Genomic DNA, 57,671 nt, shown 5'->3' on the forward strand with positions numbered 1-57,671 from the left:
GCCGCCCGAGGGCGGCTTTTTTATGGGGCGTCAACTCAGGCGTTCAGCGCCGCTTCGTAGCGACGGGACACTTCCGGCCAGTTGATGACGTTGAAGAAGGCGCCGATGTAGTCGGGACGACGGTTCTGGTAGCGCAGGTAGTAGGCGTGCTCCCAGACGTCCAGGCCGAGGATCGGGGTATTGCCGGTCATCAGCGGGCTGTCCTGGTTGCCGGTGCTCTCGACCACCAGCTTCTTCTCGGGGGTGACGCTCAGCCAGGCCCAGCCGCTGCCGAAGCGGGTCAGGGCCGCCTTGGTGAAGGCTTCCTTGAAGGCATCGAAGCCACCCAGCTGGGACTCGATGGCTTCGGCCAGGGCGCCTTCGGGCTTGCCGCCGGCGTTGGGGGCCATCACGGTCCAGAACAGGCTGTGGTTGGCATGGCCGCCACCGTTGTTCTGCACGGCGCCGCGCTTGTCCTGGGGCAGCTTGTCCAGTTGACGAACCACGTCTTCGGCCGACAGGTTGGCGAACTCGGTGCCTTCCAGCGCCGCGTTCAGGTTGTTGATGTAGGTCTGGTGATGCTTGGTATGGTGGATTTCCATGGTCTGGGCATCGACGTGCGGTTCCAGCGCGTCGTAGGCGTAGGGCAGCTGAGGCAGAGTATGCGGCATGCGGATTGTCTCCATGGTGGCTTTGGTATGGACCCAGCGCCCGAGGGCGCCGGGGAGTACGGCAGATGCGCGAGGGCGCATCCTGTGAAGCCTGGGCCGTCCGGTCAACGGATTCGACCGCACGGCTATGTCCTAGTGCATTGCTAGGATACTAACGAGTAACGGGGTGGGCTGTCTCCCGTTCGACGGGATTTTCCTCATCGCGACAACTCCAACCGCAGTTCTAGCTGCCCGCCAGGGTCATGCCGTCGATCAGCACCGAGCCGGTGCGTAGACTGCCGCGGCGTTCCACGTCGCTGCCCACGGCCAGGATCTGGCGGAACATGTCGCCGAGGCGACCGGCGATGGTGACCTCCTGGACCGGAAACTGGATCTCGCCATTCTCGATCCAGAAGCCACCGGCACCTCGGGAGTAGTCGCCGGTGACCAGGTTGGTGCCCTGCCCCATCATTTCCGTGACCAGAAAGCCCGTGCCCATCTGCCGGATCAGCTCGGCCTGGTCGGCCGTGCCATGACTGACGTGGAGATTGTGCACGCCACCGGCGTTGGCGGTGCTCTGCATGCCCAGCTTGCGCGCGGAATAGCTGCCGAGCACATAGGACACCAGCTGGCCGTTCTCGACGAAGGGCTTGGCGTAGGTGGCCAGGCCTTCGCCATCGAAGGCGGCACTGCCCAGGGCGCGCGGCAGGTGCGGCCGCTCGTCAAGGGTCAGCCAGTCGGGAAACACCTGCTGACCCAGGGCGCCTTCGAGGAAGGACGACTTGCGATAGAGGTTGCCACCAGAAATGGCGGCGAGAAAGGTGCCGAACAGGCCGGCGGCCATTTCCGGGGAAAACAGCACCGGGACCTTGGCGGTGGGCACCGGCCTGGCACCCAGGCGACTCACGGCACGCTCGGCGGCGCGGCGACCGATCTCCTCGGCGCTCATCAGCTCGCTGCCGATGCGGTTGACGTCGTAGTAGTAGTCGCGCTGCATGGCCTCGCCGCTGCCGGCGATCATCACGCAGCTCAGGCTGTGCCGGGTGCTGGCGTAGCCGCCGACGAAACCGTGGCTGTTGCCGTAGACCCGGCAGCTCTGGTGGGTATTGAGGGTGGTACCGTCGGCATTGCCGATGCGGCTGTCGGCGGCATAGGCGGCCGCTTCACAGGCCAGGGCCTGCTCAATGGCCTGCTCTGGAGTAATGTCCCAGGGATGATAGAGGTCGAGATCGGGCAGCTCGCCGCGTGCCATCAATTCGGCATCCGCCAGGCCCGCGCAGGGATCCTCCGAGGTGTGCTTGGCGATGGCCAGGGCCGCGGCCACGGTTTCGCGGATCGCCTCGGGGCCGGTGGCGGAGGTACTGGCCGAGCCCTTGCGCTGACCGGCATAGAGGGTGATGCCGAAGCCCTGGTCACGATTGAATTCGACCGTTTCCACCTCGCCCTTGCGGACCGAGGTGGACAGGCCCTGGTCGACCGAGACGGCCACTTCACCGGCACTGGCGCCCTGGCGCCGGGCCTCGGCCAGGATGGCCTCGACCTGTTCGCGCAATTCGGGGAGCGCGGCGGGACCCACGGCGGCGTTGCGATTCATGACGTTCTCCTTACAGACGGCGCCGGCCAGGCCGGACAACCGTGCGGCAACTCGTTATGATGGCGCCCATTCTTAGCTGGACCCCATAGTTCATGGTTGATTCTTACGACGACGACGCGCCGCTGGGCGAAAAGAGCAAGACGCAGGTCAAGCGCGAGCTGCACGCGCTGCAGGAGCTGGGCGAGCGCCTGGCCGGGCTGCCGGCCGAGCAGCTGGACCGCCTGCCGCTGACCGATCCGCTGCGCAAGGCCCTGGCCGAGGCGCCCAAGCACAAGACCCACATTGCGCGCAAACGGCATGTCCAGTACCTGGGCAAGCTGATGCGCGACCAGGACCTGGAAGCGATCCTGGCGCTGGCCGACCAGATGGACACTTCGACGCGGCAGTACAACGAGCGCTTCCACGCCCTGGAGCGCTGGCGTGACCGCTTGATCGCCGAGGGCGACCAGGCGCTGGAGGCCTTCGTGGCGCTGTATCCGGAAACCGATCGCCAGCATCTGCGCGGCCTGGTGCGCCATGCCCAGCACGAGGCGGCACACAACAAGCCGCCCGCGGCGGCGCGCAAGGTCTTCAAGTACATCCGCACCCTCGACGAAACCCAGCGCGGTCTGCGCTAGGTTTCTGTCCGCTACGGCTACGGCCGGTGCCCGCATCAGGCGCCGGTGCCGCCCACGGTGATGGCGTCGATCTTCAGCGTCGGCTGACCCACGCCCACCGGCAGTGACTGGCCGTCCTTGCCACAGGTCCCTACCCCCGCATCCAGCGCCAGGTCGTTGCCGACCATGGATACCCGGTTCATGACCTCGGGTCCGTTGCCGATCAGGGTGGCGCCCTTCACCGGACGACCGAGCTTGCCGTTCTCGATCAGGTAGGCCTCGTTGGTGGTGAAGACGAACTTGCCACTGGTAATGTCCACCTGACCGCCACCCAGGCTGGCGCAATAGATGCCCTTCTCCACCGAGGCGATGATCTCGGCCGGATCGCTCTGGCCGGCGAGCATGTAGGTGTTGGTCATGCGCGGCATGGGCAGGTGGGCATAGGACTCGCGGCGACCATTGCCGGTGGGCGCCACGCCCATCAGCCGGGCGTTGAGCTTGTCCTGCATGTAGCCCTTGAGGATGCCGTTCTCGATCAGCACGTTGTAGCCGCTGGGCGTGCCCTCGTCGTCGATGGACAGGGAGCCACGGCGATCCGGCAGGGTGCCGTCGTCGACGATGGTGCACAGCGACGAGGCTACCTGGCGCCCGAGCTGGCCGCTGTAGTTGGAGCTGCCCTTGCGGTTGAAATCGCCTTCCAGGCCATGGCCGACCGCTTCATGCAGCAGCACGCCGGACCAGCCGGCGCCCAGCACCACCGGCAGGGTACCGGCCGGGGCCGCCGTGGCCTCCAGATTGACCAGCGCCTGGCGGACCGCTTCGCGGGCATAGCCCAGGGCGCGGTCGTCACGCTGGAAGTAACGATAGTCGCAGCGACCACCACCACCGCTGTTGCCGCGCTCGCGGCGGCCGTTCTGCTCGACGATGACGCTGACGCCCAGGCGCACCAACGGGCGCACATCGGCAGCGAGGGTGCCGTCGACCGCGGCCACCAGAGTGCGCTCCCAGACCCCGGCCAGGCTGATGGTGACCTGCTGGATGCGCGGATCCAGGGCACGGGTGGCCTCGTCCAGCTGCTTCAGGAAGGTGACCTTGGTGGCGCGATCCAGCACATCGAGGGGATTGTCCTGGCCATAGAGGCGCTGTGCGGGTTCTACCGCACGAAATGCCTGGACCTGGCCCTCGACGCCGCTGCGGGAGATGGAACGCGCGGCTTGGGCGGCCAGATCCAAGGCCTCGCCGGTAATGGCGTTGCTGTAGGCGAAGCCGGTCTTCTCGCCGGACAGCGCCCGCACCCCGACGCCCTGGTCGAGGTGGAAGCCGCCTTCCTTGACGATGCCGTCTTCCAGCAGCCAGGACTCGGAGACGATGCTCTGGAAATACAGGTCGGCGGCGTCGATGCCGGGCCCGGCCAGACGCTGCAGCACGGGTTGCAGATCGTCCACCGCGAGTCCGCCGGGGCCCAGCAGGGCCGAGCCGACGCTATTCAGGTAATCACTCATGGAAACTCCAGACGACGCCAACAGGGGCGCCGGAACGATGAAGGGGTCGCGAGCTGGCCTCTAGCCTACTCGCGGACGTCTCGGGTCCCTGATGCAAAAGACCAATGGCCGTCATTGCCGTTCGGCCAGGCGCGCCGGTGCGAAGCGGCGGTGCTGGGTAACGGGCATCCGCCGCCGCAACTCGGCCTGGCGCTCGGCATCGCGTTCGATGAGCAACACCGCCTCGCCGCTGGCCTGGACGGCCAGGATCTCGCCCCAGGGGTCCACTGCCATGGCGTGGCCCCAGGTCGTGCGGCCATTGGCATGGACGCCGCCCTGGGCAGCACCCAGCAGATAGCTCTGGGTCTCCACCGCCCGGGCACGCAGCAGCAGCTCCCAATGGGCCTGGCCGGTGGGCACGGTAAAGGCCGAAGGCGCGCTGATCAGCTCCGCCCCGGCGGCACGCAGGGCGCCGTAGAGTTCGGGAAAGCGCAGGTCGTAGCAGACGCTCAGGCCCAGGCGACCGACCGGGGTGTCCACCACCGTGAGGGCTTCGCCGGCGGCATAGTGATCGGATTCGCGATAGCTGCCCTGGCTGTCGCTGACGTCGGCATCGAAGAGGTGCAACTTGTCGTAGCGGGCGATGCGCTGCCCTCGGTCGTCATACAGCAGCGAGCAGGCACAGGGCTTGCCCTCAGTGGCACCGTCGGGCAACAGCGGCAGGGTGCCGGCGAGCAGCCAGAGGCCTCGTTCACGCGCCTGGCTGGACAGCCAGGGCAGGATCTCGCCCTCGCCGAGCGCCTCCGCTCGGGCCAGTTCGGCGGGAGCCGAATGGCCGATGGCGACGAAGTTTTCCGGCAGCACCGCCAGTTGCGCACCGGCGTTGGCGGCGCGTTCGAGCAGTCGCTCGGCAGCGCGCAGATTGGCCGCCACCGCGGGGCCGCTGACCATCTGCAGGATGGCTATGGACATGCAGGCACTCCAGAAGGGAGCGTCCATCCTAAGCAGCGGGGCGACCGCAGGGCAATGCTCAATCGCGCTTGCCCGTGGTCATGGTCGGATTCTGCCAGGGGCCTTCGATGTGATAGTTGATGCTGGCCATGCGCGTGATGCGATCGCCGATCAGTCGATCGACGATGAACAGCGCGCCACCGATGGCGGGTGCCCCGGCGATCAGGGCGGCCAGCGGCAGGGAGTTGCTGACCGGCAGCCCGACCTTGAGGTTGGCGTCGACCCGGTTGCTGGCCATGTCCAGCAGGCCCTGCAGACTCATCTCGGCACCCGGCCCGCTGAGGCTGATGGGCTTGCGGGTGCGGAAGGCGCCCTGCTGGGCGTCGAGCACGCCGGTGATGCTGTCGTAGCTTAGGCCCTTGCCGAACAGATCGGAGAAGTCCAGGCGCAGGCGGCGGCGGATGGACTCGAAGTTGAGCAGGCCGAAGATGCGTAGCGCCGAAGCCGTGCCTTCCACCTGGCGCAGCTGGCCATCGTTGAAGCGGGCATCGAGACTGCCATTGAGTCGGGCCAGGGCGACATGGGCCGGCGAGCCAGGCCAGTCGACCCGGGCATCCAGGCGGAAATCACGACTGGTGACGCTGGAGGCGAAATTCCAGCCCAGCAGGATGTCGGCGATGTTGCCGCCAGACAGACGTCCCTGGTAGTAGCTGTGGGTCGCACCCGCTGCGCCTTCCCAACGCAGGGCGCCCATGACCTTGAGGCCCCGCAGGTCGAGATCCAGGGCATTGAAATTGGCGCCTGACGGCGAAGGCCTGAGCTGCAGGCGCTGGGCGCCGACCAGGCGACCACCCAGTTCCAGACGATCGATGGCCAGATTCAGCGCTGGCAGGGCGCGCGGATCGACGTCGGCCAAGGGATCGGGACGTGGCGCCTCGCTTGCCACCGAGGGATCCGCCGGCGTCTGGGGAATGCGCAGGTGTTGCAGATTGATGTCGATCGGCTGCCCGGTCTGGCGGGGAATGCGCACCTGGCCCGCGATGGTCTGGCTGGCCAGGCCGAGTTGCCAGGCAGTACCCAGGGGTTCGTAGGTGAGGCGCAGGTTGTCGATCTGCTGACCGAAGGCCAGGAAGCGCCCGAAGCTGAGATCACCCCGCCCGAGGCTGGAGATGTCCAGGGTATTGCCACCGCCCTGCCCTGCGCTACCACCGCCACCGGCACTGGCCTTGCCATAGCGCTGGTAGACGTCCTGCCAGGCGGCCAGATCGAATTCCGCCAGTTGCCCGCGCAGGTTGTAGCCGGGGGCAGTGGGCAAATTGGCGGTGCCGCCCCCCAGCACGATCTCGCCGCGGCCCTTGGCGATGGCCTTGGGATCGAGCATCAGCACGGCATCGGCGAGGCCCTTGTAGGTCGCCTCCACCCGGCGCTCGCCATCGTTGAGCGCCAGGCTGAAGAAGCCTTCGCGCGTCTCCTCGGCGCTCTTGCCGAAGGGTGCCGGCAGATCGATGGTTACCCCGCGCAGATCCGAGGTGACGGCCAGTTCGCTGTGCTCGGCAAGGGTCAGGCCGAGGCGATAACCGAGCAGGCCACGCGCCGGAAGGGGTCGCCCTTCGCTACCCAGCCAACGCGCCAGCTGGTCGACGTCGACGCGGCCGTCCACCACCAGCCGGGTGCGGGGATCGTCGGGCTTGCCCTCGGCCAGGGCCTGCCCGCGGATGGGCTGGTCGAAGACCCGCGCCTGGATGTCGGGGGCGCTGAGGCCGCTGCGGGTGTCGTAGCGAAAGCTGCCGCGCAGGTCGGTGAGGGTCAGTTGGGGATCGGCCAGTTCCAGGCGCGCCTTGTCCGGCGTCAGCTCGACCACCACCACCGGTGGCTGCCCCTTGGCCAGGGGGATGTCCAGATTCAGGCTGCTGTTGTTCAGCGCACCCTCGCCCTTCCAGCCGGCAAAGACCTTGGCGGTCGGCAGCGGCGTATCCTGGAGGATCTTCAGGCCATCGCGCACGCTGCTGTCGAGTCGGGCGGAGAGACGCAGATGCGGCGTGCTGCCATCGTGCAGCAGCGGGATGCGCGCCTCAACGTCTCTGACCCGGGTGTCGAGAATGCGTCCCTCGGGGACCTGGACCTTGACCCCGTCGCTTTCGATGAAGACATCGCCACGCGCCTCGCGCAGAGCGGGCCAGCCGGGCTGATAGGCCAGCTGGGCGTCGTGCACGCGGAAGAACAGACTCATGGTGCGCGAGTGCGCGGGCGAGCCGTGGCGCAGGGAGCCCTGGTACTGGTAGATGGCCTCGTCGATGCGGCCGCCGACGATGGCGGTGGTCAGCCACTGGGCCAGCTCCGGGCTGAAATCCGTGGCCGGCAGCTTGGTCGGCAGGTACTTGCGGGTGTAGCTGGCGTCGCCATCCTTGAGGCCGACGCGCAGGTCCATGTAGCTGTCCACCTCCGGATGCAGGCCAAGCTGGATGTGCATGTCGCCACTGGCCGCGCCCTCCGGCCCGGTGACCTGCATCAAGGCACTGCCCAGGGTGAAACGCTGGTCGTCGAGACTCCAGGTCAGCCGCGCCTTGGCGGTGCGATAGCGCCAGGGCTCAGGGAAGAGATCGCTCAGGTGCAGCATGAAGTCGGAGCTGTCCAGGCGCAATTCGCCACCGCCCAGGCTGCCGCTCAGGCTGCCGGTGACGCCCTCGGCGGCCGGGGCGCCACGATAGGCGGCAAAGCCCACCCGCTCCAGGTTGGCCGCATAGGAGAGCCGCTCGCGCAGTGGTTTCTGCGGATAGAAGTCGGCGTTGAGATTGCGCAGCTGGCCATGGGGCGCCAGCGCCTGGAGCGCCTGGACCACCGGCGCCGGCAAGGGTGCCAGGTCCCGGGCCAGCCGGGCAGCCTGCTTGAGATCCAACTGGTCGCCACGGACCTGCAGGTGCTGGGCGGTGCTGTCATAGCCCAGACCATAGCGCGCCTCCAGCGGTTTGCCGTCGAGCTGGGTCTTGAGCGCCAGAGCCCCGTTGTACCGGTTGGCGTCGCCGGCCTGCTGGTCGGCGTCCAGGGTCAGGGCCTGCAGTCGCACCGGGGTATGGTCGGCATAGGCGAGGGTCAGTTCATCCGCCTTCAGGCGCAGGTGGGAACGTTGCAACCGCCCTTCGGCCCAGGCGAACCAGAGCTCGCCTTCCGCCTGGGCACGGCGCAATTGCCATTGTCGGGTCAGGGTGCCCGGGACCCAGCGGGACCAGTCGCTGGCGGGCAAACTGACATAGCCTTCCAGCCCACTGGCGCGCCAGTCCTCGGGACGTGGCATGGCGCTGAAGTGCGCCGCGACCGTGCCGCCATCGGGCAGGCGGAAACGCGTTGCCAATTCCAGGGCGCCGCTGAGCTGCCGGGACAGGCTAGCCTCGGCATACCTCAGGGTCACCGGGGAACCCTGCTGGGGGATCAGACTGAGCTGACTGTCCAGCAGACTGGCATGGCCCAGCCGCGCCAGGCCATCGAGCACGGGACCCGGATCGAAGGGCTTGGCATCCGGCGCGCGCGGCGGCAGGCCGCGCAGTTGCCAGTGCCCCTGGGCATCCTCCTCCAGCACCAGATGGACCCCGTCGATCTGCACGGACTTGAGCCGCAGCTGGCGATGCCAGAGGCTGCCAAGGACATCCGGCACCACCTTGAGATGATCCAGCTGCACCGTACCTTCGCCGCGTCCGAGACTCAGGTCGCGCAGGATCAGCACCGGATTCCAGCGGGCCCAGCGCCCCTCGAGTCGCCCCAGGCGCACCGGTTCGCCCAGGGCAGCGGCGGCGCGCGTCTCGACTTCGTTGCGGTATTCGCCGACCCAGGGCATGAGCAGCCGCCCCAGGCCCATATAGAGGGTCACCAGGGCGAGCAGCAGCAGCGCCAGACCCAGCGCGCCGCGCTTGAACAGGGCCATCAAGGCGCGGACCTAGAGCAGCACGACATCGTACTGCTCCTGGGAATACATGGTCTCCACCTGGAATTTGACGGTACGGCCGATGAAGGCTTCGAGATCGGCGACGTTGCCCGACTCCTCGTCCAGCAGCCGATCCACCACCTTCTGGTTGGCCAGCACCAGATAGGAATTGGCCTGGTAGGCCCGCGCCTCGCGCAGGATTTCACGAAAGATCTCGTAGCAGATGGTCTCGGCGGTACGCAGAATGCCGCGCCCCTGGCAGTTGGCGCAGGGCTCGCAGAGCACCTGGGAAAGGCTCTCGCGGGTGCGCTTGCGGGTCATCTGCAGGAGACCCAGCTCGGTGATGCCGATGATGTTGGTCTTGGCATGGTCGCGTTCGAGCTGCTTTTCCAGGGTGCGGATCACCTGGCGCTGGTGCTCTTCGTCTTCCATGTCGATGAAATCGATGATGATGATGCCACCGAGATTACGCAGCCGCAGTTGGCGAGCGATGGCGGTGGCCGCCTCCAGATTGGTCTTGAAGATGGTCTCTTCCAGATTGCGATGACCGACGAAGGCGCCGGTATTGACGTCGATGGTGGTCATCGCCTCGGTGGGATCGATCACCAGATAGCCACCGGACTTGAGCAGTACCTTGCGCTCCAGGGCCTTCTGGATCTCGTCTTCCACGCCATAGAGGTCGAAGATCGGCCGTTCGCCCGGATAGTGCTCCAGCCGCGTCGCCACCTCGGGCATCAGCTCCTCGACGAACTGGCCGATGCGCTGGAAATTCTCGCGGCTGTCGACGCGGATCTTTTCCGTGCGCGGCCCGACCAGATCGCGCAGGGCGCGCAGGGCCAGGGTCAGGTCTTCGTAGATGGGCACCGGCGTCGGCCCCTGGAGGTTGCCGGAGATCTGCTGCCAGAGCCGCCGCAGATAGCGGATATCGGCCAGGATGTCTTCTTCGCGCGCCGCCTCGGCGGCGGTGCGCAGGATGAAGCCGCCTTCGTGCTCGATGCCCTCGCTCTCCACGCAGCGCGCCATGATCGCCTTGAGCCGCTCGCGCTCGGCTTCGTCCTCGATCTTCAGCGAGATACCAACGTGGGAGGTGCGTGGCATATAGACGAGGTAGCGCGAGGGGATGGACAGATGGGTGGTGAGGCGCGCGCCCTTGGTACCGATGGGATCCTTGGTGACCTGGACCACCAGGGTCTGGCCCTCGCGCACCAGGGCATTGATGCTCTCTACCGCCGCGCCTTCGCGCTGGGAGATCTCGGCGGCATGGATGAAGGCCGCGCGGGCCAGGCCGATGTCGACGAAGGCCGCTTGCATGCCCGGCAGCACCCGCACCACCCGGCCGCGATAGATGTTGCCGACGATGCCGCGTCTCAGGGTGCGCTCGACGTGCACCTCCTGCAGCACACCGTTTTCCACGACGGCGACACGGGACTCCATGGGAGTGATGTTGATGAGGATCTCTTCGCTCATGGAGGACTCTTGGACGACGTGGAAGGGCAGAAAGGGGACCAAGGCGCCAGGCGCCTCAGGACTAGATGGTCGGCCGTCCGACAGACCGCCAACAAGGGATGGCGAAAGCGCTCAGCAGTTCCGCGGTTTCGCACAGCGGCAGCCCTACGACGGCGCTGTAGCTACCCTGCAGGCCACGCACGAAGACCGCGCCGGCGCCCTGGATGGCGTAGCTGCCAGCCTTGTCGGCCGGCTCGCCGGTGTCCCAGTAGCGTTCGGCCTCCCCGGGCGCCAGGGGGCGGAATTCCACCTCGGCGGATACGACGCGACTCAGGCAGCGCTCGCCATCGGCGACGGCGACGCCGGTCACCACCCGGTGTCGGCGCCCGCTGAGGGCGGCGAGCATGGCCAGGGCGTCGGCGCGATCCCGGGGCTTGCCGAGCAGCTGGTCATCGAGCACCACGCAGGTGTCGGCGCCCAGCACGCAGCCGGCGGAGGCACCGGCCAGCACCTGCCAGCCCATCGCCGCCTTGGCCCGCGCCAGGCGCTCGACATAGGCGTCCGCCGCCTCGCCGGGATGGGGGGTTTCGTCCACCGCCGCAGCGACCTTCTGAAAGGCGACGCCGATCTGTTCGAGCAGTTCGGCGCGACGAGGCGAAGCGGAGGCAAGGTAGAGCTGGGGCATCGACGACGACCAGACGACAGGAAGATGACGGGAGCATGCCAGTCCGGGACCCGCGAAACCAGTTCAGTTGACGCCGAATCTGAGGCGCAGCCCGCGGAGCAATAGATAGATCCATGGCCAGAGCAGCGCGCTGACCAGCGAGGGAGTGAGAAACACCAGGGTCGGAGGTCGGCTGCCGGCCAGGGCGTTGAGCCACAGTGCCAGCAGCTGGGCGATGCCGTAGATCACCAGCAGCACGAAGCTCTGTTGCCAGATGGGAAAGGCGCGCAATCGCTGCGCCAGGGAGCGGACGAGGAACACCACCAGACTCAGCACCAGGGCGGTCTGGCCCAGCAGGTTGCCATAGAGCACGTCTTCGGCGATGCCCATCACCCAGGCGGTGAACAGACCGACGCGATGCGGCAGGGTCAGGGTCCAGAAGGTCAGCAGCATGGCCAGCCACAGCGGGCGGCCGATCTCCATGAATTCCGGCATGGGCGCGACGGACAGCAGCAAGCCGACCAGCAGGGTGAGCCAGATTACCCACCCCTTGTGGCCGATGCGCAGCGCCATCAACGATCACCCTCGTCCGGCAGTTCCGGTGCGGGTTGCTGAGTGCGGCTTGGCGCCTGACTGCTGGCCGTCGGCTGCCCAGGGGTACCAGTCGCCCCGTGGACGGGTGGCTTGGTGGCCGGATGAGCGGTGCTGCCGTTGGCGTTCGCCGGAGGCTTGGTCGGCGTGGCGGGATGAGTAGCGCTACTGCCCTGGGCCGCTGCCGGCGGCTTGGTGGGGGTCGCGGTGCGACTGCCCGTGGTGGCCGCGGGCGCCGGCGTGGCGCTGGCTGCCGCCGGTTGCGCGGCAGAGGCCCCGGCCGGGGGCGGATTCGCCGGGGCGGCCGGACGCTGGGCCGCGTGGCGATCCGCGGCTTCCTGCGCCTCGGCAGCGTCATTGGCGCGCTGCTCGGGAGTTCGGGTATCGCTGAACACCAGCAGCATGTAGCGACTGCGATTGAGCTTGGCGGTGGGAATGGCGCGCACCACGGCGAAGGGTTGCCCCGAATCGTGGATCACCTTGGATACCGTGGCCACCGGATAGCCGGCCGGGAAGCGCTGCCCCAGGCCGGAGCTCACCAGCAGATCGCCTTCCTTGATGTCGGCGGTGTCGGCCACATAGCGCAGTTCCAGGCGCTCGGGGTTGCCGGTGCCGACGGCAATGGCGCGCAGGCCGTTGCGATTGACCTGCACCGGAATGCTGTGGGTCACGTCGGTGAGCAGCAGGACGCGCGCCGAATAGGGCATCACTTCCACCACCTGGCCCATCAGGCCGCTGGCGTCGAGCACCGGCTGGCCGACGAAGACGCCGTCCTTCGCGCCCTTGTCGATGATGATGCGATGGGTATAGGGATTGGGGTCGACACCGATCAGTTCACCGACCAGCACCTTGTCATCCACCAGGGCGGCCGAATTGAGCAGTTCGCGCAAGCGCACGTTCTGTTCGGTGAGGGCGGCGAGTTTCTGCAGGCGGCGTTGCAGCAGCAGCTGTTCGGCCTTGAGACGCTCGTTTTCCGCCATAAGCTCGGTGCGGCTGGAAAACTGATCGCTGACGCCTTCCCAGGCGCGCAGGGGAAAGCCCGCCACCTCATAGAGGGGCGAGAGGACCAGCGCCAGTTCGCTGCGTACCGGTTTCAGGTAGTCGAAGCGCGCGTCGGTGACCATGACACCCACCGAAAGGGCGGCCAGGATCAGCAGACGAATGCCCAGCGCCGGGCTTTTGCTGAAAATCGGCTTGATGGTGAGTTCCTCGCAGAACGCGCCCAGCGCTCCGGCCGCCAGGGGCAGCCGGAGCGGGGCCTGTAGCCTGGAACTGCCTTATTCGGTGGACAGCAGGTCCATGGCGTGGCGATCCATCATGTCCAGCGCCTTGCCGCCGCCACGAGCCACGCAGGTCAGCGGGTCTTCGGCGACGATCACCGGCAGCCCGGTTTCCAGCGACAGCAGCTTGTCCAGATCGCGCAGCAGGGCGCCACCACCGGTCAGCACCAGGCCGCGCTCGGCGATGTCGGAGGCCAGTTCCGGCGGCGACTGCTCTAGGCAGCTCTTGACCGCCTGGACGATGGTCGCCAGGGATTCCTGCATGGCTTCGAGCACCTCGTTGGAATTGAGGGTGAAGCTGCGCGGTACGCCTTCGGCCAGGTTGCGGCCACGGACGTCGATCTCGCGGACCTCGCCGCCCGGATAGGCGGTGCCGATTTCCTGCTTGATGCGCTCGGCGGTGGATTCGCCGATCAGGCTGCCGTAGTTGCGACGCACGTAGGTGACGATGGCTTCGTCGAAGCGATCACCGCCGACGCGGACGGATTCGGCATAGACCACGCCGTTCAACGAGATCAGCGCGATCTCGGTGGTGCCGCCACCGATGTCGACGACCATGGAACCATGGGCTTCCTCGACCGGCAGACCGGCGCCGATGGCTGCGGCCATGGGCTCCTCGATCAGGAACACCTCGCGGGCACCGGCGCCCAGCGCGGATTCGCGAATGGCGCGACGCTCGACCTGGGTCGACTTGCAGGGCACACAGATCAGCACCCGCGGACTGGGCTGCAGGAAGCTGTTCTCGTGCACCTTGTTGATGAAGTATTGCAACATCTTTTCGCAGACGCTGAAGTCGGCGATGACACCGTCCTTCATCGGGCGAATGGCGGAAATGTTGCCCGGCGTCCGACCGAGCATGCGCTTGGCGTCAGTACCGACGGCGACGACGCTCTTCTGGTTGCCATGGGTACGAATGGCGACGACGGACGGCTCGTTGAGCACGATGCCACGCTCGCGGACATAAATCAGGGTGTTGGCGGTTCCCAGGTCGATCGACAGATCGCTGGAGAACATGCCACGCAATTTCTTGAACATGAGGTGACCCTAGGCGGTGACAAGCAGGCACGCGACAGGACAAACGTGCGGGTAAAAAAGTGCGGCAGACTCTAACAATCGCAGGGATTTAGGGCAAGGCGCCGATATGCTAGATTGAGAGCTTTTCCGGGCCGTTAAGCCCCTGTTCAACGCGGCGCCCGACCCGCCTAGCCCGTCTCCAGCATACGCGGCCGCCAACCGGGTCACGCCGCCTTCCTGCTTGGAGAAGCCGATGGCGCTCGAACGCACCGACGTCGAAAAGATCGCTCACCTGGCCCGCCTGGGTCTCGATGAAGCGGATCTCGCCGCTACCACCGCTACCCTCAACGACATCCTCGGCCTCGTCGACCAGATGCAGGCCGTGGACACCACGGGTATCGATCCCCTCGCCCACCCGCTGGAAGCCACCCAGCGGCTGCGCCCCGACCAGGCCACCGAAGGCGACCGGCGCGCGGCCTACCAGGCCATCGCCCCGGCGGTGGAAGCCGGCCTGTACCTGGTCCCCAAGGTGATCGAGTGAGACACGACATGCATCAGCTGACCCTGACCGAGATCGCCGCCGCCCTGGCCGCGAAGGATTTTTCCGCCGAGGAATTGACCCGCGGCCTGCTGCAGCGGATCGAGCAGCTCGATCCCCAGCTCAACAGCTTCATCACCGTGACCGCCGATGCGGCCCTGGCCCAGGCCCGCGCCGCCGACGCCCGCCGCGCCGCGGGCGAGACCGGCTCCCTGCTCGGTGCGCCCCTCGCCCACAAGGATCTGTTCTGCACTCAGGGGGTGCTCACCAGCTGCGGCTCGAAGATCCTCACCGGCTTCAAGGCGCCCTATGACGCCACCGTGGTGGAGCGGCTGGCCGCGGCCGGTACCGTTTCCCTCGGAAAGCTGAATATGGACGAATTCGCCATGGGTTCGGCCAACGAATCCAGCCACTACGGCCCGGTGAAGAATCCCTGGGACCTCACCCGCGTCCCGGGTGGCTCCTCCGGCGGTTCCGCCGCGGCCGTGGCCGCGCGCCTGCTGCCCGCTGCCACCGGCACCGACACCGGCGGCTCGATCCGCCAACCGGCGGCCCTGACCAACCTCACCGGCATCAAGCCCACCTATGGCCGCGTCTCGCGCTGGGGCATGATCGCCTACGCCTCCAGCCTCGACCAGGGCGGCCCCCTGGCCCGCACCGCCGAGGATTGCGCCCTGCTGCTGCAGGCCATGGCCGGCTTCGATCCCAAGGACTCCACCAGCGTCGACCAGCCGGTGGACGACTACCGCGCCGCCCTGCAGCAGCCGCTGACCGGCCTGCGCATCGGCCTGCCGCGGGAATACTTCGGCGCCGGGCTGGATGCCCGCATCGGTGACAAGGTGCTGGCCGTGGTCGAGGCGCTGAAAAAGCTCGGCGCCACCGTCAAGGACATCTCCCTGCCCACGCTGCAGCACGCGATTCCGGCCTACTACGTCATCGCCCCGGCCGAGGCCAGCTCCAACCTGTCGCGCTTCGACGGTGTGCGCTTCGGCTATCGCTGCGAGAACCCGGTCAACCTGGAGGATCTCTACAAGAGGTCCCGTGGTGAAGGCTTCGGCGCCGAGGTGAAGCGGCGCATCATGGTCGGCACCTATGCCCTGTCGGCCGGCTACTACGACGCCTACTACCTCAAGGCCCAGCGCATCCGCCGGCTGATCAAGAACGACTTCGTCGCGGCTTTCGCCGAGGTCGACGTCATCCTCGGCCCGACCACGCCGAACCTGGCCTGGAAACTCGGCGAGAAGAGCAACGATCCGGTCTCCGCCTACCTCGAAGACCTCTACACCATCGCCGCCAACCTCGCCGGCATCCCCGGCCTGTCGATGCCGGCCGGCTTCGTCGACGGCCTGCCGGTGGGCGTGCAGCTGCTCGGCAACTATTTCCAGGAAGGCCGGCTACTCAACGTCGCCCACCAGTACCAGCAGGTCAGCGACTGGCATCGCCAGGCGCCGAGCGGCTTCTGAGGAAGGATAGAGACATGCAATGGGAAACCGTGATCGGGCTTGAGATCCACGCTCAGCTCAGCACCCAATCGAAGATTTTCTCCGGCAGCGCCACCAGTTTCGGCGCCGAGCCCAACGCCCACGCCAGCCTGGTCGACCTCGGCATGCCCGGCACCCTGCCGGTGCTCAACGCCGAGGCCGTGCGCATGGCCTGCAAGTTCGGCCTGGCCATCGATGCCGAGATCGCCGAGCGCAACGTCTTCGCGCGCAAGAACTACTTCTACCCGGACCTGCCCAAGGGCTACCAGACCAGCCAGATGGATCATCCCATCGTTGGCAAGGGCCACCTGGACATCACCCTGGAAGATGGCACCGTCAAGCGCATCGGCATCACCCGAGCGCACTTGGAAGAAGACGCCGGCAAGAGCCTGCACGAAGACTTCCACGGCATGAGCGGCATCGACCTGAACCGCGCCGGTACGCCGCTCTTGGAGATCGTTTCCGAGCCGGACATCCGCAGCGCCAAGGAAGCCGTGGCCTATGTGAAAGCCATCCATGCCCTGGTGCGCTACCTGGGCATCTGCGACGGCAACATGGCCGAAGGCTCGCTGCGTTGCGACTGCAACGTCTCGGTGCGCCCCAAGGGTCAGGAAGCCTTCGGCACCCGTGCCGAGATCAAGAACGTCAACTCCTTCCGCTTCATCGAAAAGGCCATCAACCACGAGGTGCAGCGCCAGATCGAACTGATCGAGGACGGTGGCAAGGTGGTGCAGGAAACCCGCCTGTACGACCCCAACAAGGACGAGACCCGCTCCATGCGGAGCAAGGAAGAAGCCAACGACTACCGTTACTTCCCCTGTCCCGATCTCTTGCCGGTGGTGATCGAGCCGGCCTTCCTGGCCGAGGTGCGCAGCCAGCTGCCCGAGCTGCCGACCGAGAAGCGTGATCGCTTCCAGAACGAATACGGCCTGTCGGTCTATGACGCTAGCGTGCTGTCCGCCAGCCGTGAGTTGGCCGACTACTTCGAGGAGGTCCAGCGGGTGAGCGGCGATGCCAAGCTGGCCGCCAACTGGGTGATGGGCGACCTGTCCAGCCTGCTCAACAAGCAGGACCTGGAGATCGGCCAGGCACCGGTGAGCGCGGCCCAGCTGGGCGGCCTGATCCTGCGCATCAAGGACGACACCATCTCCGGCAAGATCGCCAAGATGGTGTTCGAAGCCCTGGCCGCCGGCGAAGGCGCCAGCGCCGATGCCATCATCGAAGCCAAGGGCCTCAAGCAGGTCACCGACAGCGGCGCCATCGAGGCCATGCTGGACGAGGTCCTGGCGGCCAACGCCGCCCAGGTCGAGCAATACCGCGCCAGCGACGAAGCCAAGCGCGGCAAGATGTTCGGCTTCTTCGTCGGCCAGGCGATGAAGGCTTCCAAGGGCAAGGCCAACCCCGGCCAGGTCAACCAGTTGCTCAAGCAGAAACTGGAAGGCTGACGGCAGTCGCACGGGGTTACGGACCTGGGCTGACAGTCTCGGTCCGCCCCCTTAAGCTGCTGCCGGTCGTTTTGCCAGGAGGCATCGAGATGCATCGGATCCACCGTGCCGGACTGCTGTCGCTGGTCCTGCTGTTCGCTGGTTGCGCCAGTCATGAGAGCTTCCCGCCACCGCTATCCTCCAGCGCGGCCCATGACTATCAGGACACCGGCATGGCGTCCTTCTACTCCAAGTGGCACGCCGGTCGCCGCACCGCCAGCGGCGAGAAGTACGATCCCAACGCCTTGACCGCGGCCCACCGCACCCTGCCCTTCGGCACCCGGGTCCAGGTCACCAATCTGGCCAACGGTCGCAGCGTAGTGGTCCGCATCAATGATCGCGGCCCGACGGTGCGTCGCCGGGTGATCGACCTGTCACGCAGTGCGGCCGATCGCCTCGACATGGTGGCCGATGGCACCTCCAAGGTCAGCATCCGCAGCCTGGACTGACCATTGCGCTAGGCTCGACAGGCCGGGTAGTCCGGCCACCGCGCGCTGCACGTCGAAGCGCCTCTTGGCATGGCGGAATCCTCACGGCTGCGCCGACCTGATTGCCTGGGCCAGGGCGGCACGCACAGGCGGCGTGGCAAGTGCCAGACACAACAGGGCCGCGCTCATGGCGGGATTCTCTGGCTGCACCTTGCACGTATGGGCAGGTGCCGCCCTACCCTTTCCAGGATCGGGGCGTGGTGGGTAATCCAGCGTGGCACCCACACCCTAACGCCCTCAAACCCCGCCGCACTCAGGTAAAGCGGACAAAAAAAGCCCGCGACCAAGAGACTGGACGCGGGTTGTGCAACAGGAAGAGAGGCCGTGAGGCCGCTCTTAGATAACCGTGGTTACTGCGGACCGAGCTTGTCCATCAGTGCCGCCAGTTGCTCGTATTCGTCCTGCTTGAGATCGGTCAGCGGGGTACGCACGGGACCGGCATCGTAGCCAGCGATCTTGGCGCCCGCCTTGACGATGCTGACGGCATAGCCGGCGCAACGGTTGCGGATTTCCAGGTACGGCAGGAAGAAGTCGTCGATCAGCTTGCCGACCGCCTCATGATCGTCACGGGCGATGGCTTCGTAGAATTGCACGGCGGTCTTGGGAACGAAGTTGAACACGGCCGAGGAATAGACCGGAACACCCAGCGCCTTGTAGGCGGCGGCATAGACTTCCGCGGTGGGCAGGCCACCCAGGTAGCTGAAGCGATCACCCAGGCGGCGGCGGATGGCGACCATCAGTTCGATGTCACCCAGACCGTCCTTGTAGCCGATCAGGTTCGGGCAACGCTCGGCCAGTTGCTCCAGATGGTGCGGCTGCAGGCGGCAGACGTTGCGGTTGTAGACCACCACACCGATCTTGACCGACTTGCAGACGGCTTCGACATGGGCGGCCACGCCGTCCTGACTGGCTTCGGTGAGGTAGTGCGGCAGCAGCAGCAGACCCTTGGCGCCCAGACGCTCGGCTTCCTGGGCATAGGCGATGGCCTGGCGGGTGGAGCCACCGACACCGGCGAGGATCGGTACGCTGCCCTGGCAAGTATCCACGGCGGTCTTGATGATGCCGCTGTATTCGCTGGCTTCCAGGGAAAAGAATTCACCGGTGCCACCGGCGGCGAACAGCGCGGTCGCGCCATAGGGGGCCAGCCACTCCAGGCGCTTGGCATAGGTGTCGGGACGGAAGTCGCCGTTGGCATCGAAGTCGGTCAGCGGGAAGGACAGCAGACCGGAAGAGAGGACGTGTTTGAGTTCTTGTGGAGTCATCTTGAGTGCCTCGGCATAGGTTGGACTAAGGTGCGGCAGGTCCGCCACCTGTTGTAAGTCATCGTACAACCTCTTTTATGGAAGGGGCAAGCCCCAACCAGAAAAATGCTCCTTAAGACGCTCCAGCCCTGTTTCAGACCTCTTCCGCCTGACGCTCCATTTCTTCGTGAGCGCGTCTCAGACGCTCTCGACTGTTGCTCAGGTGCAGCCGCATGGCGGCGCGAGCCGCTTCCAAGTTGCCGTCTTCGATGGCCTGGACGATGGCTTCGTGCTCCGCATCCAGACGACGCTGGTAGAGCTGCTGGTCATCGTGGGCGAGATAGGCGGAATTGAGGCGGGTCCGGGGAATCAGCACCGTGCCCAGGTAGCTCATGATGTCGCTGAAATAGCGATTGCCGGTCGAGCTGGCGATCAGCAGGTGCAGCTCCAGGTCGGCGCTCACCGCGCGATCAGGCTCTTCGACGCCGGTGCGCATGGCTTCCAGCAATGCCCACATGGCCTGCAGTTGCTCGGCCGAGCGGCGCTGGGCGGCCAGACCGGCGGCCTCGACCTCCAGGCTGATGCGCAATTCGAGCATCGCCAGCACGTCCTTGAGGGTGGTAATGGTGGCCGGATCGATCGGCAGCGGCGACTCGGGGCGCCGCTCCAGCACGAAGGTGCCGATGCCGTGGCGAGTCTCCACATAGCCACCGGCCTGCAGTCGGGAAATGGCCTCGCGCACCACGGTGCGGCTCACGCCCTGGGCCTGCATGATGGCCGACTCAGTGGGAAGCTTGTCGCCGGGCTGGAACTGGCCATCGCCGATCTGCTGAATCAGCACCCCGACGACCTCTTCTGCCAGGCTACGGGGTCTTTTTCGGGGGCGGGATACGGTGGGTGCTGACATGGATTTTCGTACCAATTGAAGTAACTCCGGAATCATAGCACCCACCTTCCCCAAAACGCCCGATTTAGACCGCTTAGTCCATATCAAGGCACTTCACCAACCGCTCTAGGACGCAGTTCTTGTCCCTCCAGCAGCAGGTGGCGGCGGTGGTAGGCGCGCAGACTCGGACGGTGGCCGACGCTGACCAGGGTAAGGCCGGGATTTTCGCTCAGCAGGCGTTCGTAAAGGGCGCGTTCGTCCGCTTCGCTCAATGCCGAGCTGGCTTCATCGAGGAATAGCCAGTCGGGGGCATAGAGCAGCGCCCGCGCCAGGGCCACGCGCTGCTGCTCGCCCGGCGACAGGGTGCGCTCCCAATGACGGGCTTCGCCCAGGTGCTCGCGCAGGTGATCTAGGCGGCATTGATGCAGCACCTCGGCCAGGCGCTCGTCGGAATAGGCATCCGCCGGCTGCGGATAGGCCAGGGCTTCACGCAGGGTGCCGATGGGCAGATAGGGTTGCTGCGGCAGGAACAGCTGACGCCCCGGCGGTACGGCGATACCGCCCTGCCCTTGCCGCCAGAGTCCGGCCAGGGCGCGCAGCAGGGTGCTCTTGCCGCTGCCCGAAGCGCCTTCGATCAGCAGGTGCTCACCACGGGCGATGCGCAGATCGGTGGGGTGCAGCAGCAACCGGCCGGCGGCACCCAGGGAAAGCCCTTCCAAAACCAGGTCGCTGTCACTGGCATGGGGCACCAGGATGTCGGTCTCCTGGCTGAACTCGGCCATGGTCTCGCGAAAGGTGAGCAGACGATCGGAGACGGCGCGCCAGCCGGCCAGGCTGACGTAGGCGTCGACGAACCAGCTGAGGCTTTCCTGGACATTGCCGAAGGCCGAGTTGATCTGCATCAGATCGCCCAGCTGGATCTTGCCGGAGAAGTAACGCGGCGCCGCCAGGACGAAGCCGGCGATGATGGCGATCTGGCTGTAGCCGGCCGTAAAGAAGGTCAGTCGCTTGGTGTAGTTCATCACCAGGTGGTAGTTGCCCCAGACATAGCCGAAGCGCTCCAGCAGACGCTGGTGCTCGTTGGCTTCACCGCGAAACAACGCCACGCTCTCGGCCTTTTCGCGGACGCGGATCAGGCCGAAGCGCAGGTCGGCTTCATAACGCTGCTGCTGGTTATAGAGGCCGATCAGCCGACGGCCGATGAGGTGGGTCAGCCAGGTACCGATGGTGGCGTAGATCAGCGCGGCCCAGAACATATAGGCCGGGATGGTGATGCCGAACAGGGTGATGTCGCCGGAGATGCCGAACAGGATGATGCTGAAGGACACCAGGCTGACCACGGTACGGATGAAGCCCAGGCCCAGACTCAGGGTGGTGTCGGCGAAGTCGCGGATGTCTTCGGTGAGGCGCTGGTCGGGGTTGTCGGCGCCGCCTTCGCGTTCCAGCTGGTAGTAGTTGCGATCGGACAGCCAGAGGCCGAAGTGCTTTTCGGTCAGCCAGCGCCGCCAGTTAATGGTCAGCGCCTGGGTCAGGTACAGCCGGTACACCGCCAGCAGGATGGCGGTGGTCGCCAGGCCGCAGAAGTACAGCATCAGCCGGATGAAGGCGGCCAGATCGCGATTCTGCAGGGCATCGTAGAAGTAGCGATACCAGGTGTTCAGGGCCACCGACAGACCGACCCCGGCCAGGGACAGGGCGATGACCACGGACAGCAGGAGCCAGGCCTTGCCCTTCTCTTCACTGCGCCAGTAGGGGGTGATCAGGGCCCAGACGCGGGCCAGGAAATGCCCACGGGAAGCCCCGTAGACGGAGGGCACGGGTACGGCGGATTCGGACATGCTCGGACTCTCAAGGACTGCTCAACGAGACGCCTGCACAGCCTATGCCGGAAAGCCTGAACGAATTCTGACTGAAACAATGTAACACTCATCGTCCATGGCCGGTGGACGATGAGGCTCGCTCAGCGGCGTACGGGGCGCTTCTGCAGCTTGCGCTGTAGGGTCCGGCGGTGCATGCCCAAGGCGCGGGCGGTCGCGGAGATGTTGCCTTCGTGCTCGGACAGTACCCGCTGGATGTGTTCCCACTGCAGGCGATCCACCGACATGGGATTGTCCGGTACCAGGGTGTCGAGATCGGCGTGCTGGGCGAGCAAGGCAGCCAGGACGTCGTCGGCATCGGCCGGCTTGCACAGGTAGTTGGTGGCGCCGCGCTTGATGGCTTCCACGGCGGTGGCGATGCTGGAATAGCCGGTCAGCAAGACCACGCGCATGTCCGGATGCAATTCCAGCAGCTTGGGCAGCAGCACCAGGCCCGAGTCGCCTTCCATCTTCAGGTCGACCACGGCGTAGTCCGGCAGGTCGTCCTTGGCCAGCTGCAGGCCTTCTTCGGCGCTGTCGGCGATGGACACGCGCAGGCCGCGACGGTCCATGGCGCGGGCCATCACCCGGGTAAAGGTAGGGTCGTCGTCGACCAGCAGGATATGGGGCTGGTCGTCGAAACCGCTGTTGAGGTCGTCAGTCATAGAATTCTCCAGGCATTCACGCCAGGGCGTAGTGCCGCGGCAGGCGCAATTCGGTCAGGGTGCCGCCTTCTTCGTGATTGTAGAGCTTCACCGTGCCACCGGCGCGGGTGACGCTGGCCTGGCTGAGGAACAGGCCCAGGCCGAAGCCCTTGCCCTTGGTGGTGAAGAAGGGCTTGCCCAGCTGCTCGGCGATGGCCAGAGGCACGCCGGCGCCATGGTCGCGGATCGACAGGCACAGCTCGCGAGCATCCCAGTGCAGACGGATGGCCAGGTTTTCCGGGCAGGCGTCGGCGGCATTGTTGAGTAGATTCAGCAGCGCCTGGGTAAGTTCGACCGGCGGCGTCAGCCGCGGCGGCGTGCCCAGACTCACCACCTCGAAACTGTAGCTGGCTTCCGGGCGCATCAGGTGCCAGCGATCCATGGTCGCCTCCAGCCACTCCACGGCGGTCTGTTCCTGCACCGTCTGCCGGCGGTCGGCCTCGGCGGCGCGCACCAGTTGCTGCAGGGTCTGCTTGCACTGGCCGACCTGCGCCTGCAACAGCTTGAGGTCCTCGCTCAGGGTCGGCTGATTGGCATGCTCCTGCTGCAATTCCTTGAGCAGCACGCTCATGGTGGACAGCGGCGTGCCCAGTTCATGGGCAGCGCCCGCGGCCTGGGTGGCCACCGCCAGCAGTTGCTGGTCGCGCATGGCTTGCTCGCGGCGCTGGGCCTGCAGATTTTCCTGCTCGCGCAGGGCAGTGGCCATCCTCGCGACGAACAGGGTGATGACGGCGGCGGACAGGGCGAAGCTCAGCCACATGCCGTAGCTGAGCACCGCACCGTCGTTGGCCACCAGCAGATGCAGCGGCTCGTAGGAGAGCAGCATCAGCGAGAAGACCACCAGGGTCAGGGCCGCCAGCACCAGGGTGTAGAGCCAGGGCAGCGTGGCCGCGGCGATGGTCAGGGGCACCAGGTAATAGGAGGCGAAGGGGTTGGTCGGACCTCCGGCGAAATACAACAGGGCGCTGTGGATGGCCAGGTCGCAGCCCAGGTGCGCGGCATATTCCTGCTCGGTGACCGGCCAGGGGCGGGTCAGCCGCAGGGCGGCGAACAGGCAGAGCACCGCGGAGACGCCCAGGGTGATGGCCAGGGCCGTCCAGGGCAGCTGGACGATGCCCGACAGCCGGGCGATGCCGACCGAGCCGGCCTGGGCGGCCAGCACCAGCACGCGGATAAGCACCAGGCGCCCGAGATTCTGGCGATTGGCGGACAACCATTGAACGGGCAAGGAGAACATGCGAGGTTCCAGGCGCAAGAAACGATCGAGACGGCAGCCCCTGGCGGGCCTGCCCGTCAGAGCAGACTCGCCATTATAGCGAGAGCCGTTCGCCCTCAGCCGCCGACGCGGCAAAGCGACGCACCAACCGGCGGGTCTGAGGTCACACCGCTGTCGTACCGCCAATCAGGAGAACACCATGACCCCTTCCCTACGCCCGCTCGCGCTGGGCGCCGCCCTGTTCAGTGCCCTGCTCGCCACCGGCGTCCAGGCCGACGAACCGCGCTACAACCAGATCAGCCTGAGGGCCGAGGTCAGTCGTGAAGTGCCGCGCGACCGCATGCAGGTCATGCTCTATACCGAAAGCCAGGGCCAGGATCCGGCGGCCCTGGCCAGCGACACCACCAAGACCCTCAACGCGGCTCTGGAACAGGCACGCAAGGTCAAAGGCGTGGATGTCTCCCTGGGCAATCGCAACACCTATCCGGTCTACGAAGATCAGGGCCGGGCGATCAACGCCTGGCGCGAGCGCGGTGAACTGCGCCTGGAAAGCGCCGACTTCGCCGCCCTGTCCAAGCTGACCGGCGAACTGCTGGGCAGCCTGAAGATGGGCAATCTGCAATTCACCATCGCCGATGGCACCCGCAAGCAGCAGGAGGACGCCCTGTTCAAGGACGCCGTGGCCGCCTTCAAGGCACGCGCCCAGTTGGCCACCGAAGCCCTGGGTGGCTCGGGCTATCGCATCGTCAATCTGGACCTGGGCACCAGCGGTGTTCCCCAACCGCTGCCGATGCTGCGCATGTCGGCGATGAAGGCCGCCAGTGATGCCGTGACCCCTGACGTCGCCCCGGGCACGACCACTGTCGAAGTGACGGCAGGCGGTACCATCGAAGTACAGATGCCCTGATCTAGTGCAGAAAAGTAACAATGCTGTCTCGGTGCGCACTTTTGGTGCGCACTGACTTCCTGCCGCGACACCTCGTCTTACATCTTTGCGACATCTGTTTTGTGTTTGGGTCACCTTGGGTCAATAGCTCGCCTGAGCTATGGACATGGGCATAAGCTGTGCATGTGGGCTCATTTGTCCACAAGACACCGGCATTCTGTTTCGCAACGCCACATCGTGTTGCGCCGTCCCCGACATGAGGTCTCCATGCACAAGAACGTACTCGCTGCCCTCTTCGCTTCCGGTCTGCTGGCCGGCGCACCCCTGGCCCAGGCGACCAACCTGGTGTTCTGCTCCGAAGGCAGCCCGGCCGGCTTCGATCCTGCGCAATACACCACCGGCACGGACTTCGATGCGTCGGCGGAAACCATCTTCAACAAGCTGACCCAGTTCGAGCGCGGCGGCACCCAGGTCAAGCCGGGTCTGGCGGAAAGCTGGGACATCAGCGAAGACGGCAAGGTCTACACCTTCCATCTGCGCAAGGGCGTGAAATTCCACACCACGGACTACTTCAAGCCGACCCGCGAGTTCAATGCCGATGACGTGCTGTTCACCTTCCAGCGCATGCTGGACAAGAACAATACGTTCCGTAAGGCCTACCCCACCGAATTCCCCTACTTCACCGACATGGGCCTCGACCAGAACATCGCCAAGGTGGAAAAGGTCGACGACCACACGGTGCGCATGACCCTCAACGAAGTGGATGCCGCCTTCCTGCAGAATCTGGCGATGCCCTTCCCGTCGATCCAGTCGGCCGAGTACGCTGACAAGCTGCTCAAGGCCGGCAAGGCGGCCGAGATCAACCAGAAGCCCATTGGCACTGGCCCCTTCGTGTTCAGCCGCTACCAGAAGGATGCGGTGATCCGCTACAAGGCCAACCCCGACTACTGGGACAAGGTCGATGGTCCCAAGGTGGACAACCTGATCTTCTCCATCAACACCGACGCCTCGGTACGGATGCAGAAGCTCAAGGCCGGCGAGTGCCAGATCACCGTCTATCCGCGTCCGGCGGACCTGGATGGCCTGAAGAAGGACCCGAATCTCAAGCTGCCGTCGCAGCCGGGCTTCAACCTCGGTTACATCTCCTACAACGTCGAGCATGGTGATCTGGCCAAGCTCAAGGTGCGCCAGGCACTGGATATGGCGGTCAACAAGCCGGCCATCATCAACGCCGTCTACCAGGGCGCTGGTCAGGTGGCCGTCAACAGCATGCCGCCGACCCAGTGGTCCTACGACAAATCCATCAAGGACGCACCCTACGATCCGGAAAAGGCCAAGGCCCTGCTCAAGGAAGCCGGCTTCAAGGAAGGCACCGAGCTCACCCTCTGGGCCATGCCGGTGCAGCGCCCCTACAACCCCAACGCCCGTTTGATGGCGGAGATCCTGCAGCAGGACTGGGCCAAGATCGGCGTCAAGACCAAGATCGTCAGCTACGAATGGGGCGAGTACATGAAGCGTTCCAAAACCGGTGAGCACGACATCATGCTGATCGGCTGGAGCGGCGACAACGGTGACCCGGACAACTGGCTGGCGACCCTTTTCGGCTGCAAAGCCATTGGCGGCAACAACTTCTCTCGCTGGTGCTACCAGCCGTTCGAGGACCTGGTGGTCAAGGCCAAGCGCGTGACCGACCAGGGCGAACGCACCAAGCTCTACGAGCAGGCCCAGCAGGTGCTCAAGCAGCAGGTGCCCATGACGCCCATCGCGCATTCCACGGTCTATATGCCGATGCGCAAGGAAGTCCAGGACTACAAGATCAGCCCCTTCGGGTTGAACGAGTTCTACGGCGTCAGCGTCAGCAAGTGAAGCCGCTTGGCCAGGGTTGGGAGCTAGACTCCCAGCCTTGGCCGTTCATTTGACTGATGGAGTGAGACCCATGCGCCTTCCCTACGCCTACTCGCTGTTGGCGGCGAGCCTGCTCGCCTGCGCTCCCCTAACCCAGGCCGCGAGCAATCTCGTCTACTGCTCGGAAGCCAGCCCTGCCGGTTTCGATCCGGCGCAATACACCTCGGGCACCGAGTTCGATGCCTCGGCGGAAACGGTCTTCAACCGCCTGGTGCAGTTCCAGCGCGGCGGCACCACCCTGGAGCCGGGCCTGGCGACCCAATGGGACGTGAGCGCGGATGGCAAGACCTATACCTTCCACCTGCGCCAGGGCGTGAAATTCCACACCACCGACTACTTCAAGCCCACACGCGACTTCACTGCCGACGACGTGGTCTTCACCTTCCAGCGCATGCTCGACAAGGAGCAGCCGTTCCGTAAGGCCTATCCCACGGAGTTCCCCTACTTCACCGACATGGGGCTGGACCAGAACATCGCCAACGTGGCCAAGGTCGATGACCACACCGTGGTCTTCACCCTGAACAAGGTGGACGCCGCCTTCGCCGCCGACCTGGCCATGAGCTTCGCCTCCATTCAATCGGCCGAGTACGCCGCGCAGCTGCTCAAGGAAGGCAAGCCGGAACTGCTCAACCAGCAGCCCATCGGCACCGGGCCCTTCGTCTTCAGCCGCTACCAGAAGGATGCGGTGATCCGCTTCAAGGGCAATCCGGACTACTGGAAGCCCGCGGACGTCAAGCTCGACAACCTGATCTTCGCCATCACCCCCGACGCCGCTACCCGCCTGCAGAAGCTCAAGGCCAACGAGTGCCAGGTCAGCGGTTATGCACGCCCGGCGGATCTGGTGGAGATGAAGCAGGATCCTCATCTCAAGGTGCTCCAGCAGCCGGGTTTCAACGTCGGCTTCCTCGCCTACAACGTTCAGCATCCGCCGCTGGACAAGCCCGAGGTGCGCCGTGCCCTGGACATGGCCATCAACAAGCAGGCCATCGTCGATACCGTGTTTCAAGGGGCCGGCCAGGTCGCGCAGAACGTGATCCCGCCGAATCAGTGGTCCTACGACAAGCAGATCAAGGGTGCGCCCTATGATCCGGCCAAGGCCCGCGCGCTGCTCAAGCAAGCCGGGATCAAGGACGGCACCGAGATCGCCCTCTGGGCCATGACCGTGCAGCGCTCTTCCAATCCCAACGCCCGCCAGTCGGCGCAGATGATCCAGCAGGACTGGGCCAAGGTCGGCATCAAGGCCAGGATCGTCAGCTACGAATGGGGCGAGTACATCAAGAGAGCCAAGGCCGGCGAACACGATGTCCTGACCTATGGCTGGACCGGCGACAACGGCGATCCGGACAACTGGCTGGGCGTGCTCTATGGCTGCAGCGCCATCGGCGGCAGCAACTATGCGCGCTGGTGCGACAAGGACTACGACGCCCTGATCCAGCAGGCCAAGACCAGCAATGATCGCGCCGAGCGCACCCGTCTCTACGAGCAGGCGCAACAGCTCATTCGCCAGCAGATGCCGGTGAGCCCCATGGCCCATTCGGTGGTGTCCCAGCCCATGCGCAAAGAGGTGCAGGGCTTCAAGATCAACCCCTTCGGCGTCACCGGTTTCTATGGCGTAAGCCTCGACCGCTGATCCTGTCCGGCCCGCGGGCCTTCACGAGGAGCCTTCCGTGTCCAAACCGCTATTCTCGCTGTCTCTCGCCGCCCTCCTCTGCCTGACGGCCAACGCCGCCCTGGCGCGGCCCCTGGTGGTCTGCACCGAGGCCAATCCGGAAGGCTTCGATCCAGGCCGCTACACCTCGGGCTACACCTTCAACGCCTCGGCCACGCCGCTCTACAACCGCCTGGTGGAATTCAAGCAGGGCACCGCCGAGCTGGAGCCGGGCCTGGCCGAAAGCTGGGAGGTCTCCGCCGATGGCCTGCAGTACACCTTCGCCCTGCGCCAGGGGGTGAAATTCCACACCACCGACTACTTCAAGCCGACGCGTGACTTCAACGCCGACGACGTGGTGTTCAGCTTCGAGCGCATGCTCGACAAGAACAATCCCTGGTACAACCTCTCCCCCAGCGGCTATCCCTATGCGGCGGCCATGGAGATGGGCACCCTGATCAAGTCCATCGAGAAGGTGGACGCAAGCCACGTGCGCTTCACCCTCAACCAGCCCGAGGCGCCCTTCCTGGCCGACCTGGCCATGGCCTTCGGTTCGATCCTGTCCAAGGAATACGCCGACAGCCTGCTGGCCAGCAAGAAGACCGACGACATCAACCAGAAGCCCATCGGCACCGGTCCCTTCGTCTTCCAGCGTTATGCCAAGGATTCCAATACCCGCTACAAGGTCAATCCGGACTACTTCGGCAAGAAGCCGCAGATGGATGGCCTGGTGCTGGCGGTGACCCTGGATCCCAATGTGCGCATCCAGCGGGTACGCAACAACGAGTGCCAGATAGGCCTGACGGTCAAACCGCAGGACGTGCCGATGCTCAAGCAGGACAAGAGCCTCAAGCTGGCCCAGGTGGAAAGCCAGACCACCTCCTTCCTGGCGATGAACACCCGGCACAAGGCGCTGAGCGACGTACGGGTCCGCCAGGCCATCGCCATGGCCTTCGATCAGCAGAACTACCTGAAGACGGTGTTCGGCGAAGGCGGTGCCAAGGCGGCGATCAATCCCTATCCCTCTTCGCTGCTGGGCTACGCCAAGGACATCAAGCCCTGGCCCCATGATGTGGAAAAAGCCAAGGCGCTGCTCAAGGAAGCCGGCTACACCGACGGCCTCACCCTCAAGTACTACATCAGCACCGGCAGCGGCCCGGGCGGCAGTCCGGCCCTGGTGGCCCAGCTGATCCAGGGTGACCTGGCCAAGATCGGCATCAAGGCCGAGATCACCCAGTTCGAGTGGGGCGAGTTCGTCAAGCGCACCAAGGCCGGTGAGCACGACCTGATGATGATGAGCTGGACCGGCGACAACGGCGATCCGGACAACTTCCTCACCACCAACCTGAGCTGCGCTGCGACTGAAAGTGGCGAGAACCGCGCCTTCTGGTGCGACAAGGCCTTCAACGATGCCATCGAAAAGGCCAAGCGCATCAACGACCCGGCCCAGCGCACGGCGCTGTATGAGCAGGCGCAGCAGATCTTCCACCAGCAGATGCCCTGGATTCCGCTGGCGCACCCGCTGTTCACCGACGTCCTGCAACCCAAGGTGCAGGGCTATGTGCAGAGTCCGCTGGGGGTCTACGACTTCTCCACGGTGACCCTCGACTGATCGGCAGCTGATGCCGTAAGCGACCGGGCCCGGGCGGCCCGTCCCCTCGACCCTTCCCGACTCGCGCCGTGTTTCGGCGCGACGGGTTCGGTCGTGCCGGAAAACGCCCAGATAACAGAAAAAACGATAGCTTTGGAGCACCTTCTATGACCAACGTCCACCGTGGAGGCCTCGCCCTCTCCCTGCTCACCCTGGCCCTGACCGCCCACGCCCAGTCCCCGGCGCCGGAAGATCCCAGCTACGCCAACGAGGTCCAGACCCTGCCCAACGTGCAGAAGCCGGTGAAGGGCCAGGCAGGCGCCAAGGGCTTCTTCGCCGATGACAGCCTGACCCTGACCACGCGCAACTTCTTTGCCCGCGAGACCAGCTCCGATCCGGTCTTCAGCTACAGCAAGAACGGCACCCGGGTGCGCACCCACTCGCGCAATACCTGGGTCCAGGCCACGGCGCTCAAGTACAGCTCCGGCTACACCCAGGGTCCGGTGGGCTTCGGCATCGACGTGGCCGGCTACCAGGCCACCAACCTGGAGCGCGGCAAGGGCCAGATCGGTGGCGGCGGCAACCGCACCCTGGCCAACGCCGAGGGTGAGGGCCATGCCGAGTGGTCCAAGCTGGGCATCGCCGATGCACGCTTCCGCGTCTCCAACACCGAACTCAAGATCGGTCGTTTCATGCTCGACACCCCGGTGATCAGCTACAACGACAACCGCCCCTTCCCCTCCGGTTTCGACGGTTTCGCCCTGACCAGCGATGAATGGGACAACCTCTCGCTGCAGGGCGGCAGCTTCACCCGCGTCAGCCCGCGGACCGGCGCTGGCGATGAGAAGTGGACCACCGAGTACGGCACCCGAGAGGTCACCGCCGACCGCCTGAGCTTTCTCGGCGGCAACTACAAGCTGCCCCAGGGCTGGGAGGTCAGCGTCTATGGCGCCAACTTCGAAGACGTCTGGAACCAGTACTTCCTGAGCGTCACCCAGGCCGGCGGCAACCTCGACACCTTCGCCTGGAAGGCGGTGGCCAACGCCTATCGCACCGTCGACGCCGGCAGCGCCAAGGCCGGCGACATCGACAACACTGCCTGGAGCCTGGCGTTCACCGGCAGCCACCAAGCCCACAGCCTGACTCTGGCCTACCAGCAGATCGACGGCAACGAGTACTTCGACTACGCCCACGAGACCGCGGCCATCTACCTGGCCAACTCCCTGGTCTCGGACTACAACGGCCCCAACGAGAAGTCGCTGCAGATCCGCTACGAGACCGACTGGAGCTACTTCGGCGTGCCCGGTCTGAGCACCGGCGTCTGGTACGCCAAGGGCTGGGACATCGACGGCACCCACTACGACGCCGGCGCCGGCAAGTACGCCAACTATGCGGAAGTCCTGCAGCAGGATGGCGAGAAGCACCGCGAGATCGGCCTGGTCACCACCTACAAGGTGCAACAGGGCACGCTCAAGGACAGCCGCTTCCGCCTGCTGCTGACCGATCACCGCGCCAGCCAGAATCAGGTCGACGGCAACGTCAAGGAGCTGCGCCTGGTCTCCACCCTGCCGTTCAACCTGCTGTGACGGCCATGCCCGGCAGATTTCTCGCGGCGCCCGGCATCTGGCGGGGATCGCGTCGCGAACACCGGCGAAGCCCCGGCCATGTCGAGGATATCGACGCCCGTGGCAACGTGGTAGTCTGCCGGGTTTGGAGCGCTGGCCCAGAGCGCTCTTCGAACCTACTCGTAGGATCGAACGAGCCTGCTGCCCGCAGGTGGCGTTCGGTACGGACCAGGATGGTCCCTTCAGGGATGAATCCAGACCCACAAGGTCTGAGAGTCAGAGCAAAAGCTCTTTAGCTTTTGCGCGGGCTCTCACTTAAAAACGCGGCCGGGCATGTACTCGCGCCGTCTTGATCAGCCTCAAGAGGAGATACCCCCTCCGATGCTCGCCTTCATCGCCCGTCGCTTCGGGCTGCTGATACCGACGTTCTTTGGCGTCACCCTGCTGACCTTCGCCCTGATCCGCCTCATCCCCGGCGATCCGGTGGAAGTCATGATGGGCGAACGCCGCGTCGATCCGCAGATGCACGCCGAAGCCATGCACCGCCTGGGCCTCGACAAGCCCCTGTACCAGCAGTATTTCGACTACATCGGCAATCTCGCCCAGGGCAACCTCGGCGAATCCCTACGCAGTCGCGTCGGGGTCTGGGACGAATTCCTGACCCTGTTCCCGGCCACCCTGGAACTCTCGGTGGCGGCCATGCTGTTCGCCACGGTCTTCGGCGTGCTGGCCGGCATCATCGCCGCCCTCAGGCGCGGCTCCACGGTGGACCACGGGGTGATGGGCGTGGCCCTGACCGGCTATTCGATGCCGATCTTCTGGTGGGGCCTGCTGCTGATCATGCTGTTCTCGGTGCAACTCGGCTGGACCCCGGTCTCCGGTCGCCTGGACCTGCTCTACGACATTCCGCCGCGCACCGGCTTCATGCTCATCGACACCCTGCTCTCCGATGAGCCCGGCGCCTTCGTCGATGCCCTCAAGCACCTGATCCTGCCGGCCATCGTGGTGGGCACCATTCCCCTGGCGGTAATCGCCCGCATGACCCGCTCGGCCATGCTCGAGGTCCTGCGTGAGGACTATGTGCGCACCGCTCGCGCCAAGGGTCTGTCGCCAGGCCGAGTGGTCTTCGTCCACGCCCTGCGCAATGCCCTGATCCCGGTGTTGACGGTGCTCGGCCTGCAGGTCGGCAGCCTGCTCTCCGGCGCGGTGCTCACCGAGACCATCTTTTCCTGGCCCGGCATCGGCAAGTGGCTGATCGAGGCCATCGGCGCCCGGGACTACCCAGTGGTGCAGAACGGCATCCTGCTGATCGCCACCCTGGTCATCCTGGTCAATTTCGTCGTGGACATCCTCTACGGCCTGGTCAATCCGCGCATCCGCCACCAGCGTTGATGCGCCCATACGGACAGAGCCTATGACAACGGTAAACACCCCGGCCGCTCAAGACCCGAGCGCCCTCTATCCCTCTCCCTTCAAGGAGTTCTGGCACGCCTTCGCCCGCAACAAGGGCGCCCTCGGTGGGCTGGTCTTCATGGTCATCGTGGTGTTCTGCGCGCTCTTCGCGCCCTGGGTCGCACCCCATGCGCCCAGCGAGCAGTTCCGCGACTTCATGCTCACCCCGCCGCTGTGGCTGGACGGTGGCAACAGCCAGTTCCCGCTGGGCACCGACGAGCTGGGGCGTGACCTGCTCAGCCGACTGATCCACGGCGCCCGGCTGTCGCTGCTGATCGGCCTGGCCTCGGTGGTCTTCTCGCTGATCCCCGGCATCCTGCTTGGGCTGGTCGCCGGCTTCTCGCCCAACCGCGCCGGTCCGGTGATCATGCGCCTGATGGACATCATGCTGGCGCTGCCCTCGCTGCTGCTGGCCGTGGCCATCGTCGCCATCCTCGGCCCAGGCCTGATCAACACCGTGGTGGCCATCGCCATCGTCTCGCTGCCCTCCTATGTCCGCCTGACCCGCGCCGCGGTGATGGGCGAACTGCATCGCGACTACGTCACCGCCTCGCGACTGGCCGGCGCCGGCACCCTGCGCCTGATGTTCGTCAGCGTGCTGCCCAACTGCATGGCGCCGCTGATCGTCCAGGCCACCCTGAGCTTTTCCTCGGCGATCCTCGATGCCGCCGCCCTGGGCTTCCTCGGCCTCGGCGTGCAGCCGCCCACCCCCGAGTGGGGCACCATGTTGGCCTCGGCCCGCGACTACATCGAGCGCGCCTGGTGGGTGGTGACCCTGCCGGGTCTCGCCATCCTCTTCACCGTGCTGGCCATCAACCTGATGGGCGACGGCCTGCGCGATGCCCTCGATCCGCGTCTGAAGGTGCAGTCATGAGCCTCCTCGAAATCCAGAACCTCTCGGTGCGCTTCGGTGGCACCGACGCCCCGCCGGTGGTGGAAGGCCTCGATCTCACCGTGGATCAGGGCGAGATCGTCGCCATCGTCGGCGAATCCGGCTCCGGCAAGTCGGTGACCATGATGGCCGTGATGGGCCTGATCGATCACCCCGGCCGCATCACCGCCGACCGCCTGGCCTTCGACGGCCAGGACCTGCTCAGCCTCAAGGGCCGCCGCCGGCGGCACCTGATAGGCAAGGAGCTGTCGATGGTCTTCCAGGACCCGATGACGGCGCTCAACCCCAGCTACACCGTGGGCTTCCAGCTGGAAGAGGTGATCCGCCAGCACCTGGGCCTCAAGGGTCGCGCCGCTCGCCAGCGCGCCCTGGAATTGCTGGAAAAGGTCGAGATCCCGGCCGCGGCCAGTCGCCTCGGCGCCTATCCGCACCAGCTGTCCGGGGGCATGAGCCAGCGCGTCGCCATCGCCATGGCCATCGCCGCCGAGCCGCGCCTGCTCATCGCCGACGAACCCACCACCGCCTTGGACGTGACCATCCAGGCGCAGATCATGGAGCTGCTGGTCAATCTGCAGCGCGACGAGGGCATGGGCCTGATCCTCATCACCCACGACCTCGCCGTGGTGGCCGAGACCGCCCAGCGCGTGGTGGTGATGTATGCCGGTCAGGCGGTGGAGAAAGGCGTGGTGCCGACGCTGTTCGACGCCCCCGCCCATCCCTACACCGAAGCTCTGCTGGCGGCCATTCCCGAACACAGCCAGACCGACCGCCTGCACACCCTGCCCGGCATCGTCCCCGGTCGCTACGACCGGCCGGCCGGCTGCCTGCTCAGCCCGCGCTGCCCCTATGTGCAGCCGCGCTGCCAGGAGCGCCCGGCGCTGGAGCCCTACGATCGCGGGGCGGTGCGCTGCTTCTTCCCGCGCAACGTAGCGCCCGGCGAGGTGCCCGAGGTGCTGCCCGAACATCAACGTCCCAGCCAGTTGCCGGAGGATCGCCATGGCGCCGTCTGAAGCCACCGTCCTCGCCCGCTCCACCCCTGCGGAGCAGGCGCCCGAGCACCTCGTGCTCGAAGCCAAGGGCCTGACCCAGCACTATCAAATCTCCCGCGGGCTGTTCAAGGACAATGCCACGGTCAAGGCGCTCAACGGCGTCTCCTTCGACCTGCAGGCCGGGCGCACCCTGGCCGTGGTGGGTGAGTCCGGTTGCGGCAAGTCGACCCTGGCCCGTGCCCTGACCCTGATCGAGCAGCCCACCGCCGGCAGCCTGGTCATCGGCGGCCAGGACGTGGCCAACGCCGACGCCGCCCGCCGCAAGGAACTGCGCCGCGAGGTGCAGATGGTGTTCCAGAACCCCTACGCCTCGCTCAATCCGCGGCGCAAGATCGGCGACCAGCTGGCCGAACCGCTGCAGATCAACACTAGCCTGTCCCGCAGCGAAAGACGCGAGAAGGTGCAGGCGATGATGCAGCAGGTGGGCCTGCGTCCGGAGCACTACCAGCGCTATCCGCACATGTTCTCCGGTGGCCAGCGCCAGCGTATCGCCGTGGCCCGCGCCATGATGCTGCAGCCCAAGGTGCTGGTGGCGGACGAGCCGACCTCGGCGCTGGACGTTTCCATCCAGGCGCAGGTGCTCAATCTGTTCATGGATCTGCAGCAGCAGTACCGGACCGCCTATGTGTTCATCTCCCACAACCTCTCGGTGGTGCGCCATATCGCCGACGAGGTGATGGTGATGTACCTGGGCTGCATCGTCGAAAAGACCAGTCGCGACCTGCTGTTCGAGCGGCCCCTGCATCCCTATACCCAGATGCTGCTGTCGGCCACCCCGAGTCTGCACCCGGATCCGAGCAAGCCGCGCATCCGCATCCAGGGCGAACTGCCCAATCCGCTGGATCCGCCACCCGGTTGCGTCTTCCACCGTCGTTGCCCCTATGCGACGGAGAAGTGCAAGACCGAGGTCCCGGCGTTGCGCAACGTGGAAGCCCGCCAGGTGGCCTGCCACTATGCGGAGAACTTTCTCTAGCTGGAAAAGCTGATCGCGGCCATGGGCCGCTCCTACAGGGTGTACCGTAACCTGTAGGAGCGGTCGCTACGGCGCACCGCCATGGCCGCGATGGAGATCCCGCCCCATGCACATCCGCCCCTTCCAGTCCGCCGACACCGATGCCCTGGTCAGCCTCTGGCAGGCCTGTGATATGACTCGCCCCTGGAACGATCCCTACCGTGACATCCAGCGCAAGCTTGCCGAGCAACCCGAGTTGTTCCTGGTGGGCGAGGTGGACGGCACCCTCATGGCCAGCGTCATGGTCGGCACCGATGGCCATCGCGGCTGGCTCTACTACCTGGCGGTGGCACCGGAGCATCAGCGGCGTGGCCACGCCCGGCGGCTGGTGGCGACTGCCGAACAGCTGCTGAGCGAACGCGGCTGCCCCAAGCTGCAGCTGATGGTGCGGCGGGACAATGCGGCAATCATCGGCTTCTATACGGCCTTGGGTTATGTGGAAGCCGAGGTCATCACCCTGGGCAAGCGGCTGATCGCCGACGATTAGGGTGGAAGGCGGCGAAGCCCTGTCCGCTGGCGATACTCAACGCCCAGTGGAAAACGCCCAGCGGCTTTCCACGCTACGGACCGATAGCGTCCGTAGCGGAGGTAACGGCGCAGCCTTACCCCCGCGGAGTCGAACCTGCTGTGGAAATCCCTGGACGGTTTTCACCGCGTGTAGCCGGTGTAGAGTGGATGGACAGGGAAGACCCTGTGAGGAGACGGGCTTCCGCCTTCCCTGTTAGCGAGGCCGTCAGGTCCCTGTCACCTCGCTGTCAGGCTGCTGTCGGGTTGTCGTCGTGTCGGACAGAAGGCCCTGCGGCTAGGCTTTTGCTCGTCCACCACCGCTGGAGAAACCGAGATGCAACTGCCTAACAAGATCAAGGAACACCGCCTGGCCCGAGCGTGGTCGCAAGAGCAGCTGGCTGAACTCGCGGGCATCAGCACCCGTACGGTGCAACGCATCGAAAATGGCGAGCAGGCCAGTCTGGAGACCCTGAGCGCCCTGGCTGCCGTTCTGGAAATCAGCGTTGCCGACCTGACAGGGCAAGCCACTCAAGCAGTGGGATCCGCTGCAGACGAGCGAATCGCGAATGCCCGTGAACAGGTCGCCGCCGAGATCGGCTTCTATTGGCAGGTGCTGCGCGGCCTGGTCATCTGTGTCTTTCTCTATGTGCTCAATCGCGCGACCTCGCCTGAGAGCCACTGGTCCCTGTGGGTCGCCGCCATCTGGGGAATTCTGTTGCTGGGTCGTGGCATCCAGACCTTCTTCCTGCGCGACAGGATCGCCCTCTGGCAGCACGCCCGGCTGCAAAAGCTCTTGCGGAAGTAGGAAAGGCCACCGATCGGTACCAGCGTTAGGCGCAGCTGAACCGCCTAGCTGGTCATGGCGCTGCTACTGGGCAGCCAGACCTTCGGGGCAGGCGGCGCCGTTGGGCTTCGCTGCGCTCAGCGCCAACCTACGGGTGTGTCATCAAACCGCCGTAGGTTGGGCCGAGACGGTTCCAGCGTCGAAACCCGACATGTCCGCGCCGGGTAGAGGAGCGTTGGGCTTCGCTGCGCTCAGCGCCAACCTACGTCAGCGGGGCAGCAGGTCCACCAATGGCCCTGGGTGCTTACGGACTTCGATGTAGGGCACCAGGGTGCCACCGGGTTCGTCGCAGCTGCGGGCGGCGCGGAAGAAGGTCGGGCCCAGGTAGAGACCCTTGGGCGTCAGGTACCAGGGCGCGAATTGCCAGACGTCGGCGCTGCGATAGTCGCAGCCATCGCCGTCGGCCGGCGCCTGCATCAGCTCCGGATACAGCCGGGTGAACAACCGCACCACCCAGGGCGCCAGGGTCTTTTCCCGATAGTCCGCCAGGGCCTGGGAATAGCGATCCTCCGGCGCCAGACGAAGCGGCTGGCCGTGGCCCAGCCAGAGGAAGTCTTCCAGCGCCAATTCCTGCCCGGTCTGGAGATCCAGGGTCAGGGGTGCGCTGCCGAAATCCGGGTGGGCCGCGCCGCTGCAGCTGTATTGGCTGAACAGATTGACGCTGAGCACCCGCTGGGTGAGCAGCTGCGGGGTCACGGTCAGGCTGTGCTCGCCATCAGGGCCGATGCAGCTCAGATGGGCGTCTACCTCCGCCCAGAGTCGGTCACGCAGCACGGCATTGGCCGCCTCGCTGGCGCCCTCCACGGTGAACAGCCGCATGCCCGACACCGGCTCGCGCCACCAGTGCAGCTCACGACCCATGAAGGCCTGGCGCTCACCCTGCTCCAGGATCAGCCCCTGCAGGCGGCGGAATTCGTAGGGATCGTCCTGCCGCAGTGTCTGCCGATAGCGATCCGCCGCCGCGGACTGTCCCAGCTGCAGCGGCGCCAGGGCGAGCGGCAGAGTCTTGCCCGCTCCGCTCCAGGTACCGTTCCAGCGACCGTCCTTGCCGCGCGTCAGCGACCAGCTGGCCTTGGGGCCGTCCTGCCAGGGCGCACCCTCCTCCAACCTGAGCTGGTCGCCCGATTGCGCCGGACCGCTCAGGCGCAGATCGCGGCGATAGCGGTCATAGAAGTAGCGGCCAGAAGCTTCGTCATTGGCGGTGGGATCGACCTCCACCACCACCCGGGACTGGCCGAGAGTGCCTTCCAGCAGCAGCTTTTCGGCATGGGCGGCGCTGGTGATCATCAGCAGGGTCAGCAACGGTCCGGACAGGCGAAATTTCATCAGGGCTCCAGCGGCCAGCGTATCGGTGATGGGCCCAGAGTAGAGCAGTAGCGCCGGACTGTCGCGCAGAGGCCAGCGGACAAGACACTGCCGCGCGCTGCTCCCGCCATGGGACAATGACGTTTTGCCAATCGCTGGACGCCCATGGACCTCCCTGCCCTGCTCACCCGCCTGCACGCCATCCGCGATGCCAACGCCTGGCGGCGCTATCACAACCCCAAGAATCTGGCGATGGCCGCCAGCGTCGAGATGGCCGAGCTGGTGGAGATCTTCCAGTGGAAAAGCGATGCCGAGGCCCGCGAGCTGAGCGCCGCCGAGCGCGAACACGCCGGCCAGGAGATCGCCGACGTGCTGCTCTATCTGCTGCAACTGGGCAGCGAACTGGAGCTGGACGTGGAACAGGCAGTGCTGGCCAAGCTGGCCGACAACGAGAGGCGCTTCCTGCCGTGAGCGATACCTTCTTCGACGACCGCGCCACCCGTTTCGCCGCCAACATCTATGGCGGCACCAAGGGCGCCATCCGCCTGGCGGTGCTGCAGGCGGATCTCGCCGAGGTACTGCCCGGGCGTCCCCTGCGGGTGCTGGACATCGGTGCCGGCCTGGGCCACATGAGTCTCTGGCTGGCCCAGCAGGGCCATGCCGTGACCCTGGCCGAGCCGTCGGCGCCCATGCTCGCCGGCGCCCAGGAGGCCTTTGCCGCGGCCGGACTCGGCGCCGATTGGCTGGCATTGCCCTGGCAGGAGTTGCCCGCCTTCGCCGAGCCCTTCGACCTGGTGCTCTGCCACGCAGTGCTGGAATGGCTGGAGACGCCTACGGCGATCCTGCCGACGCTAGAGCGCTGCCTGGCCCCGAACGGCTGGCTGTCCCTGGCCTTCTACAACCGCGACGCCCTGATCTATCGCAATCTTCTCAAGGGGCATTTCCGCAAACTCAGGCAGGGCGATTACGCGGGCGCCGGCCAACGGGGCCTCACCCCGCAACGGCCCCTCGATCCGCGCGAAGTCGAGGCCTGGCTGACGCCGGACTGGCGGATCCAGGCGCGCAGCGGCGTACGGGTCTTTCACGACTACATGCCGCCGGAATTCCAGGCTCGCGCCAACGGCGAGGAACTGGTGGCCATGGAGTTGGCCCACCGGCGGCACCCGGCTTTCGCGGGCCTGGGGCGCTATCTGCATTGGCTCTGCCAAGCTAAGGCAGGATAACGCCGGGCGCGGTATGCTCTGGCCAGCATTCCTTCGAGGAACGGTCATGCGTCGCCCCCTGCTCTGCCTGTCGCTCGCGCTGCTCGCCCTGGCCGGTTGCCAGACGCCCAATCCCTATGTCGCCAGCAGCCTCCCGGAGGCCGCGGTGCCGGTACTGCCGCAGCAGGATCCGGCGGCCTACCCGCCAGCGCCCCGCGACTGGAGTCGCTATCGCACCTGGAGTTGGGCACCTGGTGCCGCGGTGGTCAGCGGTGGCCTGGATGGCCAGACCGTGCAGCAGGCGGTGGCCGATGGCCTCGACCAGCGCGGGTTGCGACCGGCCATCGGCGGTGCCCGCGCCGATCTCCAGGTGCGTGCCCGCCTCACCCAGCAGCAGCGCAGCGAGCAGTACACCGACTACTACGACACCAGCTACGGCTACGGCGGCTACGGGCCCTATGGCTATGGCCCCGGCTATGGCGCCACGGTCGGCCAGGCGCGGACCCGCACCCGGACCTTTGTGGTCGATGTGCTGGAGGTGGAATTGCTCGATCCCGCCACGGGGCGCGTGCTCTGGCATTCGGCCGCCGAGCAGGCCACCGGCGGCAACAGCGGCGAACGCGCACGTACCCTGAGAGACACCACCCGCCGCCTGCTGGCCAACTATCCGCCGAGCTGAGGGGATAAGTGGCCCTCAAGCCAGTCCAAGCAGACTACTACCCTCACCGCCGAGGATCGCCCATGAAACGTTGCCTCCTGCTGCTTGCGGTCCTCCTGCTGACGGCCTGCGCCGAACGCGGCCCGCGCAATCTGGACTATGACGCCAACCGCGACTTCGCCGCCTATCGCAGCTGGGGCTGGGCGGATCCGGCCATCGAATACCGCCCCAACGATCCGCGGGTGCGCAGCGATCTCACCGAGCAGCGCCTGCGCGACTCGGTCAGCGGCGGCCTCGACCAGCGAGGGCTGCGTCCCGCCATGGCCGGTGCGCGCCCGGACTTGAAGATCAAGCTCTATGTGATCCTCGATCAGCGCCAGCAGAGCTTCAGCTATGCCGATCCTTACTGGGGACCGGGCTGGGGTGGCCCCTGGGGCTCCGCCTGGGGCCCTGGTCCCTGGGGGCCGAGCTATGTACGCACCCAGACCGTCACCTATCCGGTGATGACGGTGCAGCTCGACATGCTCGACGGCCGCGACGGCAAACTGGTCTGGCGTGCCAGCGAAGAGCGGCTGCTGGACGACCAGAACGCCACGCCCGCCCAACGCAGTGCCGGCTTTGGCCGTCTGATCAACGAACTGCTGATCGGCTATCCGCCGCGTCCTTGAGCGGTCGACCGTCCGGGCAGCTCAGCGCTGCCCCTGGTCCGATGATGAGCAGACGTCTGTTAGCCAGTCGCCGATAATGGCACCTGGCCAGATATTCCTCGCGCCGTCTTTGGCCACCGCGCAGGAAACCTGACCGTCGTCCAGCGCCCAGGTCCCTCATGTCGCCAACCCCCATCGCCACCCGTCGCAGTCACGCCCTGTTGCTGCGCCTGTTTCCGGTCATTTGCGCCCTGCCGATCCTGCTCGGCATCGGCTGCTACCTGCTGATCAAGACCGCCTCCAGCCAGGACGCCGATGTCCAGCAGCGGGCGCGGACCTATATCACCCGCACCCTGGAGCAGGTGGAAAACGAGATCGGCCATAACATCATCAACTATGCCAAGTGGGGCGAGGCCTACAAGCACCTGCACCTGAAGGTCGATCGCTTCTGGGCCAACGAGGAGCGTAACGTTGGCGACATTCCCTATGAGCTCTATGGCTACAACGGCGTCTTCGTGCTGGATCCCCAGGACCGTACCGTCTATGCCGTGATCGACGGGCAGCCAACGGAGCGCACGGCCGCGCAATGGCTGGAAGGGGATCTCACTGCCCTGCTGGCGGCGACTCGCCAGCGACCTGGAGAAACCGAAAGCCTGGTGCGGATCCTGAGTGTCGGCGGCGTCCCTGCGCTGGTCGCCGCTGCCACCATCACGCCGGGCGCGAGCTATGGCGTCACGCCGGGCACCGGCGTGCCCTCGGTGATGCTGTTCGTCAATGTGCTCGACCCCGCGACCCTGGCTCATCTCAGCGACACCTACGGGCTGCCGACGCTGCAGGCCTCCCGGCTGCCTCTGCCCGATCATGAATCCCTGCGCCCGCTGGATTCACCGCTGTTGCTCAACTGGCAACCCCCACGGCCCGGCGCCCAGTTGCTGCGCCGGACGCTACCGGTGTTCCTGGCCGGGGTGCTGTTGCTCGGCCTGGTGCTGGCGCTGCTGATCCGCCATGCGCTGAATTCAGCCCGGCAGCTCGACCAGCAGTTCGATGCCCTGATCGCCAGCCAGGCCGAGCTGAGCCGCAGCGAAAGCCGCTTTCGCGAGCTCGCCGAGGCGGCCTCCGACTGGCTCTGGGAAAGCGATGCCGAAGGCCGCATCGCCTATCTGTCTGAACGCTTCGCCCGCATCACCGGGCATGCGCCTGGCAGCTGGCTCGGTCGGCCGCTCGCGGAGCTGTTCAGCAGCGAGACGACCCGCCTGGCTGACTGGCTCCTGGACAAGGCTCGCCAGCTCGACGAGCGCCAGGTGCTGCGCTGCCATTATCGTGACCGTCTCGGCCATTCCCGGGTCTGCGAGATCACCGCGCGGCCCCTGCCCAAGGACGCCGGCTTCCGCGGGACCGCCAGCGACATCACCGCCGCGGTCAACGCCCAGGCCGAGATCGAGCACCTGTCGCAACACGACAGCCTGACCGGCCTGGCCAACCGGTTGCAGTTGCAGCACTACCTGGCCGCTCAACTGGCGCAACCCAGCACGCCGCTCACCCTGCTCAGTCTGGACCTGGATCGCTTCAAACCGATCAACGACAGCCTCGGCCACGCCGCCGGTGATCGGGTGCTGCAGGAAATCGCCCGGCGTCTGCAAGCCAGCCTGAGGCCCGGCGGCCTGGTGGCGCGCCTAGGGGGCGACGAATTCATCGTGGTGCTGCTCGGCCACCTGGATGTGGCGACGGTCGACCAGATCTGTGCGCGCCTGGTAAGCGCCATCGGCCGGCCGATTCCCCTGGAGGAGCAGACCGTCAGCGTCGGCACCAGCATTGGCATCGCCCAGGCACCGGAGCAGGCCAGCCAGGTCGAGGACTTGCTGCGCCTGGCCGACATCGCGCTCTACCAGGCCAAGGCCGCGGGCCGCAACGGCTGGTGCTTTCATGCACCGGCCATGGACGCCCAGCTCAGCCAGCGTCGTGACCTGGAACAGGAACTGCGCCAGGCCTTGGCGCGCGACCAGGTGCGCCTGGCCTACCTCCCCCGCCGGCGCACGGCAGACGGCACCCTGAGTGGCGTCGAAGCCCAGCTGCACTGGGCCCATCCGATACGCGGAACGTTACCGCCAGAGGCCTTCTTGCCCCTGGCCGAAGAGACCGGACTCAGCGCTCCCCTGGGGCTCTGGCTGTTGGACAGCGCCTGTCGCGCCGCAGCGGCCTGGCCCGCGCCGCTGCGGCTGGTCATTAGCGTGTCGCCTCGCCAGTTCGACGATGCCAAGGCCCTGGTGGAGGTAGTCGCCCAGGCCTTGCAGACCAGTGGCCTGGCAGCGGAACGCCTGGAGCTGCAGCTGCCCGAGGCGCTGCTGCGGGTAGACGGTGATCCGCCGCTCCCTCAACTCCAGGCGCTCAACGCCCTGGGCGTGCGCCTGAGCCTGGCCGATTTCGGCAAAGGCCTCGGCGCCTTCGATGCACTGCGCCAGCCCCTGCTGGAGGGCATCAGCCTCGATAGCCAGCTCATCGCTCACCTGGACCAGCGGCAGGCAGATGCCGCCATCGCCCAGGCGCTGATCGGTCTGGGACGCACCCTGGGGCTCCGGGTGGCAGCGACGGGCGTCGAGACATCAGGCCAGTTGGCCTGGCTGAAGGCGCAGCACTGCGCCGAAGTCCAGGGCCCGCTGTTCGGCCACGCCCTGTTCGACCGCGAACTGGCGGCGCTGCTGGATACCGACCTACGGGCTGGGTGAGGACCTAGAGTCGCTCCAGCCACCCCAGGTCGCCGCCACGGGCCGGTACCGGATAGCAGCCATAGGGCGCATAGCCGTGGCTACAGACCGGATCGGCGCGCAATGCGGGTTCGCCCACCGGTTGCGCGCGCCAGCCTTCCAGCAGGGCGATGGCGGCCAGGGCCAGCAGCAGGGCGATGAACAGCGCGGAGCGAAGGGTTCTTGTCAGGCGCATGATGACCTCCCGCAGGGCGACTGCCAGGATCGGCAGACAGCGTCCCCGCTCCTTGAGTATCGCCCCGACCAAGAGTTTTCGCCTGCCTGGACCAGCACCCATCGCGCAACGCTGCACTACGGTGGGTGCAACAGTCAGCCGCCTAGGCGCGGTGATCACCCGGGCAAGGCGGCGCCGTTGTCCAACTACGTGAATAGCTCCGCGCCACACCGTACCGCCCCCTCTCCCTCCGGGAGAAAAATGGGGTGAGAGAAGGCCAGACGCGAAAGCCTCAGGCGATCTCCACCCGCTCCCCGTTCAGCCGTACCGCCCAGGTGGGCAGCGCCTGCTCGGGGTACTCCAGGCAGCCACCGTCCGCCAGGCGGAAATGCTGCTTGTACAGCGGTGAGGCGATCACCAGGTCCTGGCCCAGTTGGCCGACGATGCCGCGACCGATGACATTGGCACCGGACTTGGGATCGCGATTGCCCACGGCGAAGACCTTCTGCTCGGTCTCGGGTAGATAGAACAGCGCCACCTGCTCGCCCTCGTACAGGGCCACCACACCGGACTGGGGCACCAGATCGGTCAGGTGGCACAGGGGTTGCCAGCGGGGCTCCAGGGCGCGAGCGGTATTGGTCTGGGTCATGGTCAAGCCTCCTCGGTAACGGCGATGAGCTGAAGTTCGTGGTGACGCGCCGGCCGGCGCTGGCCGCGCTCCTTGACGAAGTGGATGTCCGGGTCGTTGCCGCGCTGGTTGACGAAGGTCCGGAAGCGCTTGAGCTTGTCGGGATCGTTCAGGGCATTGGCCCATTCGCATTCGTAGCGATCCACCACCAGCTGCATCTGAGCTTCCAGCTCGGCGCCAAGGCCCAGGCTGTCTTCGATGATCACCTGCTTGAGGTAGTCCAGCCCGCCCTCCAGCGACTCGCGCCACACCGAGGTGCGCTGCAGGCGGTCGGCGGTGCGGATGTAGAACATCAGCAGCCGGTCGATGTAGCGGATCAGGGTCTCGTCATCCAGGTCGGTGGCGAACAGCTCGGCATGCCGCGGACGCATGCCGCCGTTGCCGCAGACATAGAGATTCCAGCCGTTCTCGGTGGCGATCACGCCGATGTCCTTGCTCTGGGCCTCGGCGCACTCGCGGGTGCAGCCGCTGACGGCGAACTTGAGCTTGTGCGGCGCGCGCAGGCCCTTGTAGCGGTGCTCGATGTCCAGCGCCATCTTGACGCTGTCCTGCACCCCGTAGCGGCACCAGGTGCTGCCGACGCAGCTTTTCACCGTGCGGGTCGACTTGCCGTAGGCATGGCCGGTCTCGAAGCCGGCGGCGATCAGCTCGCCCCAGATGTCCGGCAATTCGTGCAGCTGGGCGCCGAAGAGATCGATGCGCTGGCCGCCGGTGATCTTGGTGTAGAGGTCGTACTTCTTCGCCACCTGGCCGATGGCGATCAGGCCTTCCGGGCTGATCTCGCCACCCGGAATGCGTGGCACCACCGAATAGGTGCCGTTCTTCTGCATGTTGGCCATGAAGGTGTCGTTGGTGTCCTGCAGCGGCACCAGGTGCGGATCGGTGATGGGCGCGTTCCAGCAGGAGGCCAGGACGTTGGCCACCGCCGGCTTGCAGATGTCGCAGCCATGGTGGCCGCGACCGTGACGCGCCAGTAGCTCGTCGAAGCTCTGGATGCCTTCCACCCGTACCAGGTGATAGAGCTCCTGGCGCGTGTGGGCGAAGTGTTCGCAAAGGCTCTTGTCGACCTCGACGCCCCGGGCGATCAGCTCATGCTCGAAGACCTGCTTGACCAGCGCCGCGCAGCCACCGCAACCGGTGGCCGCCTTGGTGCAGCTCTTGATGCCGGCCAGATCGGTGCAGCCGGCGTCGATGGCGGCGCAGACCGCGCCCTTGGTGACGTTGTGGCAGGAGCAGAGGGTGGCGGTGGCCGGCAGGGCATCGGCGCCCAGGGTCGGGGTGCCCTCGCCCACCGGCATGATCAGGCTGGCCGGATCCTGGGGCAGCGGGATGCCGTTCTGGGCGTATTGCAGCAGGGTGTCGTAGTAGCTGTTGTCACCCACCAGCACGGCGCCGAGCACCTGCTTGCCATCGGCGGACACCACCAGGCGGCGGTAGCTGGCGCTGGCTTCGTCGATGTAGCGATAGCTGCGCGCCCCGGGCGTGGCGCCGTGGGCATCGCCGATGGAGCCCACGTCCACGCCCAGCAGCTTGAGCTTGGTGGACATGTCGGCGCCGGTGAAGGGCGTGGCCTGGCCGTGGCAGAGGGTGGCGGCCACCAGGCGCGCCATCTGGTAGCCCGGGGCGACCAGGCCGAAGATGCTGCCGTTCCAGGCGGCGCACTCGCCGATGGCATGGATGAAGGGGTCGCTGGTCAGGCAGCCGTTGTCCACCGCCACCCCGCCGCGGGCGCCGAGTTCCAGGCCGCAGCTGCGGGCCAGGGCGTCCTGGGGACGGATGCCAGCGGAAAACAGGATCAGGTCGGTCTCGAGGAAATCCTCGCCGGCGAAGTTCATGCGGTAGCGGTACTCGCTGCCGGCGGTGATGTTCTGGGTGGCCTTGGACAGGTGCACGCCCACGCCCAGGTCTTCGATGCGCTGGCGCAGGGCGGCACCGCCCAGGTCGTCCAGCTGCACCGGCATCAAGCGCGGGGCGAATTCCACCACATGGGCTTCCAGGCCCAGGGATTTCAACGCATTGGCCGCTTCCAGGCCGAGCAGGCCGCCGCCCACCACCACGCCGCGGCGCGCCTTGGCGGCGGCCAGGCGGATGGTGTCCAGGTCGTCCAGGGTGCGATAGACCAGGCGTGAGTCGCCTTCGGCGCCCTCGATGGGCGGCACGAAGGGATAGGAGCCGGTGGCCAGTACCAGGCGGTCGTAGCCAAAGGCGCCTTCAGGGGTCAGCACCTCACGCTGTTCGCGGTCGATGCCGGTCACCGCGCAGCCCAGGTGCAGCACCAGGCCGGGCACGGCATAGAGGTCGGCTGCGCTCATCGCCAGGGATTCGGCGTCACGGCCGGCGAAGTATTCCGAGAGATGCACCCGGTCGTAGGCGCGCTGACGCTCTTCGCCGAAGACGTGGATCTCGTAGTGGTCCAGGGCGCCGGCCGCCAGCAGCTGCTCGACGAGGTGATGGCCGACCATGCCGTTGCCGACGACGATCAGGCGTTCTTTGCGGGTCACGATGCTGTTCATGGAGGCTATCCCCCGGCCGAGGCCAATCAGGTTGAGTCGCGGCAAATAAAAAGGCGCCTGAAACCTCGCGGTCTCAGGCGCCTTTGCCTGTTCTATGTAGGGAGGAGCCCTGGGCTCTGCTCCGTGCCCGTCGCCTGCAGTGGCTGTCGATCGCCGTTGATCGACCGGGCGACCCGAAAATGCGGGTCTGTCAGGGCTTTTGCATCGGCTGTGCCAGTTCTGCCTGATCGCCTGGAGATCCGCCACTGGCGCGGCCTGCAGCCAGCAGAGGGCATCGCCGACTCGCCACCGGCTACCCGCCAGCCGGAACCACAACGGTGCAAGGCAAGGCCTGCCTGCCCCGTCACGGCGCACATCACCCGTGGTTGCCATGACGTCGAGCAGGACTGCCGCCCCTCCGCCGGACCAGCAGTCATGCGCTCCCTGAGCCCGTCGGACCAAGCTGGCGCGGGCCTTGCTAAATACCCAGCATGGAGCGGTCAACGCCGATCGCCCCCTTTCACGACAAAGGCGCCGTGTTCGTCTCCCTCCGGGGAGCACGACCGGCGCCTTTTCGCTTTCTGGTTCTCGAAGGATCCTTGCCATGGCCACTACCCACATCAAGAGCGTCTGCCCCTACTGCGGCGTCGGCTGCGGGATCGTCATGCAGGTGGAAGACGGCCGGGTCACCAAGGTCAGTGGCGATCGCGACCATCCGGCCAATCGCGGCCGCCTCTGCACCAAGGGCAGCACCAGCCACCAGGCGCTGGTGGACAGTGGGCGCATGGCGCAGGCCTACGTCCGCCACGACCGCTCCCACGAACCGGTGCAGACCGGGCTGGATCAGGCCGTCACTGCCACCGCCGAGCGGTTGCGTGCCATCCTCGACCGCCACGGGCCGGACGCCATCGCCTTCTATGTGTCCGGCCAGCTGTCGCTGGAGGCCCAGTACCTGGTGAGCAAGCTGGCGCGGGGCTTCATCGGCACCAACCAGCTCGAATCCAATTCCCGGCTGTGCATGGCCAGCGCCGGCACCGGCTACAAGCTGTCCCTTGGCGCCGACGGCCCGCCCGGCTCCTACGACGACCTCGACCACGCCGATCTCTTCCTGGTCAGCGGCGCCAACATGGCCGACTGTCACCCCATCCTCTTCCTGCGCCTGCTGGATCGGGTCAAGCGCGGCGCCCGGCTGATCGTCATCGATCCGCGGCGCACCGCCACTGCCGAAAAGGCCGATCTCTTCCTGCAACTGCGCCCGGGCACCGATCTGCTGCTGCTCAATGGCCTGCTGCACCTGTTGCACGCCGAGGGCTATCTGGACGAAGCCTTCATCGCCGCCCATACCGAGGGCTGGGAGGCCATGCCCGATTTTCTCGCCGACTACAGTCCCGCGCGCGTGGCCGCCGGGACGGGGCTGGCCGAGGCGGACATCCGCACGGCGGCGCGCTGGATCGGCGAAGCCGGTGAATGGACCAGTCTCTGGACCATGGGCCTGAACCAGAGTACCCACGGCACCTGGAGCACCAACGCCCTGTGCAACCTGCACCTGGCCACCGGCAAGATCTGCCGCCCCGGCAGCGGCCCCTTCTCCCTGACCGGCCAGCCCAATGCCATGGGCGGGCGCGAGATGGGCTACATGGGCCCCGGCCTGCCCGGCCAACGCAGCCTGCTGTCGGCCGCCGACCGCACCTTCGTCGAGCGGGCCTGGGACATTCCCGAGGGCACCCTGCACACCCGTCTTGGCCAGGGCACCGTCGCCCTGTTCGAGGAGCTGGCCGCCGGCACCGTGAAGGCCTGCTGGATCATCTGCACCAACCCGGTGGCCAGCGTGGCCAATCGCGAGACGGTCATGCGCGGCCTGCAGGCCGCCGAACTGGTGATCACCCAGGACGCCTTTCTCGACACCGAGACCAATCCGTACGCCGACATCCTCCTGCCCGGCGCGCTCTGGGCCGAGGCCGACGGGGTGATGATCAACTCCGAGCGCAACCTGACCCTGGCCCCCCAGGCCGTCAACCCGCCCGGCGCGGCCCGCGCCGACTGGCGGATCATCGCCGACGTCGCCTGTGCGATGGGTTATGGCGAGCACTTCAGCTACGCCTCGGCCGCCGAGGTGTTCGACGAGATCAAGCAGTTCCACAACCCCCAGACCGGCTACGACCTCCGCGGCGCCAGCCATGCCCGGCTGCGCGAGACGCCGCTGCAATGGCCCTGCCCCAGCGCGGAAAGCGATCCGCGCCAGCCGATCCGCTATCGCAACGACGGCCGTAGCCAGACCCTGCGCCTGGATGAAACCGGCGAACCCACCGCGCTCAACTTCGCCACCCCCAGCGGCAAGGCGCAATTCTTCGCTCGCCCGCACCTGGACCCGGCGGAATTGCCGGATGCCGACTACCCCTTCGTGCTCAACACCGGGCGTCTGCAGCACCAGTGGCATACGCTCACCAAGACCGGCAAGATCGCCGCGCTGAATCGCCTCAATCCGGCGCCCTTCGTCGAGGTGCATCCCCAGGACGCCCAGGCGTTGGGGCTCAGCGCGGGCGACCGGCTGGAGATCACCTCGCGCCGCGGCCGTGCCGTGTTGCCGGTGACCCTCAGCGACCGGGTCCAGCCCGGTAACTGCTTCGCGCCCTTTCACTGGGCCGACGTCCAGGGCAGCGACCTGGCCATCAATGCCGTCACCAGCGACGCCGTCGACCCGCTCTCGCTGCAACCGGAACTCAAGGTCTGCGCGGTGCGCCTGACCCGGGTCGCCACCATTCCCCACCGCCAGCTGCCGGCCGACGAGCCGGTCACCGAGAGCGTCCAGCAACCCGCCCTGGCGCGGCTGGCCGATCTCACCGGGGTCGCCACCGCGGTCCGGCCCCAGCTCAGCGCGGCCGAACGCACCTACCTGGCCGGCTTCATGGACGGCCTGCGCGACGGTGGCGCCCAGGGCGTACCCTGCCTGCCGGCCCAGGCGCCGCTGGCCGCCGAAACCCGGCTCTGGCTCGATGGCCTGCTCGCCGGGCTGTTCAGCCGCCTGCCGCAAAGCCAGAGCGCCGGCCTGCCCCAGACCGCTACCGCGCCGGCCGATCTGGTGGTGCTCTGGGCCTCCCAGACCGGCAACGCCGAAGCCCTGGCCGAGCGCTGCGTCGCCCGCCTGTGCCAGGCCGGTCTCACCGTCGAATTGCACGACATGGCCGCCTATGCCGTCGAACGCCTGAGCGGTGCCCGCCGCGTCCTGCTGGTGAGCAGCACCTTTGGCGACGGCGAGGCCCCGGACAATGGCCAGGCCTTCTGGCAGGGCCTCGGGCGCCTCGATGCCTCCCTCGCCGAGCTGGACTACGCCGTGCTGGCCCTGGGCGATTCCACCTATGAGCAGTTCTGCGGCCACGGCCAGCGCCTCGACGCCCGCCTGGCCGAACTCGGCGCCCGCCGCCTCTGCCCGCGGCTGGACTGCGACGCCGATGGCCTCGACGCCGCCGACGCCTGGCTGACCGCCCTGCAAGGGCAGCTGGCGCCCCAGGCCGCCCAGGTACCCGTCGCCCCTCCGACCACGACCGGTCGCCCGACGGCGGTGCCCGCGCGGCTGGTCATCAACCGGAGACTCAACGGTGCCGGATCGAACAAGGAGGTCCGGCTGTTCGGTTTCGAATCCGCGCAGCCCCTGACCTACCAGGCCGGTGACGCCTTGAGCGTGAAGGCGCGCAACTGCCCGGAACTGGTCGAGGAGGTCCTCGCCCTCGCCGGCCTGGACGGCGAACAAGCGGTCACGGTAGCCAAGGTCGGCGAGCTGTCGCTGCGCCAGGCGCTAAGCGAACACTATGAGATCGCCCGTCCCAACCCCGAGACCCTGGCGCTGATCGCCGAGCGCAGCGATGCTGCCGAGTGCCGCGCCCTGCTGGGCGACCGGGAGAGACTCAAGACCTGGCTCTGGGACCGGCAACTGGCCGACGTCCTGGCCCGCTTTCCCGCCCGGCACGACGCCAGCGAATTGCTCGGCAGCCTCAAGCGCCTGCAACCGCGGCTCTATTCCATCGCCTCCAGCCCCCTGGCCCATGCCGGCCAGGTGCACCTCACGGTCTCGGCGGTGCGCTACGGTCAACGCAAGGGCGTGGCCTCCACCTTTATCGCCGACCGCCTGCAGGACGCCACCACCGAGGTGCATATCCAGCCTTCACGTCACTTCCGCCTGCCGGACCAGGGTGACGTCCCGCTGATCATGATCGGCCCCGGCACCGGCATCGCGCCCTTCCGCGGCTTTCTCCACGAGCGCCGCGCCCGGGGCGACGGGGGTCGCAACTGGCTGTTCTTTGGCGAGCAGCACGCCGCCCATGACTTCTACTACCGCGACGAACTGGAAGCCTTCCAGCGCGATGGCCTGCTGGACGAACTCAGTCTGGCCTTCTCCCGCGACCAGGCCGAGAAGGTCTATGTGCAGGATCGGCTGCGCGAACGCGGCGCCGAGGTCTGGCGCTGGCTGCAGGACGGCGCCCGCGTCTATGTCTGCGGCGATGCCAGCCGCATGGCCAGGGACGTGGACCAGGCCCTGCGCCAGGTGGTGGCGACCCATGGCCACCTCAGCGACGAGGCCGCTGCCGACTATGTGCGCGGGATGAGCGAGCAAAAGAGATATCTGAAGGACGTCTACTAGCGCCAGCCGCTACAGCACCGCGCGCACCAGGCGGGTAAAGGCCGCGATGGCCTCGCGCTCGCCCAGCGCCCCGCGCACCACGGCCGCGGCCAGGGCCTCGCCGGCGCCGACCAGGCCGATGCAGGACACCTGCAACTCCGCAGCGGACCTTTCGCTATGCGGCGTGAGCACCGCCGCCACTATCCGGGTGCCGTGCTCCAGCAACTCCTGATACACCGCGGTCTTTTCCTCGCTCCCCGCCAGGGCCGCCGCCAGCACGCCGACCTCGCCCTGCATGTCGGTTACGCAGCGGATGTAGCCCTCGGCCAGCGCCGCGGTGGCCTCTTCGGCGCTCTGCTGCCGGGCGGTCATGGCCTGGCGAAAGGCATCCATCTGCGCCAGATCGAGCCAGCGATAGAGTTCGATGAGCAGTCCCGAGCGGGTCCCGAAATGCTCGTAGACGACCGGTTTGGAGACGCCTGCCTGTACGGCCAGATAGCCCAGGGTCAGGCGATCCGCGCCCTCTTCCCGGACGATAACCCGCGCTGTTTCCAGCAATTGCTGACGCCGCGCCGCCTTCGAAAGACGCCGCCCGGCCCCTTCGGAGACCGGTGTTTCAGGGGTGGATCGCTCTGCCATTGGTCAACTCTTCTTGCAAACCTACTAAAGGTAGGTTAATCCTGGACTGGAACCTACTCTTGGTAGGTTAACGCGGAGAACGGCTGCTGCCCAAGGGGCCGTGCAGTCTCCCGGGACCTCAGCACTGCAACGACGAGGACAGCATCATGCCACTGCAACCCATACTCTTTGCCGGCGGTTCGGGCACGGTAGGCCGCCAGGCCGTCCACTGGTTCCGCCAGCGCCAGCCTGACTGGCCGCTGCTGGTCGGGGGTCGCAACCTCGCCACGGCCGAGGACGTCGCCCAGGCCGCCGGCCAGGCCCGGGCGGTGGGCCTGGATCTCGATCAGCCGGGGCTGGGACTGGATCCCGCCCTCAACCCGGCAGCCGTGATCATGCTGGCACCGGATCAGGCCCTGCACGGCCTGCGCCTCGCCCAGCGCCTGGGCATCCCCTATCTCAATGCCAACACCGGCGTCACCGAACTGGGCCCGGAGGTCGCCCTGTTCATGCACCGCCCCGGCGCCCATGCCCTGGTGCTGTCCAGCCACTGGGCTTCGGGCGCCGCCCTGGCGCTGGCGCTCGATCTCGCCCGCCGCTTCACCCGGGTCACGGCGATCGGGGTGGAGGTCTTGCTGGATGAAGAAGATCCGGCCGGTCCCCTGGCCTGGGAAGACATGGCGCGAGTGCACAGCGCGGCGCCCGCGGCCCTGGCGTTCCGCCATGGGCGCCGCCACTGGCTGAGCGGTGCCGACCTGCAGGGCAGCGTCAGGGCGCTGGACGGTCGCACGCTGGCCGCCACGGCCTTTGGCTCCATCGACCTGCTCAGTCTCTGGGCCACCACCGCCGCGCCGGAACTCCGCTTCGACATCGCCATGGGCGAGTCCTCCAGCCGCCGGCGGGGCGCGGAAACGGCGGCCGAAATCGCGGTCAGGGCGACCGGCGAAAGGGACAGCCAGACCACCACCGCACGGTCCGTGCTGGAATTCAGCCAGGGGCAGGCCTCGCTGACCGCCCTCGGGCTGGTGCTGTCGCTGGAGCGGGTGCTGGGCCTGGTAGGCGGAAAACCACTGCCGGCGGGTCTCTATATGCCCGAACAGCTCTGGGCGGCCGACTGGTTCCTGCAGGAGTTGCAGCGGGAGGGCGCGGTGCTGCATCACCCGGTGGACGGGCACTGACCGCAGGAAATGGCGGAAGGCAGTGGGAGTCGAACCCACCCGGGAACGGCTGCCGTCCCCAACCGGGTTTGAAGCCCGGCCACGCCACCGGGCGTGATTGCCTTCCTCTGTTGCGCTAGCCCTCGGCGCCGCGGGCCCAGGCGCTGTCCGGGCGGACCCGGCGCTCGTCGCCGAAGCGACGGGTGAAACCGATGCGATCCAGGCATTCGAGGATCTGGATGCTGCGCTTGCGACCGATGCCAAGGGCATCGCGAAAGGCCGCGGCGCGAATGATCCCTGCTTCGCACTCCAGGCGCAATGCCTCGCCGGCCGCGGCTTCCAGACTCGCCTGGGGATAGAAGAGATCCTTGACCACCTGGGTCAGTTCCCCCAGCCGGGCCAGTTTGCGCAGCAACAGCCGCACCTCGGCCTCGGGCTGACCCAGGCTCTTGGCGAGATCGCGGGTCCAGGGCGGATCGAAGCGCTGGGCCTCCAGCAGCGGCCAGAGCCGGGCCTTGAGCCCCTCCTCCGCCTCGGTGAGGCGTACCCGGTGATCGGGCAGGTGCAGCCAGGGACCGCTGCTCTGCAGGCGCCCTTCGGCCAGGGCCGTCTCCAGCAGCGCCAGATAGACGGGCCGCTCAAGTTCCGGCGCGGCGATGCGGCGGAGGCGATCCCGATCCGGCCCCAGCTCGTCGGGTTGTTCCTGATGAAAGGTGGCGAGCGCATCATTCAGGCGCTCCAGCGCTGCCTGCCACAAGGAGGCTGCAAACAACCGCGGGCCGACCCGCGTGTCCACCCTCAAGGTGTCGGCGGGCAGTTGCCAGTCGCCTTCGGGTCGGTTGAACTGGCGAGCCAGCAGCCGTGGATCGAGACCGCCGTCGGCCTGGGCCAGGAGTTCAGGCAGCGCCTCCTCCAGACCGCCCCGACGCAGTGCCTGGAGTTGTGCCAGTCGCTGCGGCGTGCGGCGATGGCGCGCCGGGGCGAAGGGATCGAGCAGCCGGGCCCCGCCCAGGGTGCGCTGGGCGGACTGGTCACGTAGCACCAGGCGATCGCCATGCACCCCGTGCAGCGGCGCATTGAGTACCAGCTGTGCCAGGGCCATGGCGCCAGGAGCTAGGCTGTCGCCTGCCAGCAGGGCGACGCGCCCGGTGAGATCCTGGGCGCCCAGGTGCACGTGCACCGGCGTCCAGTGCGCCAGGTTGCGCGCCTCGCCAGGCAGCAGCCGTAGCTCCACATCGATCCGGGTGGTGGGCGCATGCAGCGCCTCGGCCACCAGCCAGTCACCGCGGGCGATACTGTCGGTGCTCAGCCGCTCGCCGGCGAGATTGAGCGACACCCGCTGACCGGCCTGAGCGCTTTCCGCCGCGCGATTCTGGGCGTGCAATCCTCGCACCCGCAGGCGCTGGCCACGCGGGGTGAGGATGAGTTCGTCGCCGACGGCCACCTGGCCGGCGAAGGCGGTACCGGTGACCACCACCCCGGCCCCGGCGACGCTGAATACCCGGTCCACGGCCAGGCGAAAGCCACCGCGGGCGTTGCGCTGGCGCACCTGGTCCAGCGCGGCGAGCAAGGCGGCGCGCAATTCGGGGATGCCCACGCCGCTGGGGCTGGCCACCGGATACAGCGGCGCTCCGGCAAAGGGGCCGCCGGCCAGCAGCGCACTGACGTCCTGACGCACCTGGGCCAGTCGCTCGGCATCCACCCGATCGGCCTTGGTCAGGGCCACCAGCAGCCGGGGAATGCCGAGCAATTCGAGGATCGCCAGGTGCTCGCGGGTCTGCGGCATGACGCCGTCGTCGGCCGCCACCACCAGCAGGGCCAGATCCAGGCCGCTGGCGCCCGCCAGCATGTTGTGCACAAAGCGCTCGTGACCGGGCACGTCGATGAAGCCGGTGAGCCCGCCGTCGCCTAGATCGGCGTAGACATAGCCCAGGTCGATGGTGATGCCCCGCGCCTGCTCTTCGCGGCGGCGGTCACCGGCGACCCCGGTGAGGGCCTGGATCAGCGCGGTCTTGCCATGGTCGATGTGGCCGGCGGTGCCGATGATCATGGGGACGGTACCAGGCGGGAAAACAGGGACGTCATGGCGGCTCCAAGCGGCGGACTGGACCTCAGGGTAGCGGCGCCCCGCGTGATCGCCTAGCCGTGACGCTCGCGCAAGAAGGCCACAAAGGCCCGCAGCGGGGCCGGTAGTTGGCGGCGATCCGCATAGTAGAGCCGCGGCCCCGGAAAGGCCGTGGACCAGTCCGTCAGCACCTCGACCAGGCGGCCGTCGGCCAGGGGTTCGGCCAGGTAGTCGGCGAAGGAATAGATCAGGCCGACACCGTCGAGGGCGGCCTGCAATTCCAGATCGAGTGTCGAGGCCAGCAGGCGACTGCCCGGCGCGACATTGAGGACCTCGCTGCCGCGCTCGAAGCTCCACTGCGCCACCAGGCCGCTAGCGAAGCGATGCCCGATGCAGGAATGCCTGACCAGGTCGGCGGGGTGTGCCGGTACGCCGTGCTGCTCCAGGTAGGCCGGGGTTCCGGCCACGGCGAATCTCTGGGTGACGGGGCCCAGCCGCACGCTGATCATGTCGGCCTCCAGATGCTCGTCGTAGCGCACCCCGGCATCGAAACCGGCGGCGAGTACGTCGATCAGCCGGTCCTCGGCCACCACCTCCAGGCGAATGCCCGGATGCCGGGCCAGGAAGGGGCCGATCAGCGGCGGCAGCAGCACCCGGGCGACGATGGTGGGCACATTGAGTCTCAGGCTGCCCACCGGACTCTCGCCCTCGGCATTGATGGCGTCCAGCGCGCCGCGCACCTCGCGCAGGGCCGGGGTCAGGCGTTCCAGCAGGCGCTGGCCGGCCGCGGTGGGCGTCACGCTGCGGGTGGTGCGGTGCAGCAGCCGCACATCCAGTTCCCGCTCCAGCCGCCGCACCGCATCGCTCAGCGAAGAGGCGGCCACGCCACGCACATAGGCGGCGCCGCGAAAGCTGCGAGCCTCGGCCACGGCGGCGAAGGCCGCCAGGTCATCCAGATTCAAGGCGCCTCCATTGTACGGCTGAGCGAACAGGTCGTTGTGTCGAGAGCGGATTATCGCACAGCGTCATCCTGGCTAGAGTGAAGCCTCATCCATCTGACGAGGAATCCCTCATGCAACAGCGTCGCTTGGGCCAGCAGGGCCCCTTGGTATCGAGCCTTGGTCTGGGCTGCATGGGCATGTCCGACCTCTATGGCGCCGCCGACCGTAGCGAGGCCATCGCCACCGTCCAGGCCGCCCTCGAACGTGGCGTCACCCTGTTCGACACCGGTGACTTCTATGGCATGGGCCACAACGAACTGCTGCTGGGCGAAGCCTTGCGCGGTCGCCGGGATAGTGCACTGATCAGCGTCAAGTTCGGCGCCCTGCGCGGTCCGGGCGGCGAGTGGCTGGGCTACGACACCCGGCCGGCGGCGATCAAGAATTTCGTCGCCTACAGCCTCAAGCGTCTGGGCGTGGACCATATCGACATCTATCGTCCGGCGCGGCTGGATCGCCAGGTGCCCATCGAGGACACCATGGGCGCCCTCGCCGAATTGGTGCAGGCTGGCTACATCCGCCATATCGGCCTCTCGGAAGTGGGGGCCGAGACCCTGCGGCGGGCGGCGGCCGTGCATCCGGTCTGCGACCTGCAGATCGAGTATTCGCTGGTCTCGCGCGGTATCGAGGCGGAGATCCTGCCGACCTGCCGCGACCTGGGCATCGGCATCACCGCCTATGGCGTGCTCTCCCGGGGTCTGCTCAGCGGCCACTGGCGCCAGCCCGCCGGCAGCGGTGACTTCCGCGCCCATAGTCCGCGCTTTCAGCCGGGCAACGTGGAGCGCAACCTGGCGTTGGTGGAAGGTCTGCAACAATTCGCCGAACGCCGGGGCACCACCCCTGCCCGGCTGGCGGTCGCCTGGGTCGCCGCCCAGGGCGACGACATCGTGCCCCTAGTCGGTG

Annotated in this window: 46 protein-coding genes and 1 tRNA gene (1 of these 47 running past the window's edge); 24 read left to right on the top strand and 23 right to left on the bottom strand. The window is 66.8% G+C overall.

Annotation, left to right across the window (positions count from 1 at the left end; genetic code table 11):
• Positions 1 to 35: 35 nt before the first annotated feature.
• Complete coding sequence (locus C722_RS0120850) at positions 36 to 650, bottom strand: superoxide dismutase (RefSeq protein ID WP_017642374.1); 615 nt, start codon at positions 648 to 650, stop codon at positions 36 to 38.
• 223 nt (positions 651 to 873) lie between these two features.
• Positions 874 to 2,223, bottom strand: a complete 1,350-nt coding sequence (pmbA, locus tag C722_RS0120855) for a metalloprotease PmbA (RefSeq protein WP_017642375.1) — start codon at positions 2,221 to 2,223, stop codon at positions 874 to 876.
• Positions 2,224 to 2,315: 92 nt separating this feature from the next.
• Between pmbA and yjgA the strand changes: the two genes are divergently transcribed.
• A complete protein-coding gene (gene yjgA, locus C722_RS0120860) occupies positions 2,316 to 2,840 on the top strand; it encodes a ribosome biogenesis factor YjgA (RefSeq protein ID WP_017642376.1) in 525 nt (174 codons plus the stop codon).
• A gap of 35 nt (positions 2,841 to 2,875) precedes the next feature.
• Here yjgA and tldD read toward each other — a convergent pair whose 3' ends face one another.
• From tldD to mreB, 8 genes are all read right to left on the bottom strand, one after another.
• Positions 2,876 to 4,321 carry a metalloprotease TldD gene (gene tldD, locus C722_RS0120865; RefSeq protein ID WP_017642377.1) on the bottom strand — a complete coding sequence of 482 codons (1,446 nt, stop codon included), beginning with the start codon at positions 4,319 to 4,321 and terminating at the stop codon, positions 2,876 to 2,878.
• Positions 4,322 to 4,432: 111 nt separating this feature from the next.
• Positions 4,433 to 5,272 (bottom strand): carbon-nitrogen hydrolase family protein, encoded by an 840-nt coding sequence (locus tag C722_RS0120870; protein ID WP_017642378.1) that lies wholly within the window; start codon positions 5,270 to 5,272, stop codon positions 4,433 to 4,435.
• A 58-nt stretch (positions 5,273 to 5,330) separates the two neighbouring features.
• Positions 5,331 to 9,167, bottom strand: a complete 3,837-nt coding sequence (locus tag C722_RS0120875; protein ID WP_037064444.1) for a YhdP family protein — start codon at positions 9,165 to 9,167, stop codon at positions 5,331 to 5,333.
• 12 nt (positions 9,168 to 9,179) lie between these two features.
• On the bottom strand, positions 9,180 to 10,634 hold the full coding sequence (rng, locus tag C722_RS0120880) for a ribonuclease G (RefSeq protein ID WP_017642380.1): 1,455 nt from the start codon (positions 10,632 to 10,634) through the stop codon (positions 9,180 to 9,182).
• Positions 10,635 to 10,695: 61 nt separating this feature from the next.
• Positions 10,696 to 11,298 (bottom strand): nucleoside triphosphate pyrophosphatase, encoded by a 603-nt coding sequence (locus C722_RS0120885; protein ID WP_017642381.1) that lies wholly within the window; start codon positions 11,296 to 11,298, stop codon positions 10,696 to 10,698.
• A gap of 63 nt (positions 11,299 to 11,361) precedes the next feature.
• Positions 11,362 to 11,850 carry a rod shape-determining protein MreD gene (mreD, locus tag C722_RS0120890; RefSeq protein ID WP_017642382.1) on the bottom strand — a complete coding sequence of 163 codons (489 nt, stop codon included), beginning with the start codon at positions 11,848 to 11,850 and terminating at the stop codon, positions 11,362 to 11,364.
• Positions 11,850 to 13,058 (bottom strand): rod shape-determining protein MreC, encoded by a 1,209-nt coding sequence (gene mreC / locus C722_RS0120895; protein WP_085984317.1) that lies wholly within the window; start codon positions 13,056 to 13,058, stop codon positions 11,850 to 11,852. The genes mreD and mreC overlap by 1 nt, the downstream gene beginning before the upstream one ends.
• Before the next feature lie 87 nt (positions 13,059 to 13,145).
• The gene (mreB, locus tag C722_RS0120900; protein ID WP_007159533.1) at positions 13,146 to 14,183 is read right to left on the bottom strand and encodes a rod shape-determining protein MreB; all 1,038 of its coding nucleotides are present in this window, start codon (positions 14,181 to 14,183) and stop codon (positions 13,146 to 13,148) included.
• A 232-nt stretch (positions 14,184 to 14,415) separates the two neighbouring features.
• On the opposite strand from mreB, the gene gatC reads away from it, so the two are divergent.
• From gatC to C722_RS0120920, 4 genes are all read left to right on the top strand, one after another.
• Positions 14,416 to 14,703 (top strand): Asp-tRNA(Asn)/Glu-tRNA(Gln) amidotransferase subunit GatC, encoded by a 288-nt coding sequence (gatC, locus tag C722_RS0120905; protein WP_017642385.1) that lies wholly within the window; start codon positions 14,416 to 14,418, stop codon positions 14,701 to 14,703.
• 8 nt (positions 14,704 to 14,711) lie between these two features.
• Positions 14,712 to 16,163 (top strand): Asp-tRNA(Asn)/Glu-tRNA(Gln) amidotransferase subunit GatA, encoded by a 1,452-nt coding sequence (gene gatA, locus C722_RS0120910; RefSeq protein ID WP_017642386.1) that lies wholly within the window; start codon positions 14,712 to 14,714, stop codon positions 16,161 to 16,163.
• A 14-nt stretch (positions 16,164 to 16,177) separates the two neighbouring features.
• A complete protein-coding gene (gene gatB, locus C722_RS0120915) occupies positions 16,178 to 17,626 on the top strand; it encodes an Asp-tRNA(Asn)/Glu-tRNA(Gln) amidotransferase subunit GatB (protein WP_017642387.1) in 1,449 nt (482 codons plus the stop codon).
• An 89-nt stretch (positions 17,627 to 17,715) separates the two neighbouring features.
• On the top strand, positions 17,716 to 18,114 hold the full coding sequence (locus tag C722_RS0120920) for a septal ring lytic transglycosylase RlpA family protein (protein WP_017642388.1): 399 nt from the start codon (positions 17,716 to 17,718) through the stop codon (positions 18,112 to 18,114).
• A 389-nt stretch (positions 18,115 to 18,503) separates the two neighbouring features.
• On the opposite strand, the gene kdgD is transcribed toward C722_RS0120920, so the two are convergent.
• From kdgD to C722_RS0120945, 5 genes are all read right to left on the bottom strand, one after another.
• Positions 18,504 to 19,415 carry a 5-dehydro-4-deoxyglucarate dehydratase gene (kdgD, locus tag C722_RS0120925; protein ID WP_017642389.1) on the bottom strand — a complete coding sequence of 304 codons (912 nt, stop codon included), beginning with the start codon at positions 19,413 to 19,415 and terminating at the stop codon, positions 18,504 to 18,506.
• A gap of 133 nt (positions 19,416 to 19,548) precedes the next feature.
• Positions 19,549 to 20,301, bottom strand: coding sequence for a FadR/GntR family transcriptional regulator (locus C722_RS0120930; RefSeq protein ID WP_026083998.1), 753 nt, complete (start codon positions 20,299 to 20,301; stop codon positions 19,549 to 19,551).
• Positions 20,302 to 20,384: 83 nt separating this feature from the next.
• Positions 20,385 to 22,118, bottom strand: a complete 1,734-nt coding sequence (locus tag C722_RS0120935; RefSeq protein WP_017642391.1) for an ABC transporter ATP-binding protein/permease — start codon at positions 22,116 to 22,118, stop codon at positions 20,385 to 20,387.
• 122 nt (positions 22,119 to 22,240) lie between these two features.
• Entirely contained in the window at positions 22,241 to 22,801 is a 561-nt protein-coding gene (locus C722_RS0120940; protein ID WP_017642392.1) for a response regulator transcription factor, read from the bottom strand.
• 16 nt (positions 22,802 to 22,817) lie between these two features.
• On the bottom strand, positions 22,818 to 24,077 hold the full coding sequence (locus C722_RS0120945; RefSeq protein WP_017642393.1) for an ATP-binding protein: 1,260 nt from the start codon (positions 24,075 to 24,077) through the stop codon (positions 22,818 to 22,820).
• Positions 24,078 to 24,255: 178 nt separating this feature from the next.
• Here C722_RS0120945 and C722_RS0120950 point away from each other — a divergent pair, with 178 nt between their 5' ends.
• The 11 genes from C722_RS0120950 to C722_RS0121000 all read left to right on the top strand — a co-directional run bounded on the left by C722_RS0120950 (position 24,256) and on the right by C722_RS0121000 (position 37,368).
• Positions 24,256 to 24,963 carry an SIMPL domain-containing protein gene (locus tag C722_RS0120950; protein ID WP_017642394.1) on the top strand — a complete coding sequence of 236 codons (708 nt, stop codon included), beginning with the start codon at positions 24,256 to 24,258 and terminating at the stop codon, positions 24,961 to 24,963.
• A 246-nt stretch (positions 24,964 to 25,209) separates the two neighbouring features.
• On the top strand, positions 25,210 to 26,808 hold the full coding sequence (locus C722_RS0120955; protein WP_017642395.1) for an ABC transporter substrate-binding protein: 1,599 nt from the start codon (positions 25,210 to 25,212) through the stop codon (positions 26,806 to 26,808).
• 70 nt (positions 26,809 to 26,878) lie between these two features.
• Entirely contained in the window at positions 26,879 to 28,477 is a 1,599-nt protein-coding gene (locus tag C722_RS0120960) for an ABC transporter substrate-binding protein (RefSeq protein WP_017642396.1), read from the top strand.
• A gap of 37 nt (positions 28,478 to 28,514) precedes the next feature.
• Complete coding sequence (locus C722_RS0120965) at positions 28,515 to 30,107, top strand: ABC transporter substrate-binding protein (RefSeq protein WP_017642397.1); 1,593 nt, start codon at positions 28,515 to 28,517, stop codon at positions 30,105 to 30,107.
• 146 nt (positions 30,108 to 30,253) lie between these two features.
• On the top strand, positions 30,254 to 31,672 hold the full coding sequence (locus tag C722_RS0120970; RefSeq protein WP_017642398.1) for an OprD family outer membrane porin: 1,419 nt from the start codon (positions 30,254 to 30,256) through the stop codon (positions 31,670 to 31,672).
• 360 nt (positions 31,673 to 32,032) lie between these two features.
• Positions 32,033 to 33,043 (top strand): ABC transporter permease subunit, encoded by a 1,011-nt coding sequence (locus C722_RS0120975; protein WP_017642399.1) that lies wholly within the window; start codon positions 32,033 to 32,035, stop codon positions 33,041 to 33,043.
• Between the two features lie 22 nt (positions 33,044 to 33,065).
• On the top strand, positions 33,066 to 33,977 hold the full coding sequence (locus C722_RS0120980) for an ABC transporter permease subunit (protein WP_017642400.1): 912 nt from the start codon (positions 33,066 to 33,068) through the stop codon (positions 33,975 to 33,977).
• Positions 33,974 to 35,005, top strand: a complete 1,032-nt coding sequence (locus C722_RS0120985; protein ID WP_017642401.1) for an ABC transporter ATP-binding protein — start codon at positions 33,974 to 33,976, stop codon at positions 35,003 to 35,005. Before C722_RS0120980 ends, C722_RS0120985 begins: the two co-directional genes overlap by 4 nt.
• Positions 34,992 to 36,017, top strand: coding sequence for a peptide ABC transporter ATP-binding protein (locus C722_RS0120990; protein ID WP_017642402.1), 1,026 nt, complete (start codon positions 34,992 to 34,994; stop codon positions 36,015 to 36,017). The genes C722_RS0120985 and C722_RS0120990 overlap by 14 nt, the downstream gene beginning before the upstream one ends.
• 106 nt (positions 36,018 to 36,123) lie before the next feature.
• Positions 36,124 to 36,543: a GNAT family acetyltransferase gene (locus C722_RS0120995; RefSeq protein ID WP_017642403.1), complete on the top strand. Its 420-nt coding sequence runs from the start codon at positions 36,124 to 36,126 to the stop codon at positions 36,541 to 36,543.
• A gap of 354 nt (positions 36,544 to 36,897) precedes the next feature.
• Complete coding sequence (locus tag C722_RS0121000) at positions 36,898 to 37,368, top strand: helix-turn-helix domain-containing protein (RefSeq protein WP_017642404.1); 471 nt, start codon at positions 36,898 to 36,900, stop codon at positions 37,366 to 37,368.
• A 246-nt stretch (positions 37,369 to 37,614) separates the two neighbouring features.
• Here C722_RS0121000 and C722_RS0121005 read toward each other — a convergent pair whose 3' ends face one another.
• Positions 37,615 to 38,733: a hypothetical protein gene (locus C722_RS0121005; RefSeq protein ID WP_017642405.1), complete on the bottom strand. Its 1,119-nt coding sequence runs from the start codon at positions 38,731 to 38,733 to the stop codon at positions 37,615 to 37,617.
• 144 nt (positions 38,734 to 38,877) lie between these two features.
• Between C722_RS0121005 and C722_RS0121010 the strand changes: the two genes are divergently transcribed.
• The 5 genes from C722_RS0121010 to C722_RS25225 all read left to right on the top strand — a co-directional run bounded on the left by C722_RS0121010 (position 38,878) and on the right by C722_RS25225 (position 43,942).
• Positions 38,878 to 39,183, top strand: a complete 306-nt coding sequence (locus tag C722_RS0121010; RefSeq protein ID WP_017642406.1) for a nucleotide pyrophosphohydrolase — start codon at positions 38,878 to 38,880, stop codon at positions 39,181 to 39,183.
• Positions 39,180 to 39,935 carry a methyltransferase domain-containing protein gene (locus C722_RS0121015; RefSeq protein ID WP_017642407.1) on the top strand — a complete coding sequence of 252 codons (756 nt, stop codon included), beginning with the start codon at positions 39,180 to 39,182 and terminating at the stop codon, positions 39,933 to 39,935. The genes C722_RS0121010 and C722_RS0121015 overlap by 4 nt, the downstream gene beginning before the upstream one ends.
• A gap of 46 nt (positions 39,936 to 39,981) precedes the next feature.
• Entirely contained in the window at positions 39,982 to 40,593 is a 612-nt protein-coding gene (locus C722_RS0121020) for a DUF4136 domain-containing protein (RefSeq protein WP_017642408.1), read from the top strand.
• A 62-nt stretch (positions 40,594 to 40,655) separates the two neighbouring features.
• Positions 40,656 to 41,240: a DUF4136 domain-containing protein gene (locus C722_RS0121025; protein ID WP_017642409.1), complete on the top strand. Its 585-nt coding sequence runs from the start codon at positions 40,656 to 40,658 to the stop codon at positions 41,238 to 41,240.
• A 158-nt stretch (positions 41,241 to 41,398) separates the two neighbouring features.
• Positions 41,399 to 43,942, top strand: a complete 2,544-nt coding sequence (locus tag C722_RS25225) for an EAL domain-containing protein (protein WP_017642410.1) — start codon at positions 41,399 to 41,401, stop codon at positions 43,940 to 43,942.
• Positions 43,943 to 43,946: 4 nt separating this feature from the next.
• On the opposite strand, the gene C722_RS0121035 is transcribed toward C722_RS25225, so the two are convergent.
• From C722_RS0121035 to nirB, 3 genes are all read right to left on the bottom strand, one after another.
• Complete coding sequence (locus tag C722_RS0121035) at positions 43,947 to 44,156, bottom strand: hypothetical protein (protein WP_143075228.1); 210 nt, start codon at positions 44,154 to 44,156, stop codon at positions 43,947 to 43,949.
• Positions 44,157 to 44,427: 271 nt separating this feature from the next.
• The gene (gene nirD, locus C722_RS0121040) at positions 44,428 to 44,784 is read right to left on the bottom strand and encodes a nitrite reductase small subunit NirD (protein WP_017642412.1); all 357 of its coding nucleotides are present in this window, start codon (positions 44,782 to 44,784) and stop codon (positions 44,428 to 44,430) included.
• Between the two features lie 2 nt (positions 44,785 to 44,786).
• The gene (gene nirB, locus C722_RS0121045) at positions 44,787 to 47,336 is read right to left on the bottom strand and encodes a nitrite reductase large subunit NirB (RefSeq protein WP_017642413.1); all 2,550 of its coding nucleotides are present in this window, start codon (positions 47,334 to 47,336) and stop codon (positions 44,787 to 44,789) included.
• A 583-nt stretch (positions 47,337 to 47,919) separates the two neighbouring features.
• Here nirB and C722_RS0121050 point away from each other — a divergent pair.
• Positions 47,920 to 51,951, top strand: coding sequence for a bifunctional nitrate reductase/sulfite reductase flavoprotein subunit alpha (locus C722_RS0121050; protein ID WP_017642414.1), 4,032 nt, complete (start codon positions 47,920 to 47,922; stop codon positions 51,949 to 51,951).
• A gap of 9 nt (positions 51,952 to 51,960) precedes the next feature.
• Here C722_RS0121050 and C722_RS0121055 read toward each other — a convergent pair whose 3' ends face one another.
• Positions 51,961 to 52,569 (bottom strand): TetR/AcrR family transcriptional regulator, encoded by a 609-nt coding sequence (locus C722_RS0121055; protein ID WP_231893035.1) that lies wholly within the window; start codon positions 52,567 to 52,569, stop codon positions 51,961 to 51,963.
• Positions 52,570 to 52,715: 146 nt separating this feature from the next.
• Between C722_RS0121055 and C722_RS0121060 the strand changes: the two genes are divergently transcribed.
• On the top strand, positions 52,716 to 53,726 hold the full coding sequence (locus C722_RS0121060) for a hypothetical protein (protein WP_017642416.1): 1,011 nt from the start codon (positions 52,716 to 52,718) through the stop codon (positions 53,724 to 53,726).
• Between the two features lie 10 nt (positions 53,727 to 53,736).
• Here C722_RS0121060 and C722_RS0121065 read toward each other — a convergent pair.
• From C722_RS0121065 to C722_RS0121075, 3 genes are all read right to left on the bottom strand, one after another.
• Positions 53,737 to 53,832, bottom strand: a tRNA-Sec gene (locus C722_RS0121065).
• A 9-nt stretch (positions 53,833 to 53,841) separates the two neighbouring features.
• Entirely contained in the window at positions 53,842 to 55,755 is a 1,914-nt protein-coding gene (gene selB, locus C722_RS0121070; protein WP_017642417.1) for a selenocysteine-specific translation elongation factor, read from the bottom strand.
• Positions 55,756 to 55,844: 89 nt separating this feature from the next.
• On the bottom strand, positions 55,845 to 56,732 hold the full coding sequence (locus C722_RS0121075; RefSeq protein ID WP_017642418.1) for a LysR family transcriptional regulator: 888 nt from the start codon (positions 56,730 to 56,732) through the stop codon (positions 55,845 to 55,847).
• Between the two features lie 110 nt (positions 56,733 to 56,842).
• On the opposite strand from C722_RS0121075, the gene C722_RS0121080 reads away from it, so the two are divergent.
• Positions 56,843 to 57,671: the 5' portion of an aldo/keto reductase gene (locus C722_RS0121080; RefSeq protein WP_017642419.1), read on the top strand. Its footprint extends 158 nt past the window's final position; only the first 829 of its 987 coding nucleotides appear in the window; the start codon lies at positions 56,843 to 56,845; its stop codon lies off the right edge, out of view.

This window comes from Pseudomonas sp. 313, from assembly GCF_000316965.1.
Classification (GTDB): domain Bacteria; phylum Pseudomonadota; class Gammaproteobacteria; order Pseudomonadales; family Pseudomonadaceae; genus Chryseomonas; species Chryseomonas benzopyrenica.

Bases quoted from the DNA above. Each gene is read 5' to 3' on its own strand.
- C722_RS0121035 (WP_143075228.1), bottom strand. From the start codon at position 44,156: ATGCGCCTGACAAGAACCCTTCGCTCCGCGCTGTTCATCGCCCTGCTG.
- C722_RS0120945 (WP_017642393.1), bottom strand. From the start codon at position 24,077: ATGTTCTCCTTGCCCGTTCAATGGTTGTCCGCCAATCGCCAGAATCTC.
- C722_RS0120980 (WP_017642400.1), top strand. From the start codon at position 33,066: ATGACAACGGTAAACACCCCGGCCGCTCAAGACCCGAGCGCCCTCTAT.
- C722_RS0121010 (WP_017642406.1), top strand. From the start codon at position 38,878: ATGGACCTCCCTGCCCTGCTCACCCGCCTGCACGCCATCCGCGATGCC.
- C722_RS0120970 (WP_017642398.1), top strand. From the start codon at position 30,254: ATGACCAACGTCCACCGTGGAGGCCTCGCCCTCTCCCTGCTCACCCTG.
- gatB (WP_017642387.1), top strand. From the start codon at position 16,178: ATGCAATGGGAAACCGTGATCGGGCTTGAGATCCACGCTCAGCTCAGC.
- C722_RS0121005 (WP_017642405.1), bottom strand. From the start codon at position 38,733: ATGAAATTTCGCCTGTCCGGACCGTTGCTGACCCTGCTGATGATCACC.
- mreD (WP_017642382.1), bottom strand. From the start codon at position 11,850: ATGGCGCTGCGCATCGGCCACAAGGGGTGGGTAATCTGGCTCACCCTG.
- C722_RS0120950 (WP_017642394.1), top strand. From the start codon at position 24,256: ATGACCCCTTCCCTACGCCCGCTCGCGCTGGGCGCCGCCCTGTTCAGT.
- C722_RS0120870 (WP_017642378.1), bottom strand. From the start codon at position 5,272: ATGTCCATAGCCATCCTGCAGATGGTCAGCGGCCCCGCGGTGGCGGCC.
- C722_RS0120955 (WP_017642395.1), top strand. From the start codon at position 25,210: ATGCACAAGAACGTACTCGCTGCCCTCTTCGCTTCCGGTCTGCTGGCC.
- C722_RS0121060 (WP_017642416.1), top strand. From the start codon at position 52,716: ATGCCACTGCAACCCATACTCTTTGCCGGCGGTTCGGGCACGGTAGGC.
- C722_RS0120960 (WP_017642396.1), top strand. From the start codon at position 26,879: ATGCGCCTTCCCTACGCCTACTCGCTGTTGGCGGCGAGCCTGCTCGCC.
- C722_RS0121000 (WP_017642404.1), top strand. From the start codon at position 36,898: ATGCAACTGCCTAACAAGATCAAGGAACACCGCCTGGCCCGAGCGTGG.
- pmbA (WP_017642375.1), bottom strand. From the start codon at position 2,223: ATGAATCGCAACGCCGCCGTGGGTCCCGCCGCGCTCCCCGAATTGCGC.
- nirB (WP_017642413.1), bottom strand. From the start codon at position 47,336: ATGAACAGCATCGTGACCCGCAAAGAACGCCTGATCGTCGTCGGCAAC.
- gatA (WP_017642386.1), top strand. From the start codon at position 14,712: ATGCATCAGCTGACCCTGACCGAGATCGCCGCCGCCCTGGCCGCGAAG.
- C722_RS0120935 (WP_017642391.1), bottom strand. From the start codon at position 22,118: ATGTCCGAATCCGCCGTACCCGTGCCCTCCGTCTACGGGGCTTCCCGT.
- C722_RS0120995 (WP_017642403.1), top strand. From the start codon at position 36,124: ATGCACATCCGCCCCTTCCAGTCCGCCGACACCGATGCCCTGGTCAGC.
- tldD (WP_017642377.1), bottom strand. From the start codon at position 4,321: ATGAGTGATTACCTGAATAGCGTCGGCTCGGCCCTGCTGGGCCCCGGC.
- C722_RS0120920 (WP_017642388.1), top strand. From the start codon at position 17,716: ATGCATCGGATCCACCGTGCCGGACTGCTGTCGCTGGTCCTGCTGTTC.
- yjgA (WP_017642376.1), top strand. From the start codon at position 2,316: ATGGTTGATTCTTACGACGACGACGCGCCGCTGGGCGAAAAGAGCAAG.
- C722_RS0121055 (WP_231893035.1), bottom strand. From the start codon at position 52,569: ATGGCAGAGCGATCCACCCCTGAAACACCGGTCTCCGAAGGGGCCGGG.
- C722_RS0120985 (WP_017642401.1), top strand. From the start codon at position 33,974: ATGAGCCTCCTCGAAATCCAGAACCTCTCGGTGCGCTTCGGTGGCACC.
- C722_RS0120990 (WP_017642402.1), top strand. From the start codon at position 34,992: ATGGCGCCGTCTGAAGCCACCGTCCTCGCCCGCTCCACCCCTGCGGAG.
- C722_RS0121050 (WP_017642414.1), top strand. From the start codon at position 47,920: ATGGCCACTACCCACATCAAGAGCGTCTGCCCCTACTGCGGCGTCGGC.
- kdgD (WP_017642389.1), bottom strand. From the start codon at position 19,415: ATGACTCCACAAGAACTCAAACACGTCCTCTCTTCCGGTCTGCTGTCC.
- C722_RS0120875 (WP_037064444.1), bottom strand. From the start codon at position 9,167: ATGGCCCTGTTCAAGCGCGGCGCGCTGGGTCTGGCGCTGCTGCTGCTC.
- C722_RS0120940 (WP_017642392.1), bottom strand. From the start codon at position 22,801: ATGACTGACGACCTCAACAGCGGTTTCGACGACCAGCCCCATATCCTG.
- C722_RS0120930 (WP_026083998.1), bottom strand. From the start codon at position 20,301: ATGTCAGCACCCACCGTATCCCGCCCCCGAAAAAGACCCCGTAGCCTG.
- C722_RS0121020 (WP_017642408.1), top strand. From the start codon at position 39,982: ATGCGTCGCCCCCTGCTCTGCCTGTCGCTCGCGCTGCTCGCCCTGGCC.
- selB (WP_017642417.1), bottom strand. From the start codon at position 55,755: ATGATCATCGGCACCGCCGGCCACATCGACCATGGCAAGACCGCGCTG.
- C722_RS0120975 (WP_017642399.1), top strand. From the start codon at position 32,033: ATGCTCGCCTTCATCGCCCGTCGCTTCGGGCTGCTGATACCGACGTTC.
- rng (WP_017642380.1), bottom strand. From the start codon at position 10,634: ATGAGCGAAGAGATCCTCATCAACATCACTCCCATGGAGTCCCGTGTC.
- C722_RS0120850 (WP_017642374.1), bottom strand. From the start codon at position 650: ATGCCGCATACTCTGCCTCAGCTGCCCTACGCCTACGACGCGCTGGAA.
- C722_RS25225 (WP_017642410.1), top strand. From the start codon at position 41,399: ATGTCGCCAACCCCCATCGCCACCCGTCGCAGTCACGCCCTGTTGCTG.
- C722_RS0121025 (WP_017642409.1), top strand. From the start codon at position 40,656: ATGAAACGTTGCCTCCTGCTGCTTGCGGTCCTCCTGCTGACGGCCTGC.
- nirD (WP_017642412.1), bottom strand. From the start codon at position 44,784: ATGACCCAGACCAATACCGCTCGCGCCCTGGAGCCCCGCTGGCAACCC.
- gatC (WP_017642385.1), top strand. From the start codon at position 14,416: ATGGCGCTCGAACGCACCGACGTCGAAAAGATCGCTCACCTGGCCCGC.
- C722_RS0120885 (WP_017642381.1), bottom strand. From the start codon at position 11,298: ATGCCCCAGCTCTACCTTGCCTCCGCTTCGCCTCGTCGCGCCGAACTG.
- mreB (WP_007159533.1), bottom strand. From the start codon at position 14,183: ATGTTCAAGAAATTGCGTGGCATGTTCTCCAGCGATCTGTCGATCGAC.